Origin of the sequence: Saccharicrinis carchari (assembly GCF_900182605.1) — a bacterium.
Lineage (GTDB): Bacteria > Bacteroidota > Bacteroidia > Bacteroidales > Marinilabiliaceae > Saccharicrinis > Saccharicrinis carchari.
The window spans coordinates 57672-115342 of the sequence record NZ_FXTB01000007.1; the positions used below are offsets into that span (position 1 = coordinate 57672).

A 57671-nucleotide genomic window follows, 5' to 3' on the forward strand; every position below is an offset into this window, starting at 1 on the left:
GCAGGTTGTCCTTGGTGTTATCGAGCATGGCATTTTTAAGTATATACACGTCTTTCACCTTTGCAAATTCTATAGGATCCACAAAGCGTTCGCGCTGTACCCGGGTCATATATACAATGTCGGCTCGCGATATAATGTCGGTAAATTCATCGTGCTCGTAAAACTTAATCCCTTTTGACCTGAGCCATAATCGATATTCCTCAGGTATACGGAGTTCTTCCGGGGCAATAAAGTTAAAAACCGGATTAAAGTGGCTCATGGCCTGTACCAGCGAATGTACCGTGCGACCATATTTAAGATCGCCAACCAAAAACACATTCAGATTTTCCAACGTTCCCTGTGTTTTTTTGATGGAATATAAATCGAGCAAGGTTTGGGTGGGATGCTGGTTGGAACCGTCGCCCGCATTAATAATCGGCACCTGTGACTGTTCGGCTGCATAGCGGGCACTCCCCTCCATGGGATGACGCAACACAATCAGATCGGTGTAGTTGCTTACCATGCGGATGGTGTCTTTGAGTGTTTCGCCTTTGGTGGTAGACGACGATGACGAATTGGAAAAACCCACTACCCTGCCCCCCAGCCTGCTAATGGCCGTCTCAAAGCTCAAGCGTGTGCGTGTAGAAGGTTCAAAAAACAAGCTGCCTATCACTTTGTGTTTTAGCAAATCCCGGTTGGGGTTGGCCTCAAAATCTGCGGCCAGTCGTACGATTTTAAGGATTTCGTCCTTAGTAAAATCGTTAATAGACACTAAACTACTGTTTCTCATGATTTGGTATTTAAGGTTATCAGTTCCCTAATTCTCACAACAGGGCACAGCATATACATACCCGATACTGTTCCTTTTGCAGGTATAGGGGTCAAATTCCGGAATAGACAAATAAATACATGCAATACTTTAAGGATAAGGGACAATTTAACACACCGAATTATGGGCCAGCGATGCTGCTGTTTTTGGGCTAAATTGTTTTTAATAAGGCAAAAAAAAGACCGACACAAATAGGTCAGCCATCGAAGCATAGATAATAAGTAATTACAAAAAAGCCTGTTGTAATCATCTGATTGATGCGATGATAAAAAGATAGACTTTGCCCTGGATATTGTTTTTACGCTGTTCATTCCAAAGTTCAAAGTTAATATAAAAATAACAATGTGCTGAATTTACGCCTCAGAATTTTTGTAAGATTATTTATAAGCTTAAACAATGATTACAGGAGGAGAGACAAAGAGAATAGATATTTAAATACTTTTATATAATTTTGAGCATCAAAACAAAGAAACATGGAATGTAGAATTGGATGTGCGGCCTGTTGCATTGCTCCGTCGATATCATCGGCGATGCCAAAAATGCCCTATGGTAAACCTGCCGGTGTTCCCTGCGCCCATTTGACGGCGGAATTTAAGTGTGAGCTTTTTGGGAAAGAAGAACGTCCGGCTGTGTGTGCCGGATTTAAAGCAGAACCGGACTTTTGCGGTAACAACCGTGCAGAAGCCATCCATATTTTAACCCAATTAGAATAACCTATTTAAACTATGGGAAAGTTATTTTACCAAATTTACAAGTGGATTGTTGTTATCCCTGTTTTTGCCATTGCCAGCATTGTTTTTTCACTTGGTGCAGCACTATTGGCTGTTTTAATATCGCCTCGAGCCGGCAGCATGAGTGGGGTAATGTGGGCCAAAACCGTTGCTTTTATTACACCCATGAGGGTAAAAGTATATGGTAAAGAAAACATCAAAAAAGGACAGTCGTACGTTATCGTGGCAAACCACCAAAGTGCCTACGACATTTTTGCCTTGTATGGCTTTTTGGGTATTGACTTTAGGTGGATGATGAAAAAAGAACTTCGTAACGCTTTTGGCATAGGCCCCGCCAGCGCTTTGGTAGGCCATATATTCATTGACCGCTCATCGCCCAAAGCAGCCTATGAATCCATTAAGGAAGCCAAAGAAAAGCTGATCAAAGGTACTTCGGTTGTTATTTTCCCGGAAGGTACCCGAAGTGGATCCAACACCTTACGTAAATTCAAAACAGGTGCCTTTAAGTTAGCCGAGGAACTTGAATTGCCCTTATTGCCGGTTACCATTAAAGACACACATAAAATTTATTGGGGCGGCGCCTTTAACGTTAAGCCGGGAACGGTGAACCTTACTATTAACCCCGGTATCGATACTGCAAAATACAAGGGCGATACGCGTAAACTGATGGAAATAACCCGTGAGGTTTTGATTCAACCCATAAAGGAATATAATTAAAGCACCTGTAACAATTCCTCTGCTTTTTTAGTGCAGCACGATGCCAAAACACCAAACTAAAAATAGCCGACCGCTTGTATTTACTTTTTTCGTAGCAAACTAAATGAGTTAAAAATTTGCTCACACACCTATTCTGCTGGTAAAAAAACCTCCGTAATTGTTAGGAGCAGCTCCGTGGAACCGATACTGCCCAAGCATGTTAAATATTCAATTAACTCCAGCTTTCCTCCCTTTTCTTTCAGCAGAGAATCTTTATTTTTGATTCCAGCACATCGGGAGCTGCCCGAAAAACATCATCTATCTCTTTACGCCACTTAGCTGCGGCAGGGTAACCTACTAACCAATTCGGAACTTCCCGCAACTAACAAGGTGGCGATTCGGGCCAAATAATATTTTTCAGACGGTCGGATGCATACGCATCAAAAACCTGTTGGGGAATTAAAGCAATAACAACCAATTATCGTCAACAAAACCTGGTCTGCCTAAGCGAGACTCCCGCGGTGCTGCGGGACAAGGTGTGCTATTTTTTGTGGCAATGGCATTAATTGGTTTAAGAGCCTAAGAATTGCTGTTCGTTGACAACAAAAAAAACCGGTAAGGCCAAAAATTTTAGCCCATCTCCCATTCATAAAAAATCCCTACAAATAGTGATTACCTATTTCTATTTTATCCGGTATATTTGATGTCAAATAAGCTAGCCTTTATATATACAATACAATTAGCTTAAAACCATACACTTGAATTATTAAGAGCATTAAAAGGTGAAGACATGAACAAAAACTTACCGTTTACCTCGCAAACCAAAATGGCGGATGTAATACATATGGATTACAGACTTATCCCTATTATCGGGAGGTTTGGCATCGATTATGGTTTCAGCAATAAAACCGTTTTTGAAGTTTGTAAACAACACGACATCAATGTTTGGTTTTTTTTGGCCATTATCAACTCCTATCATAATCACAAGTACTTCCCCGAAAAACAACTTCAGAATTTTAATGTGCAACTCATCATCCATTATTTATCGCGGACACATGCATATTATTTAAATAGTAAGGTGCCCGATATAGAGGGCTGTATTGAGGAAATGAAAAAGCAATCAACAGACGCTAATTTTCAAAACGTAAACCTGTTGAGTAATTTTTTCGAACAATACAAAGTGGAGCTCAAAAAGCACTTAGACAAAGAGGATTACGTGGTATTCCCTTATGTTATTTCACTGGAACAGGCTTTGGAATCGAAACAAATAGACGCAGAATTGATACAGCGGGTTAAAGAACAACCGATTGAAGAGTACGAGCGAAGCCACGAGAATATGGAAGTGAAATTGAGCGATCTTAAAAATTTAATTATCCGCCACCTCCCTCCTGTATTATGCAAGGATTCGTGCCAAAAACTCCTTACCGAATTATTTAGACTGGAAGCCGATTTGGAAAACCACTCACGAATAGAAGACAACGTTTTGATACCAAAAGTAAAACTGTTAGAACAAAAAATACTTGATGCAAGTGGAACCAAATGAAGCCAAAAAAATAAAAATAGCCATTGCAGCGAAACAATTTTTATATCGGCTGGGCATAAAAACCATTATTAGCGTAATCGGTGTTGAACCTGAGCTATACGAAACAAACGATTACGATAATATCACACAATGCTTAAAACATCATCCCGATATTGAATACCTAATTATAAATCAAGATATTTTACCACTCGCCAAAGAGAAATCTCTGCAATCACTTAAAGAATTATGTCCTTGCGGAAAATTAATGGTGATAGGGGATGCGTCGATGAAACACTGTTCGTGCGCCAGCTTTATGCATAATATCGACAACCAAAAAGATGTACTCGAAAAATTTCAGGAATTCTTTTTTGAACCGGACAAAAACCCAATTGAACATGAAAACACCACACTCTTAAGCGACCGGGAGATAGAAGTATTAACAGCAGTAGCTATGGGGTACTCAAACAAAGAAATTGCCGAAAAATTGTTTATAAGCTCCAATACTGTTATCACCCACCGAAAAAATATAACAGAAAAATTAGGGATTAAAACCATTGCCGGCCTAACCGTGTATGCCATTATAAATAATCTTATTGATCCGGAGACTGTTAAAAGCAAATAGTGTTTGCTATATTTGCGTTGATGAAAAAAATTGACCTCAACGAATACTGCCCCTGCTGCGGATACAACTCTTTTGATCCGAAAAAAAGACTTGAATTGGAAATATGTCCCATTTGCTTTTGGGAGGACGATCCCCTGCAATTTAACGATCCCCATCTCGAATTCAGTGGCAATCTGGTATCGCTTAGCCAGGCACAACAAAATTATACTCACTCTGGTGCTAGCCACGAAGATATGAAGCGTTACTGCCAAAAACCGGGCGAAAATGCAAAACGAAATCCGGAGTGGTCCTAAACACCCCCGTACTGATCATCCTACCCTTATATTATTTCTTGCTTCAAAAAAACTAATTATCTGCTCGGTCCAATAAAATAAATTACAATAGAGCTAAAGCTCAATACACTCTGGGCACTGTATTCAATAATTCTTATAAGTACAATAACTTAAAATCTCAATCCGTATTTTATTTTACTACGCATACGCATAGTACTAACACGCGATACCTGCGCTGCTCACTCCCCCACCCTGTACAATTCTCCAGAAAAATCATCAAAAAATCAGGTGAAACCAATATTTATAGTTGCACGCGATCATATTTTTAACTAATTTGGCAGAATAGCTAAACGAGAATGATTCTTATATAAGAATTAGAAGCATGAGTTATAAACAAAGCGAAATAAGAAATTTGTTATCGGAGGCCGGATTAAAGGTAACCCCCCAAAGGGTGGAAATTTTAAATGCCATATACACTTTAAAAAACCATCCTACCGCCGAAAAAATTATAGAACATATCCGTAAATCGAATCCCAATATTGCCACAGGTACGGTTTATAAAGTGCTGGATACGCTGGTACAAAAAAACCTTGTTAAAAGAGTTAAGACCGATCGCGACATCATGCGCTATGATGGAATAACTGAAAACCATCACCATTTATATTGCAGCAAATGCGATACAATAGAAGATTATAACGATCCTGAACTGGATCAGTTGCTAAGCGAATATTTTAACAAAAAAAATTTGAAGCACTTTGCAATAGAAGATGTTGTACTTCAGATACGAGGTACATTTCATAAATGCTAATATAAATTCAAACAATAAATTTTTACAACTAACTATTTAACACTATTTGAAATGGAAGAACAAAAATTAGAACAAGAAGTAATAAGTATGCCACGCATTGGCGACCCGGCACCGGAATTTACTGCAGTAACTACGCAGGGCGATATTAATTTTCCAAAAGATTATGCAGGCGAATGGGTAATCCTATTTAGCCATCCGGCCGACTTTACACCGGTATGCACCTCAGAGTTTATGACCTTTGCCACCATGGAAGAAAAATTTGCAAAAGCCAACTGCAAATTGGTGGGGCTTTCTATTGACGGACTTTACAGCCACATTGCCTGGTTGCGTACCATTAAAGAGAAAATTGAATACAAGGGCATGAAAAATGTTGAAGTGAAATTCCCCTTGATTGAAGATATTTCGATGAACGTAGCCAAAAAGTACGGTATGATTCAACCTAATGAGGATAGCACAAAAGCCGTTAGAGCGGTATTTTTTATCGATCCCAAAGGAATTATCCGTACCATTATTTATTACCCGCTAAGCTTAGGCCGTAACTTTGAGGAATTGTATCGCGTTGTAATAGCACTACAGGCCGCCGATGAATTTGGTGTGGCCACACCAGCCGACTGGCAGCCTGGCGACGATGTAATCGTTAGTCCGGCCGGATCGTGCGGATCGGCTCAGGAACGCATGGAAGACAGTGCAATTGATTGTAAGGATTGGTTTTTCTGCACCAAAAAACTGGACAAAAATCTTGTGTTAGACAAGATACTTAAGAAGTAAGACCTACGTACCATCTGTACAATTATAAAAAAACTGCGTCTCCGTTATTACTTTCGGAGACACAGTTTTTTTTATACATAAAACAATGTTCTACATTATTATCTCACCCCACTGTGGCTAATTAAAATTTCTTTAACAGCCAATCCTACACAAGGCAACTAATTCATATGTTTAATCAACTCTTGTTCCACTAATGATTTTTTCAGCGGCTTCTGGAAATAGCCATCAATAAGTTGGTCGTTTAAAGCTTTTTCTATTTCGGGGGTCATACCGTATCCCGACAAAAGAAAGAATGGTATCTCCCCTCTTTGAATACGCGCAGTTTCAATAAACTCCAAACCATTCATTCCGGGCATTTTCATATCGCTTACCACAACATTAACCTCCGGGTTGCTTTGCAACAACTCAAGCGCTTCGCTCCCGGATTGGGCCGTGATAATTTTAAAAATATTCCGAAACATGATATTAAATAATTTTAAGTTGATTGGTTCGTCATCAACATAAAGAACAACACCTGCATTCTTCATTTAAACTAACATTTTAAAACGGATAACATAAAAATAGATTCATTTAATAAAAAATCCACTTAAACACTTCATCCTAATTCATTTATCTGGTTGCACATTGCTTGTAATCCTATCGCTTTTGCAATGTCTACTATATTAAACACTTACATTACTAATACGAAACAATCTCAGTTTTATTACATGAAACTTTGGTAAATTTAACCGTCAAATATATCAATAAAACCCAATACTAAATAATAATACCGCTAAATAAATTAATCGTCTTGCACATTATTACCCATTGTACTTTTAACTTTTAAAAAAACAGCAACATACTTAATGTTAGCACATTAAAAACATAGCCTGGTTAAAGTTTATATTTTTTCGGATTTTATTTTTGCAGTTCAAAAAAATGCTATACATTTGCAGCCGTTATCAAAAGAGATACACGTTCAAACAACTACTACAGCATGGTTTTTGGACACGATATAAAAACTTTGGAGAGATGGCAGAGTGGTCGAATGCGGCGGTCTTGAAAACCGTTGTACCGCGAGGTACCGGGGGTTCGAATCCCTCTCTCTCCGCAATTTAGCTTGATAATCAGGCGGATACGAAATTTACACGTATTTTTACACGCATCACTTGAAAAAGTGATGCGTTTTTTGTTTCTATACAAGGTTGCTTTTTACGACATGTATTGTAACTTTTAATTAATAATCTCCTTTCTTTTGTCGGTAACGGACTCGTTGGCTGCGGATGCAGAAAGAAAATTGTTATTACATGCTCTGTTTTATTTCTCTCTGCATGGAGATTGGCTCCATGGTTAGAAATTAAATGGAGCGTTTGGTTAAAATAAACTTCTTCTAGCCAAAACACCCATAAATAAGATATCTATATCTCAGGCTGGGTTAATCCTTAAAGCAAAAAATATTGTAGATTAAAGAACCTATTTCTGCGCAAAAAATTAGACGGGCAAAAAAAGTAATAAAAATTAAGGAATATAATAAGCGATGATATTGCTGAATTTGTGTCTTAAGAAAATAACCGTGTAAAAGACTGGAGGGGGATTAAGCTTCAAAAAGTAAGTGTTTCGCTCAAAAACTTTGCAGAAGGCCTTAAAAATGGTGTTGTTTCAATTTGTCATGATGGGATTACTCCCAACAGGACAGAGTTCAATTTACACTCCCCACCTATAAGCTTCATTACTTTTAATTCAAACTAAAAATTAATCGGCAAGGTATAACTTACGCTAACCGCTCTTCCTCGGTGATTAATTATTTGCTATTTCCAATCTAAAATATGAAAATCTGATACATTATTACTTTTATTGTAATGCTTAAACTGAACAAAAAAACAGCGATACACTCACCTTTACGGAGATAAATTCCAAAAAAGGCTTGCTTATTATATGCTCACCCATAAAAAGTGCTCCTATACTTTTTTTAACCACTTCATTTTAATAACTTAAATAACTCATTGGTTACTGCTTTTACATTGCTTCAAAACAAAATAAATTGAGTTATGGTACTAACAGTTACTTTAAACCCGGCCATCGATAAAATACTTATTGTTGATTCTTTTGAGGTGCATAAGTTACATCGGCTTTCGAAAGGAGAAATGAGTATGGTTTCTGCTGGTGGCAAAGGGGTAAACATTGCCAATACACTTGCTAAAATGGGTGATGAGGTAATCGCTTCCGGCTTTGCCGGGGGACATGCCGGCCATATGTTATGCGATGCCATCAGAAAAGAAGGCATCACTACCAATTTTATCTTCACTCAGGGTTCTACACGCACTAACATCTCTATTTTGGATAGAGAAAATGAAACATTAACGGAGATTAATGATTTTGGTCAAGAAATACCGCAAGAGGATATAACGTTTTTTATGGAGAATTACGAGCGACTATTAGCCAGAGTAAAATTAATTGCCATTGCCGGATCCTTACCACTGGGTGTATTGCCCGAGATATATATTCAGATGGTTGATTTGGCGCGCAAACAGGGCAAAAAAGTAATGGTGCATACCTCTCCAAAATATTTACCCGTTTTAATGGAGGCACAGCCTTTTTTAATAAATCCGGATATGAGATCAGATCATTTTATACTGGGAAAAAATGTGGACGGAGTAGATCAATTTATTAGCACAGGACGAGAGATATTAAAAAAATGTCCGAACACCGAATATATCATTTTTACACATCGACTGGAGAATGTAGTTGTGGTGTCTCAATCAAAGGCTTTTGTATTACGACCTCGAAATATGAGCATAGTTAATATGTTGGGATATGCCGACGCCTATTTGGCAGGTTTTATTCATGCTTATATAAATAGAGAAAAAGAGGAGGAAGTACTGCGCTATGCTTCAGCAGCCGGATTAACTGACGTGGAGGATATTTATAAGGAAATATCAGCTATTGATAAAATTGGAGCTAATTTATCCAGAATTGATATAGAAGTAGTTAATTTTTAGTGAAACCATGAAAAAAGTTCAAGAGTATATTCATAAAGATATTACCTGTGTGAATGAAAATTCCACTTTGCACAGGGTAATCAATACGATGAAACTACATCGCTTAAGTGCACTGCCCGTGGTTAATAAATTGGGCGAATATATGGGATGCATCAGCGAACAGGATATTTTAAACGGAGCTATACCAGCCTATATGAAAACCATGTACGACACTTCGTTTATGGCGGCATTGGATCACATAACTATCCATTTAAAAAACAAACTGGATCATAAAATTATTGATTTTATCGACGAAAAATATCCTTGTGTATCACCGGATGAATCGATGTCGTATGCGGCAGATCTATTATACCGCCAAAAAGGAACCATTTTACCCGTTGTTGAAGGCAAAACGCTCATCGGCATGTTAACTCGAATTGATATTCTGTCTGTTTCACTGGATATAAATTAATCGATATGTTGTTACTCGTTTCAAGTCAAATAAGCACTTTCCATATAATTATTGCCTTAGTTGTGTTTACACTGACTTTTACATTGATTACGACGGAAAAACTGCCCAATGCCATTGCTGCCATGTTAGGTGGTTTCCTGTTTGTTGCATTCCATATTATTAGCCAGAATGAGGCCGTGGAATATATTGATTTTGATACAATTGGCTTACTTTGCGGTATGATGATGACGGTTGCCATCATGCGAAAAACAGGCTTGTTTGAATATATTGCTATCAAAGGCATAAAAATTACAGGTGGAAACCCATGGCGAATATTGGTGGTTTTATCCATCGTAACCGCCGTATTATCGGCATTTCTTGATAATGTAACAACAGTTCTAATTATCGTTCCTTTAACCTTTGCGGTTGCCGATACCATTAAAATAAGTCCATTGCCCTTACTGATTTCTGAAATTCTTTTTTCCAATATTGGCGGAGCCGCCACCTTAATTGGCGATCCACCCAATATAATGATCGGGGGTGCTACCCATCTCGATTTTATGGACTTTATCATTAACAACTTGCCTATTGTTATAATCGTTTCAATTGTTACATTCGGCTTGCTAAGCATAATCTATAAAAAAAAGCTTAATGCAATAGAAGTTGACACGAGCAAAGTGGATGCCTTTGATGAGAAACGAGCCATTAAGGATAAAAAATTTTTGATTAAAAACTTAATTGTTTTTGCGCTGATTATTGGAGCTTTTATGACGCACCATATACATCATGTTAGTCTTGCTTCGGTTGCACTGGGGGGAGGTTTTTTACTGATGATGATCACCAAAGAAGATCCTGAAGAGATTTTAAAGGAAGTAGAGTGGCCTACCTTATTCTTTTTTATTGGTTTATTTGTTATCGTTGGAGGCCTCGAAAAAACAGGTGTAATAACCTATCTGGCCGATCAAATGATTGTTGCTACCGGAGGAGAAGCCGTGAAAGCATCCCAGCTTATTTTATGGATGTCGGCTATATGTACTACCTTTATCAATAGCATTCCATATACGGCTACCATGATTTCCGTAATAGAAAATATGGGGGAAGCAGCAGGAGGAAATATCGATTCGCTTTGGTGGGCATTATCCTTAGGCGCCTGCTTTGGCGGCAATGGGACTTTGATAGGTGCAGCCGCCAATATTATTGTGGCCGGATTTACGCAAAAAACGGATCATCCTTTGCGCTTTAAAGAGTATTTAAAAATAGGCATTCCGCTTATGTTAGTATCTATTGCACTTGCTTCGTTGTATATCCATTTTAGGTACTTTTTATTATAGGCCGAAGAATGTACTGTCAGAACAGAAATAAATACCTGGTTATTTAGGCTAAATCAAACTCAAAAATAAATGCTTGTTTTTCTATTTTTTACATTGCATAGTAAACAATGCTCCTTCAATCCTACTTCGAATTGTATATGATTTTATTAGGCTGTGTAGTAGTCATATCCCCCAAAAAGAGATAAATATTTATGTAATATCGATATATATAAGCTCAGGCTATAAGCATTACCTATAAATGCTTCCAGCATGAGATTAAGCAGGCTACATAAAGGAGCAAGCATCAATTACACAAATAAGTTATTAAAACAATATTTTTTTGGTAACGAATCATGTTATTTTTACGCGAAAAAAACTAAGAGCTAACAAATCTTAAAGTCCTGTTAGGAGTTTTAAAAACCAATACTATAATGATAACAGTAACAGCGGCCATCATACAAAAAGCATCTAAAATCCTGATTACACGCAGGGGACCCGGTAAGCATATGGCCGGGCATTGGGAGTTTCCCGGCGGTAAATTAGATGCCAACGAAACCGAGCAAGAATGTTTGGCCAGGGAAATTAAAGAAGAATTAAATATTACGATAAAGATAAATGACTTTTACATGGAGAACACGCACCAATATGAAGCGAAGCAAATCCTTTTAAGGGCTTATAAATGCGTACACCTTTCGGGCAACATTGTATTACACGATCATGATAAAATGGCCTGGATAACAAAGGAGGAGTTGAATAATTACAAGTTTGCTCCTGCGGACATCCCTATTGTAGTAGCTTTAGCCAAAGTTTAAGGATGGACGGGTAATATTTGTTCCGAATGATAAAAAATGGATCCAACTTATGTAGCATTGGTTAATTTTGGATACCAAACCTTATAAGCTATAGCCAATAATTTTGCCGACTAACTTGAGCGAGCCAAACTTTTGTGGTTTTGGCTCGTCCAGGTTAAATGTCCCAATACTTACAACTTGTTATCTATTATACTTACTTTATCCATAAACCTTGCTATTTTTACGGAGATGAATTGAAAGCTATTTTTTAAGACCTGTTACCAATAAAATAACAATGATGAAACAAACCATACTTCTCACCATTTGCGTACTATTTTCACTTACCGCAAACGGACAGCGTACGGTAATCACCCTCCATAAAAACTGGAAGTTTACCCGGATCGATAACAACGAGGCCATTAAAATGGATTATGACGATACCGCTTGGGAGCATGTTAGCGTGCCACACGATTGGGCCATCACCGGACCCTTCGATAAGGAGTTAGACAAACAGGTGGTAGCCATTGTACAAAACAACGAAAAGGTGGCCACCGAAAAAACAGGACGTACAGGTGCCTTGCCGTATATTGGCGTGGGCTGGTATCGTAAACAATTTCGGGTGCCACAGTTTACCGAGGGTAAAAAAGTACTGCTTACTTTTGATGGCGCCATGAGTGAGGCGCAGGTTTATTTGAATGGTAAAAAAGTAGGCTATAGACCTTATGGTTACAGCTACTTTTATTTCGACATATCCGAACACCTGCTAAAAGGCCAGGATAACACGCTGGCTGTTCGTTTAGAGAACCACAAAAAATCATCCCGCTGGTATCCCGGCGCCGGACTGTATCGTAAGGTACAACTCATCTTAAAAGATGAAGTTAGCTTTAGACATTGGGGAACCTTTGTCACTACCCCATTTATTTCGGGTGAGCAGGCCAAAGTAAATATAAAAGCTGAGGTGGACGGAAGCGATTTAACGCTGGTAAGCGAAATTATGGATGCCAATGGAAAGCGGGTGAGTCAACACAGCAGCCAACAAATATTTGGCCACACCATGGAGCAAAATCTGGAAGTTCTTAATCCAACATTATGGAGCCCCGAAACGCCCTATTTATATACGGCAAAATTAAAACTATACCAAGGCAATCAATTAAAAGATGAGCAGCTAATCCGCTTTGGCATCCGCCAGATTGCCTACGAGCCGGATAAAGGATTTGTGCTAAACAGCGAGGTAACTAAGTTCAAAGGCGTGTGCTTACATCACGATTTAGGCCCCATAGGCGCCGCTATCAATACGGCAGCATTGCGTCGCCAGTTGGTCATTCTCAAAGATATGGGCTGCAATGCCGTTCGCTCTTCACACAACATGCCCTCGTTGGAGCAATTGGAATTATGCGACGAAATGGGCTTTCTGTTCCTGGCCGAGAGTTTTGACGAGTGGGCCAAGGCCAAAGTAGAAAATGGCTACCATCGCTTTTTTAACGAGTGGGCCGAAAAAGATGTGGTAAACCTGGTACGTGCCACACGTAATCATCCCAGCATCGTAATGTGGAGTTCCGGTAACGAGGTACCCGACCAATATGGGAGTCTCGGCGTAAAAAGAGCCAAATGGTTGCAGGATATTTTTCATCGCGAAGATCCCACGCGACCTGTCACGGTGGGTATGGATCAGGTAAAAGCGGTGATGAAAAGTGGCTTTGGTGCCGTGCTTGACATACCCGGCCTCAATTACCGCACACATCTGTACAAAGAAGCCTACGATAAATTTCCACAGGGTTTTATTTTGGGCTCAGAAACGGCTTCAACGGTAAGTTCAAGGGGCGTGTATAAGTTCCCCGTTGAGCCCGGCAAAATGGTGCAATACCCCGATGGGCAATCTTCATCGTACGATTTGGAAGCCTGCAGCTGGAGCAATGTGCCCGACGAGGATTTTGTTTTGCAGGATGACCATGATTGGGTGATAGGCGAATTTGTTTGGACAGGCTTCGACTACCTGGGCGAGCCAACACCCTATGATAATTACTGGCCATCGCGAAGTTCCTATTTTGGCATATGCGATTTGGCCGGATTACCCAAGGATCGTTATTATTTATATCGCAGTCGCTGGAATACGAAAGATGAAACACTCCACATCCTTCCGCACTGGAATTGGAAAGGCCGTGAGGGCGAAACTACGCCTGTTTTTGTATATACCAACCATCCCAGTGCCGAGCTTTTTGTAAACGGAAAGAGCCAGGGCGTGCAAACAAAGAATGACTCCAGCCCGCAAAATCGTTACCGGCTTATGTGGATGGACGTAAAATACGAGCCAGGCACTATTAAGGTAATTGCTTTTGATGAACAGGGTAACCAAATGGCCCAAAAGGAAATGCACACCGCAGGTGTTCCGCACCACCTTGTGCTCTCAGCCGACCGCAAAGTGATCAGTGCCGATGGAAAGGACCTTAGCTATGTTACCGTTTCGGTGGTGGATAAGGACGGCAACCTGTGCCCTAATGCCAGCAATCACTTATCCTTTAAAGTAAAGGGAGCAGGCACCTACCGTGCAGCATGTAACGGCGATGCCACCTCGCTGCAAATGTTTCACCTTCCCACCATGAAAGCCTTCAGCGGAAAACTGGTGGTATTGGTACAAGCTACCGATAAGCCCGGCAACATAAAGCTCGAGGTCAGTGGCAAAGGATTAAAAAAAGGGGCGATATCAATAGTCTCGGAATCTGCCACTGGTGCTGTAACAATGGAGCTATAAAAGAATGCTAAAGCCAAAGGATTGGGAAAATAAACAGGATTAAAAAAGGCCGATCATATTGGATCGGCCTTTCAAAAGAATTATAAATAAATTCACTTTAACTCTGGAAAAATCTTTAGCATAAGCCGCAATTTGCTTGCGTCAGCTAAAAGTGATAAAGGTACGCGTTTTTCGGGTTAATCTAAATCTAATTCTCCCCCAAAAATCTTTCTGCGTCCATTGCTGCCCGACAACCGGAACCGGCCGCTGTTACAGCTTGACGGTAGTGACTATCCATCACATCGCCACAAGCAAAAACACCTTCCACATTTGTTTTTGAAGTTCCCGAAACAGTATCAATATAACCTACCTCGTCGGTGGTCAGGTAATCTTTAAATATTTCAGAGTTGGGGGTATGACCAATAGCAAGGAAAAAACCGTCAATGGCCAAATTCACCTCTTCTTCGTTATCTTCGCCCTTATTTTTAACCAGGCGCACTCCTTCAACTACACCATCGCCTGTTAAGCCCAGCGTTTGATGCTTCCAGAGCACTTCTATTTTTGGATTCGCAAATACCCGATCCTGCATTACCTGTGAAGCCCTGAACACATCGCGACGTACAATCATATACACTTTTTCGGCTAATCCGGCCAGATACAAGGCTTCTTCGCAAGCCGTATCGCCACCGCCTACAACGGCCACTTTTTTGCCCCGGTAAAAGAAACCATCACAGGTGGCACAGGCCGACACACCCGATCCTGCATATTTTGTTTCGTCCTCTATACCCAGATATTTTGCCGTTGCCCCGGTAGAAATAATCACCGTTTCGGCTTCAATTACCTTATCTCCGTCAATGGTAATTTTAAACGGACGCTGGCTAAGGTCGGCTGCAGTGGCATGTCCCATACGTACATCTGTACCAAATCGCTCGGCCTGTTTTTTAAAATCTTCCATCATAGCGGGTCCCGTGGTTCCATCGGGATATCCGGGGTAGTTCTCCACCTCCGTGGTAGTCGTAAGCTGACCTCCCGGCTGCATACCTTCATATAGTACAGGTGCCAGATTAGCACGCGATGCATAAATAGCCGCCGTATATCCGGCAGGCCCCGAACCAATTATCAATACTTTAACACGCTCGGTGCTGCTAATTTCGTCCGAGGACTTTTTTTCGGATGTTAATCCCTCCATTTTTTTAAATAATGCCATAATAGTATCTCTATGTTTTTTATCGTATTTATATATTTACATTTTTACATGTCAAAAGTAGTGCCTTTTTTATATTATTCAAAAAAACACCATTTTGTCAGTCAAAACACTGACAAAAGTAATACATTATAACAAATGACAGAATACCCCTTTGTCATTAATTAATAAATTTATGGTTCAGAACACGTTACAAATAACCATCTTAGTATAAAAAAACAGGGAAATGGAAAGAATTATCTATTACATGCACAAACTTAGCCTCTAATTACTATTTTTGACGCGATAGCCTGGATAATAAATCTTACCCTTACAAGTTGTGAAATATTTTTTGTGTGTCGTATTGTGTGTGTCCGCTTTTACCCTAAACGGACAAATTAATGATAGGATAAAGTTAACGGTCGATTCCATTGGCTCTAACGTAGCCAGCATAGGCACATTGGCAGCTACTTTTAATCATAAGTTTAAAAGCGACAGCGATAAGGTGGGAGCAGCCTACTATTGGATAGCCAAAAACATTGTTTACGACACCCAAACTTACTTTTCGAAAAAACGAAAACCTACCTACAACTTTAAATACAAAACACAGGAAGAGAAACGCAGAAAGATGCACAAGGTAGACATGCGTATAGCCGATGAAGCCTTTAAGGAACGTAAAGCTGTAGCAAGGGGGTTTTCAATTATGTTTAAACGCTTATGTAACAATTGCGGGGTAGAATGCGAAATTGTGGCGGGCAGTGTAAAAATTAAACCGAAAGACATTGGTCGTAAAGCCGGACGCACTAATTACTTTTGGAATACCGTAAAAATAAATAACAAGTGGTTTTTAGTAGATGTGGCTATGGGAGCCGGATCGCTCAACGAAAAAAGCAAAACTTTTATTCCGAATTATAACGAAACCTTTTATTTAACTCCTCCGGACTACTTTTTTTTGAATCATTATCCTAAAAAGGAAGAATGGCTTTACTGTGATAGAAACAACGAAGAGTTTAGTGCACTACCCCTGTTTTACCAATCGTATGTAGATGCTGATATCGATTTATATTTACCAACAGAGGGAACCATTACATCTGTTTCGGAAGATACCCTAAGCATCGCCTTTGTTCATCGGAATAAAAATAGTACAAATGCACTTCCCAATGATTTCTCATATGCTTTTGAAGCCGACAGGAAAGCCAAAGTTATTCCGGCTGATGTAAAGGAGGATAAAGTAAAGCTACAAATACCCATGACCAAAAGAAGATATGATTATCTCACTATCTTTTTAAATTCAGAAGCGCTGGTAACCTTTAAAGTAAAAACAAATACGCTGTAGCGCGTAACAAACAGTAGTGTACAAAACGTAGGCTGCCACACAGCAACAGAATCAAACCATTGTATGTATGTGCGCTCATAGCATGCTGTTACACGGAATTAATTCAACTCAAAATGATAGGTGATAGTTCCTTTTTGAAATGCAGTTGCATTGGGGTCGGAATTGAATCTGGCTTTTTTGGCAGCTTCGATAGCCGCCTTTTTTAAAGTTGAATTTTGCGTTGTAGATCCTTTTAATTGGTATTCCGCCGCAACCACTTTCCCGTATTTATCTACGGTTACCTGAACCACAATAATACCTTCCTCCTGTATGCTATATCCGGGTTGTGGAAGCGAACCCACGAGCGAGCGACCGGTAAGTGAAAAGCCTGATCCAGAATTACCCAGACCACTGCCCGTTCGATTTTTACTGTTGGCATCACCCGTTACATAACCCTGATTTCCCTGTCCGCCTGCCTCACCTTCCGAGGTGCTGTTGCTGTTGGATTTACCAAAGGCACTGCCCACTTTACTACGCGCTTCATCTGCTATCCGTTGCTGCTCTTCCTGTTTTTTCCTTTCCGCCTCAATCTTCTGTTGACGCTCCAGCTCGGCCTGTCTTTTGGCTTGGGCTTCTGCCTTGGCTTTACGGTCGGCCTTTTCTTTTATTCTTCGTTCCTCCTCTTCCCGTTTTTTTCGGGCTTCGTCTTCGCGTTGTTTTTTGAGTTTCTCTTCTTTCTCTTTTTTCTTTTGCTCGGCACTTTTAACTTCTGGTGCTTCGTCAAAATCCTGTGTTTTTACAGTCTCCTCGGCTTTAGGTGCAGGTTCTTCTTTTACAAGCGGTGGCGGAGGACTAACCTTGGGTTCCGAGGGAGTTGGCTTGGCGGCCGCTTTGGGGGGTTCTGTTTCACCCAGCCCCGTTTGTACGTTACCCAGGTTAACCAACACTCCCTCTTCCTCCTGGGGGATCGTTTTTAATCCAAAAAAAATCAAAAGCAACAGAATCAGCACATGAAATAGTACCGATCCAATTACACCTCGTCTGCTATAGTGTTCCATTTGTTTACTTTTTGGGGAGCGATTAAGTTCCGTAAGTTATTATCCCGCCATTTTTTATCGTGACTGGGTGGCTAATATTAACCTATATTTATTTCGCACGGCAATGTCCCTTATTTTACCAACAACCGAAAAAGGAACCGATTCGTCAACATGCAATGCAATATAGGTTTCCGGCTCAGCGGTCATTATTTCCTTCAAACGGCGTTCTATTTGCCAAAACGAAATTTCCTCCCCCTCTACAAAATATTTTAAATCTTTGGTAACCGATATGGTGGTATTGGGTTTTGCAGATACCTGGTGGTCGCTTTTGGGAAGCACCAAATCTTTGCTTGCCGGTGGAGTGACCATAGTAGAGGTTATCATAAAAAATATAAGCAGCAAAAACACAATATCCGTCATGCTCGACATGCTAAATCCAGACTCTACCTTACTTCGTTTCTTTAATCCCATTTTTTATTGATAATTACACTATCGACAAAAGAAAATTACAAATACTTATCAGCGCATTTTAAAAACCAAAGCCTATAACAGCGCTTATTCCTCCGCATTACGATTTTAGCACTCTTTTACCCTAAACCGTAACTTAAGCCTTTTTATTTTAAACCTAAAAGGAATATCTTAAAATTGTTTGCGGTTAAATTACCTAATATCCAGCACCACTTTTATTTGATGTGTTTCGGCAATATCCAGTATTTTAGCCACGGCACCTGTAGGTGCATTTTTATTGGTCCGTAATTTTATAAAGGTCTTATCGCTCGAATTATATTTTTTCAACAGTGCATTTTCCAACTGCGCATCGCTCACTCTTTGGTTGTCGATGGTAAAATTACCCGCACTTGAAACCCTTGCATTGATAAACTTATCAATCACCACTTTTTTGGTGGCCTGTTTAGGTATCAGTAATTTAATGGCGTTGGGATGCACCATCGTAGATGTTATCATAAAAAATATGAGCAGCAGAAATACAATGTCGGTCATACTCGACATGCTAAAACTGGCACTTATTTTTGTTCTTCTTTTTAAAGCCATATTACTTGTTATTAGTGGCCAATAGTCTTCCGCCCCACTACCTGCGAAATTGCTTTAAGCCAATTGCCAACAACTATTTATCCGACCAAACGGCCAGCTCGTTTCCCGAGGGATCCATAAAATGAAATCGTTGTCCGCCCGGAAAAGGAAAAATATCTTTGGAGATAGCTCCACCCATTTGAATTATTTTATTTTTAACGCTGTTTAGATTTTTGTGGTAAAGCACTATTAATGCGCCATTCACAATATCTCCTTCGGTTTGTTCAAATCCTCCATACAGCCCACTATCCGAAAAAGCCGCATAGCTTGGTCCATAATCTGTGAACGACCATGCAAAGCACTTTGTATAAAACCTTTTTATTTCTTCAAGGTTTTTGGCTTTAAGCTCAAGGTAACTAATATGATTGTCTCTCATGTTTATGTCGATAATATCCAACACGCTCGTTTGTTAAGGACAGGTCTATTGCTAAAATACCGGTATCGTATCAGCATACAGTTATCAGTACATATTTCATTTTAAACTTTAACCCCAGGTCTTTAAACTTGTAACCCAAAACTATCAGCTTGCAACTTAAAATGGATGCCTGTAGCCACACTTATGAGGCCGGTTCGTTCAATAAATCCATAAACTCCATTGTGCGGGCTTCTAATTTAAATACCACTTTTTCTACCCTTGCCACCAGAAAATTATAAGCAAAGTAGGCAATAATACCTACTACCAAACCGGTTACTGTGGTAACCATTGCCGTATAAATTCCCGACGATAACAAGCTTACGTTGATATTATTCCCTGCATTGGCCATATCAAAAAATGCTTTTATCATACCAATTACAGTGCCCAGGAAACCTATCATAGGAGCGCCACCGGCCACCGTTGCCAAGGTAGGCAGACCTTTTTCCAATCGACTAATTTCCAGGTTACCAACGTTTTCTATGGCTGTATTTACATCTTGCAATGGACGCCCGATGCGGCTAATCCCTTTTTCAATCATCCGGCTAACGGGATTATCTACATGCTGACATAGCGAGTAAGCCGAATCTATTTTACCCTCGTGGATGTACTCTTTGATTTTGTTCATAAAACTCAAATCTTCTGAGGAAGCCTTTTTAATGGCAAAGTAACGTTCAATAAAGATGTAAACGGCTACCACCGACAGTACCACAAGCGGTATCATAATTAAGCCGCCTGCTTTGGCCATCTCAAAATAATTCATTTCGTTTTGTGCAACTTCGGCTATTACTTCCGTTTCGTCAGCTACAGTTTGTATCAGTAATAAAGGATTCATGAATATGAGGTGTTTTATTTTTCGTAAAAATATAAATTGTTTGCAAATGTAAAACGAATATCTTGTATTAAAAGTATGACAGGATTGTTTTTAAATTAATCGTTATTGCCTTTAAATGGCAATAAATGCATCTGTGTTAAAAATTTTATGGTTGATTTAACCTATTATTTGAGAAGTCCGATAAGGAATCTTACTTTTATAGTTTAATTAAAAAACATAGTAAAATGAAAAATCAACATCTCAGCTATCTGTTTATTGGCTTAATTAGCGCTATAGTTAGCTGTGGCTTGCAAGCCCAGGCAATAAAAGATTGGGAAAACCCTAAGGTATTTGAAATAAATAAAGAAGCACCCTATGCTTATTTTATCCCCTATGAAAACCAACGGGATGCCTGGGATGGAATAAGCGAAAAGTCTGAGTTTTTGCTTAGCCTCAACGGCACCTGGAAGTTTAAGCTGACCAAAGATCCGGATAAGCGCCCACAAGATTTTTATCGCGATGAGTACGATGTAAGCCAATGGAAGGATATAAAAGTACCCGCCAACTGGGAAATTGAAGGTTTTGATACCGCCATTTATGTAAACACCACCTATCCGTTTTGGCAGATAGCAAAGAAATCGCCTCAGCCACCACTTATTCCCAAAGGGTATAACCCGGTAGGTTCGTATAAGCGAACTTTTGAGATACCACAAACCTGGAACGGGCGGCAGATTTTTGTGACCTTCGGTGCGGTTAAATCAGCTTTTTACCTTTGGGTGAATGGTAAAAAAGTAGGCTATAGCCAAGGGTCTAAGTTGCCTGCCGAATTCGATTTAAGCCCCTACGTAAAACAAGGCCAAAACACCATTGCTTTGGAGGTGTATCGCTGGTCAGATGGCAGCTATTTGGAGTGTCAGGATTTCTGGCGCCTCAGCGGAATACAACGTGATGTAACCTTATCTGCACGTCCTAAGGTGCGGGTGCGTGATTTTTTTATCAGGGCTGGGCTTGATGACAATTATAAAAACGGTTTATTTAATATTAGTTTAGAGCTATATAACCATAGCAATAAAACAAGCAAACAAACAGCCGAAGTAAAACTGGTGAGCTTTGATGGGAAAACAGAATTGCTTGCGCTGCGTAAAACAATAAAAACCCAACCCGGAGCTACTGAAATAAAATTTGACCAGCAAAGTATTAGCAAGCCCGATAAATGGAGTGCCGAGCAGCCCAACCTTTATAAAGCTCTTATTACGCTATACGATGCAAAAGGCGAAACGCTGCAAAGCTTTATTCAACACGTAGGTTTTCGTACAGCTGAAGTTAAAGATGGCCAGTTTTTGGTTAATGGTGAGCCCGTATTAATTAAAGGGGTAAACCGTCACGAGCACCATCCCGACCACGGCCATGTTATCGACGAGGCCAGTATGCTATTGGACATTCAGTTGATGAAGGAAAACAATATTAATACGGTACGAACAGCACACTATCCTAATTGCGAACGTTTTTACGAACTGTGCAACATATATGGTTTGTATGTAATCGACGAAGCCAATATCGAATCGCACGGCATGGGTTATGGCAAAGAATCGCTGGCAAAAGATCCGGAATGGAAGGATGCACATATGGCACGCACGGTGCGCATGTTCGAGCGTGATAAAAACCAACCCAGCATCATAACCTGGTCTCTGGGTAATGAGGCTGGCAACGGGGTGAATTTTGAAGCTACCTACGACTGGTTGAAAAAAAATGATACTACCAGACCGGTACAATACGAGCGGGCCGAACTTAACTACAACACAGATATTTTTTGCCCTATGTATATGAGCATTGCTGCTACGGTGGAGTATGCCCAATCCAAGCCCAACCGCCCGCTTATTCAGTGCGAATATGCACATGCCATGGGTAACAGCTGTGGCAGCCTGAAGGATTACTGGACGGCCATTGAAAAATATCCCGCACTACAAGGTGGATGTATATGGGATTGGGTAGATCAGGGCCTACGCGAATACGACGAGCGTGGGCGTATGTACTTTGCCTATGGTGGCGAGTACGGAACCAACATGCCCAGCGATAACAGCTTCTGCCTTAATGGGCTGGTAAACCCTGATCGCAAACCAAACCCTCAATTGCATGAAACAAAAAAAGTGTACCAAAACATTTCGGTAGAAGCCAAAGATTTAGACAAATTGCAATTCATCATCAAAAACAAAAACTTTTTCGTCAATCTGAACGCTTTTGATGCTAAATGGACCATAAGCAATGCCGAAGGTGTTGTAGCCGAGCAAACATTAGATATTTCTGCAGCACCGCAACAAGCAGTAGTTGTACAGATAGACAAGCCTGTTTTACCGGCACTCAAAGCCGGTCAAAAATACATCCTTACTTTTTCCTTTGCCACCAAAAAGCGAAGCGGATTAGTAGCCAAGGGGCACGAAGTGGCCTGGGATCAGTTTGAGTTACCTGTAAAACAAAAGGAAAGCAAGCCGGATTCGTATTTTGGTAACACAACTGTAAATGAAACCTGGAGCGAGGTAAGCATCCGCGGAAGTAACTTCGACCTGGTTATTTCAAAGCAAAGTGGAATGATTAATCGTTATGATTTTGCCGGACGATCTATCATTCAGCAGGGGCCAAAGCTTAACCTCTACCGCCCGCTAACCGAAAACGATATACGTGATGCTAATGGAAGCAGAGAATGGACAAAAGCGGGTCTCAGCGATTTAACACAGAAAGCTTCAGGTAAAGTAGAGGTAGTAAACGAAGGCAATGGAACCATCCGGGTTACTGTACCCTTGACCCTGGAAAACAAAACTGCAGGAACCTATATTCCCGCCATTCAGCAATACCATATTTATGCTGATGGAACGGTAAAATTGGCCGTAAAACTGCAGCTACCACAGCAAATTAAAGCTGTAGCCAAAATGGGCTACCAAATGCTACTCAACAAGGCTTTTGACAGAACAACATGGTATGGTTTGGGCCCGGTGCCCACCTATAGCGATCGCGATGCAGCCGGCAAAATGGGATATTATCAGGCAAGCGCCAAAGAACTTTTTGACCACAACCTGGTGATTCCGCAGGACAATGCTAACCGCAGCAAGGTACTGTGGGGTTCGATTACCAACATTGAAGGTATTGGCTTATTCTTTGCCGGAACAGATGAGTTAAATTTTAGCGCTTATCCATATGCCGACAAAGCGATCGACATAGCACGCCATACCAATGAACTGGACGAAGCTGATTTTATAACGCTGAACCTGGATGATAAACAAGCCGGGTTGGGAACCGCCACCTGTGGGCCGGCCGTATTGCCGGAATACGTACTGAGTGAAAGGGATTACGGATTCCAGATTACACTAAAACCTATCGATTTAAAACAACATACGGTTTTTGAATATGCAGCGTACAAAAGCAATACAGAACCCATTTCGCTTGCAGTTGCGCCAAGTGTAAGCGTATTTAGAAACAGCGATGGCATGGTTAGCTTAACAACTCAAACACAAGCCCAAATTATTTATTCTATCAATGGCGCTAAAGAACTGGTGTATGATGGTCCGGTGAGCATGAAAAAAGGAGGAAGCATAAAGGCTTATTCGGTAAAAGAAGGCATGCGCAAGGGCTTTGTTACGGATGTAGATTACGACATACTTAAAACAAAATGGAAAGTGGTAGATGTGAGCAATGCACACCAAAGTTTTGGTCCCGAGAAATTAATAGATAATGATAAAAACAGCCATTGGCACACCCAATGGGACGACCCCAAACATGGCATGCCACATTTTGTAAGTGTAGATATGGGCCAAGTGGACAAATATGCCGGCATTAAATATACACCCCGCCAGGATATGCAAAACGGAAGGGTAACAGCGTTTAATTTTGAAGTGAGCACCGATGGCAAAAACTGGGAGAAAGTAATTGACAAGGGCTCTTTTCAAAACTCCAGTGCCGTACAAACCATAAAGTTTACTGATAAGGTAAAAGCAAGGTATTTTAAAATAACCGTAACCAAAGCGGTAAACGATGTTTTTTACGCCAGCATAGGCGAGTTATCTATGTTGCCGGTGCTGGATTAATTAGTTGATTTATTTTATCCCTTTACATTGCGCTATTGGCACTATTGAATCAATCAGTATCAGATAATAGACACAAAACCATGTGGTCTGCCATTTGCTAAATCATCCCCGCCTTTTTAAAGGCGGGGAACTATTACCCATACCATTTCGCTGAAAACAAATGAGCCATGCCATAATTTATCTTAAACAAAACCATGTGGCAGATTAGCAGTTATCTTTCATTAATGATTCGTTTTCAGCCACAATTAACCGCCAATCGCTATTTGCAAACGTTTTTCACCCGTCCAACAACACCCGACTGCAACTGTACTTTTATGCCGTGTGGATGACTGGCAGATTTGGTTAGAATTCGTTTTACCAATCCGCGCGTCAGTTCGCCGGTGCGTTGATGAATTTTTTGCACCACCTCTACCTCGGCGCCAACCTGTATGTTTGTTCTATGGTTTCCCTGGCTCATCGTATTAAATTTGTTTTCATTAATAATCTATTTTTTTCTTACGTTTTCGTTTCCGGGTTTTTAATTTTACGTTATACAGCAGAACGCCCCTTTTTTTCCCTCTTAGTTTAATATTACCCACCTCTTTCGTATTCAATTCTTTTTTATCGCTGAGGGCTTCAAACAGCACCCCCGATATAAGCAAATTTTGCCTAAACTCGCTACAGGCCGACTCAATACGCGCCGCTGTGTTAATAGTATCTCCATTGTACGAAATATCTCGTCGTATACTGCCCACTTGCAATACCATAACCTTACCCATATGCAGACCGGCCTTAAACTGAGGCACTTCGCCATATTTTCGCCGGTAATAGCGTGCCCGTCGTTCTATTACTCTTAAAAAAGCATAAAAAGCCTTTATACAATTGTTGTCTTTCAGTCCTTTTTTTTGCTTCCAGGTAACAATGGCACCGTCGCCCATATATTGGTATATTTCGCCATAGTAATTGTACATCACTTGCATATCGTTAAAAACATCCTGCACCAGACGGCTAAATTTTTTATGCCCCAGCACCTCTGCTTTTGTTGTTGACGATTTCATATCGATGAACATGAATATTTTATTCTCTTCGGTAGGTTTGTTCAATCGCCCAAAAAACCAATTAACAAAGTTGCCCACACCAATTTTTCTGTACATTTCCCTAAATGTGCTGTTGGCTATACAAGCCAGATAAAAATAGGCGGTAAAGCGGAAATGCTTTAACTCAAAATCAGGGACGTATTTTAAAAATGTTTGGTAATCGATTAAAGTGTATAGGTCCAAGGATTTATTGGCGGCTAAAAACAGGATGGCAAAAGCCAGTGCAAAATACAAAAACGACCTTAAAAAAACCATGTTGCGTATGGGCGATAAACGCATCAAACGTTCAGAGAAAAACACATCTAAAAAGGTAAAAAGCAGTGTTACCAACAATGCGGCAAGTAAGGTATTGGTATAAACCGAATCCGTAGGTAATAAACCAAAGTAATTAATAAATAAGGTCTCGTCTCCTGTTAAAAACAAATAGAAAAACAGGCTTATATTCCAGAATATCAAGTGATACCTGAAGGATTTAAGGGACTGGGCAAACCATATTTTTATTTTTTCTTTCAGAAACATACTTATCTGTTGTATTCTACCCTTATTGTGGGTAAGGAGTAAGCACTGACTTACTCATAAGCGTGTACCCATTACAGGTATAATTTGTTTCGTAAAAGAACGAAGAGTTTTAAACAAAAAAAGCCGCTCGATAAAAATCGAACGGCTTTTGCAATATTTCTATTTGTTTGGCTTATATCAGATCGATGCTTCGCTTCACAAACTTTGTTAAGGCTTCACCTTTTAACATATTATTTGATAAAAGTGCAAGGTCAATCAGCTGCGACACCAATTTATTATCCATGCTAAAGGCGCTCAATATCTTGGTTTTTTTGTCATTCAGTTCACTTATCTTTTTATCCAGGTCACTCAGCTCATCTTTTTGAGCCTGAGGTATCTCTTCCTCTTTTTTCCCTTCCTTGGCTTTTTCAATCTCTGAACGTTTTTTGTTCAAACTCTCTATTTTGCTACGTAAAGAGTCTGTCTGCTCGCCCACTTTTTCTTTTTTCTCAGCTAAAATACGCTCAACCAAAGGATGGTTTTCGTTAACTACCAATTGATAACTATCGGGCATTTCGCCATAAAAATTCATCCCTCCACCTTGCATGGCACTCATTTCCTTCATACGACGCATAAACTCTTGCTGGGTAATCATGGCCGGATTGGCACTGGCTCCCATTGCCTCAAAGGCCACAATAAAGTTCATTTTATCGCTGTTAGGCACCTTGGCCGAAAAAACCTGAGTTAAATCATCCTTATCCCCGGCAGTGAGTTTCGACTCTATTGTATCTTCTTTTGGTATAAGCTTTTCAACCACATCGGCATCAACCCTTACAAAGCGGGTTTTTTCGAGTTTTTGCTCCAAATGATTGATAAAGTGGGTATCCAATTGCCCGTCCATCTCTAACACATCATAGCCCTTGTCTTTGGCTCCTTGAATAAAACTATGCTGCTCCGTAGCATTGGTGGTATACAGATACACCAATTGCTTGTCCTTATCCGTTTGGTTTTCCTTGATGATTTCCTTGTACTCATCCAGCGTAAAATACTTACCATCGGTATTTTTAAGCAAAGCAAATTTTTGTGCCTTGTCATAAAACTTCTCCTCGGTTAACTTGCCGTATTCAATAAAGAGCTTAAGAGAATCCCATTTTTCCTCAAAACCTTTTCTGTCTTCTTTAAAGATTTCGGCCAAACGATCGGCCACCTTTTTGGTGATATGGTTCGAGATCTTTTTTACGTTACCATCGGATTGCAGATAGGAACGTGACACGTTAAGTGGTATGTCGGGTGAGTCCAGCACGCCATGCAACAAAGTAAGAAATTCCGGTACAATGTTTTCTACAGAATCGGTAATAAACACCTGATTGCTGTACAATTGTATCTTATTTTTTTGAACCTCCACATTATTTTTAATCTTAGGGAAATAAAGAACGCCCGTAAGATTAAAGGGATAATCTACATTCAGATGGATATTAAAGATGGGATCTTCACTCATGGGGTACAAATCCCTATAAAACTTCTTGTAATCCTCATCCTTTAAATCCGCCGGCTTACGCGTCCATAGAGGATTGGTATCGTTAACCACATTATCCTCCTCCAACTCTACCTCTTTACCGTCTTTCCATTCTGTTTTTTTGCCAAACGTAACCTCAATAGGCAAAAAGCGACAGTATTTATTCAGCAGGCGAGTTATCTCTGCTTTTTCGAGGAACTGCTTGTTTTCGTCGTCGATGTACAACACAATGTCGGTACCTCTGTCCTCTTTTTTTATCTCATCTATGGTGTATTCAGGACTACCATCGCACGACCATTTTACTGCCTGTGCACCTTCCTTATGCGATAAAGTATGTATTTCTACTTTTTTTGCAACCATAAAAGACGAGTAGAATCCTAATCCAAAATGCCCGATAATGGCATGAGCATCTGTTTTATATTTATCCAGAAACTCCTCGGCACCTGAAAAAGCAATCTGATTGATGTATTTCTCAATTTCTTCGGCTGTCATTCCAACGCCCCGGTCTGATATGGTCAGTGTTTTTTCTTTTGGGTCGATGGCTATTTTCACTTTTAAGTCACCTATTTCGCCCTTAAACTCACCCACGCTCGATAGCGTCTTTAACTTTTGTGAGGCATCTACAGCGTTGGAAACAAGCTCCCTCAAGAAAATTTCATGATCCGAATAAAGGAATTTTTTAATGATGGGGAAAATATTTTCTGACGAAACCCCAATATTACCTTTTGACATAGTATTGTTCGTTTTTTATTGATGAAACATATTTTAAAGCAGCCTGTACGCAAACCCTGTGCCAGCCAAACAGCAATGACAGATAGTCAGAAAATGTGACAAAAGCTTATTTAAAAAGACAAAATATGGTATAGTTTGTCAGAATGAAGGCGGATATAACAATGGGATGATGGGAAGATGTGGCGGTATGTCATTTTGTAACTTTTAAACTTGCGTAACTCGTCACTTTAAACCTGTAAGCTCCATGTTTATAAATTGCTTGTCGTTATATATTCATTAACACACTGACCGATTGGGCTTTTACCAGGTAATTACGAGGATACTCTTGCGGTATTTTAATTATTTCTTATATTCGCCATCTGAAAAAAACAGTTTAAATATACAATTATGGTAGATGTGAAGAAGAAGCAAGGTTTTTTTACAAAAATGCTCAACTGGACCGAAAAAGCCGGGAATGCATTGCCTCATCCGGCCACCCTATTCGCCCTTTTTGCATTGGCGGCCTTGATTTTTTCTGCTGTAGGCAGCCTATTGGGCTGGGAAGTTATTCATCCGGGCACCAAGGAGTTGGTTAAACCGGTAAACTTGCTTTCGCACGACGGGATACATCGTATCATTTTAGAGATGGTGGAGAACTTTACAAGCTTTGCACCTTTGGGTATAGTGCTTGTGGCCATGTTAGGTATTGGCATAGCTGAACAAAGCGGACTGATAGGCGCTATTATCCGCCTTTTGGTTCTCAATACCAAACAACACTTACTTACCTTTATTGTTGTTTTCACCGGAATATTGTCGAATCTGGCCTCCGATGTAGGTTACGTTCTGTTAATACCTTTGGCCGGGGTAATTTTTATAGCGGTGGGCCGACATCCCATTGCGGGAATGGCAGCCGCTTTTGCCGGAGTATCGGGTGGTTTTAGCGCCAACCTGGTTTTGGGTACGGTAGACCCCCTGCTTGCCGGCCTATCGCAGGAGGCAGCTCACATTTTGGATCCCAGCTATCAAGTAAACGCCACGGCAAATTACTACTTTATGGTTGCCTCTACATTTGTTATTGCTTTTGCCGGCACTTTTGTTACCGAAAAACTGGTAGAACCCCGTTTAGGTACTTACATAAAAAACGAGCGGGATAAGGCAGAAAATTTCGATGGACTGTCACCTATTGAAAAACGTGGTCTCATTTACTCGTCCTTGGTGTTTTTATTGGTATTTATTGTTATACTTATAGGCATTATTCCGGAGGACGGTTTTTTTAGAGGTGTTAACGGAAGCATTCTAAACTCCCCCTTGATAAAAGGCGTTGTAGCCATGTTATTCGTAGTAGCCGGTCTTATGGGACTTGTTTATGGATTTACCACAAAAGTATTTAAAAACGATGCCGATGTAATGGACGGTATGGCCAAATCGATGAAAACGCTGGCCTCCTATTTGGTTTTGGTATTTTTTGCAGCGCAGTTTGTAGCCTATTTTAAATGGAGCAACCTGGGTATTATACTCGCCGTTAAGGGAGCCGGAGTACTTATGGCGGCCGAAATTGGCTTGATACCCCTGATGATACTTTTTATATTGTTATCGGCTGCTATTAACATGTTAATGGGTAGTGCTTCGGCCAAGTGGGCCATTCTGGCTCCTATATTTATTCCCATGTTTATGATCATGGGCTACTCCCCGGAGTTATCGCAAATAGTTTACCGCATAGGCGACAGCGTTACCAATGTAATTTCGCCAATGATGAGTTTTTATGCGCTCATTATTGCCTTTTTTCAAAAGTACGATCCCAAAGCCGGCATAGGCACTATTATAGCCACCATGCTTCCTTATACCTTAATATTTTTAGTGGCATGGATATTATTACTGGTGGTTTGGCTTTTGGTAGGTATACCTCTGGGGCCGGGTGCCAAGGTATTTTATACGCTTCCGTAAAGCTTGTATCATAATCTTATACGAATATTTTATCCAGCACTTTGCTTCTATGGTCGAATATCTGATTAAGCTTTTTTCGTATAAAAAGCGTATTGGCTAATTTTCCGAATAGGCCGATAGGCGGTTTATAGCTCACAATATCTTTCATTAAAACGCCATCTTCACCTGGCTCAATAATATGTTGATGATGCCATAATGCGTAAGGTCCCACTCTTTGTTCATCTACAAAATACTTTTTATTTTTTAGGTGAGTTATTTCTGTTACCCAGTGGGTGGCTATGCCCAACATTGGCTTCACCGTGTAGCTTATTATCATGCCCTCATAAATCTTATCAGGCAGGTCGGAACTGCGTATATCGAAACCCATATGTTCAGGCGTTATTTTTTTTAAATTCTGAGGTGAGCTGATAAAATCCCAAACCTCGTCGACAGATGCCTTTATTACTTGTTCCCGCTTAAATTGATAAAATCCCATGACGTTAATTTAACTATTTACTACTGTTCAATTATATCTTAAAAAAGCTAAACAGTTGAGCTGTTGTTTTTGTTTGAGGCCACAAAAAAAACCGTTGACATGTATAAACACACCAACGGTTTTTATTTCATCCAATAAAATAAGCTTTATTACTTATAAAACGCGTGTCGACTTTTCCGGGCGGGGTGCTTTGGTCACCAGAATCCTGGCCTGCATACTACCCTGGTTGCTGAGGTAATGCACAATGTTAGCCGGACTTTCGATAAGAGCATCCTTTTCAAAAGTTGCCGATTCATCGCCAATATGCACAGTGGGGCTCCCCTCTAAAACATAAAACACTACATCCACCGGTGTTTTATGAGGCTTTAAGGCCTCGCCGGGTTTTAATGTTATATGCATCATTTGGGCTGATGCCGCACTGTACAATTGTTTCACCTCTACTTTGTGCGGATTTTCCTTAGTTGGTTCCGTACTAAAATGTCGCGAAATCATACGAGTTTTTATTCATACTTAATAACCTCCACCGGACAGCTTTCGGCAGCATCTATTATGCACTCTTCGTTTGCCTCAAAATCGGCTCCCGCAATAACTTCTGCCTCATCGGGCATTTCAAATACATCGGGACAAATACTTTCACATACTCCGCAGGAAGTACATCCCTCTTCTATCCAAACTTTTTTAATTGCCATAGTGATTCAATTTTAAAAGATTTAAAAATAAAAAGCTATTGTATGGTTTACTCGATACCACAGAAATAGTAGGAGCTTCGATTATACCACACCTTGAGTTATCATTGCATTGGCCACCTTTATAAAACCGCATATATTAGCTCCTTTTACATAATTGATGGACCCATCGGGTTCGCGACCATGTTTTACACAGGAGCTATGTATATTTTGCATAATAGTTTTAAGTTTATCATCCACCTTTTCGCGTGTCCAGGATATCCGCATTGAGTTTTGCGTCATCTCCAGCCCGGATGTGGCAACACCACCGGCATTTGCCGCTTTACCCGGTGCAAATAAAACTTTGTGCTCATGGAATAAATTAACTGCTTCGGGGGTACATGGCATATTGGCTCCTTCGGCTACACATTTACATCCGTTATCTATAAGTAATTTAGCGCTATCTCCGTTCAGTTCGTTTTGGGTGGCGCAAGGTAATGCGATATCACATTTTACGCCCCATGGTTTTTCCTGCGGATGATAAGTGGCATTCGGATACTCATCAACATACTGGGATATCCTTCCACGGTAGCCATTCTTAATCAATTTAATATGCTCCAGTTTTGCCGTATCAATTCCTTCGCTATCGTAAATATAACCGCTGGAATCGGACAAGGTTACCACCTTTCCGCCTAACTCAATCACCTTTTCGGTGGCAAATTGAGCCACATTGCCAGAACCACTTATTGCAACTGTTTTTCCTTTTATCGAATCGTCTTGTGTATTCAACATTTCCTGGGTAAAATATACTGCACCATAACCGGTAGCTTCCGGACGTAGCAGACTCCCCCCAAACTCGGCTCCTTTACCTGTAAAAACACCAACAAACCTGTTTGTTAAACGCTTATACTGACCAAACATATAGCCAATTTCCCGACCTCCGACACCTATGTCGCCGGCGGGTACATCGGTAAACGAACCTACATGTCGCTGCAATTCGGTAACAAACGACTGGCAAAACTTCATCACCTCAAAATCTGTTTTACCTTTTGGATTGAAATCAGAACCACCCTTTGCCCCTCCCATGGGTAGCGAGGTAAGTCCATTCTTTAATACTTGTTCAAAAGCCAAAAATTTAAATACACTTTGGGTAACACTGGGATGAAAGCGCAAGCCTCCTTTGTAGGGGCCTATGGAGCTATTCATCTGTACTCTGTATCCTTTATTAATTTGTATTTCGCCCTGGTCGTCTAACCAAGGTATTCTAAAACTGACCACCCTTTCCGGTTCGGTCATGCGCTCCAAAATTTTATGTTTTATATAAATAGGATTTTCCAATATATATGGAGCTACACTTTCTACCACCTCTTGCACTGCTTGATGGAATTCAGGTTCGTGCGGATTTTTTCTGATCACTTCCGACATAAAGTTGTCGATGTACTTTTGTACTTTTTCTGATTGCATATAGGCCAATGTTATTAATAAATAAATTAAAGTTGCGTAAAGATAAAATCTTTGACCTACAAACTATACTACGTTCGCAAAAAAAACATTCACAACCTGCAAAAAATCATTTTTTTATCCGATTCTTAAACATTCGTTAACATTTTTATCCGTACAAATTTTAGAGTGAACGTAAAAAAGAGATAGCTCACCTGTTTTGACTCTGCTAACAGGATGAGATATTCAGCACAGCCCAATTTTCCGATATCCCTATTTCTTAATAAGAATCGAAGCTAGCATCGGGTTGTAAGCCGGCCAATTTAGCTGTTCCTTATTTCCCGGTTTTACCGAACCATAGGCCTATGACATATTTTAAAAGAAACAAGCAATAACAAGCTCACCTTTGTTAATTCAAATAATCCAAACCATACATGCAGCAAGGAGCTGGGCATTTCAGTTCCATCTATGATGAGCTGGGCATTATGGCTGAGTTGGGGTAAAAGCCAAAAAGATTGCAAAGCTATTATGGCGGATATTATCCATAACCAAGCATTTTTCATTTGCAATATGGCTCTAAACTCTAATTTCTGTGACAAACGTAAAATCCAAACGCTTATCAGCAGAATTATTTCTACCCTATTTAAGGCAGTAAATATTAGCTTGCCAATGCTTAATCCAATTTCACGTGTTACCCCATCAGCCCTGAACTTTAACCAAGCTTCCATAAAGCTGATGGAACTGACAAAACCTGCCCAAAAGAGCATTATTATAATCATAACACGCTCGGATGCTCTCATTTTATAGATAATAATGGTTTATACAAACTTTAGACTCTCTACGTTTCTCAAGTTATTAAAAGCATTGTCCGCTTTCTCGTATAACCTATTCACCTGTTCTTTCTGCTCCTCGCTCAAAGCCTGCTCGGCCATTGGATAAAGCACATTATCCTCCTTATAAATATGCTGCTGCAACAGGTATCCATATGCCCGGGTGTTTTCGATAAGGCTGGTGTTATTTTTATTTGCAAGGCCCGCCTCCATACCTTGCAGGTACTCTCTTCCTTCCTGATGCTCGTGTAACATTACAGGTATCGGATTACAATGCAAACCATCCACATTCTCTAACATGGCTTTAAAGAGTATGTCCTCCTCTTTGGCATGATGAAATTTGTCGGCATAATTTTTAATAAAGTCGATGGTTTTTTCAAAAAATACGGTATCCACTTCCTTGCCGTTTTCAATTAGTTCGCACTCGTTCAAGGCTGCCGAAATGACTTTTAGAATATATTGGTGTTCGTCGGATAAAATTTGAGTAATGTTATTCATTGAAGTAAAATATAGTTTATTTTTTTACACTGTTCATTGATGGATTAAACCCTTAGGTCTGAAGCGAAATGATTATTTAGCCCGGTATGAGCATAAGGGCTAATAATGGAATCACTTACACAATTCTGTTTAAAACCGCATCGCCCCGCCGGATAGAATCCGACAGAGCGCTTATAGTTTCTGTTTTTGCTATCTCAAAAAAGCCGTCCCTCACCACAATATATTTATCGTGAAGTGGACAAGGGTTATCATTGTGGCAGCTTTTTAAGCCAAAACCGCATTTATGAAAGCAGTTATCCCCTTCCATCACATGGATAACTTGATACAATGTTAAATGCGATTGATTTTCGTCAAAGAAGAAACCACCACCCCTACCTTTTGCCGAATTCAGCAATTGGTGCTTGGTAAGATTTTGTAGTATTTTTGCCGTATATGCTTCTGGAGCTTCAATTTCGCCGGCAATTTCACCAACACCCGGTCTTTTGTTTTCCCAGTTTCGCAACTGAATAAAAACCAATGCTCTAATGGCATACTCTGTACTTTTTGATAGCATAGAAGTTTATTTTTTACTGACTCACCTTTTTGTTATTTAATTGCAACGCTTTAACAAAAAGAATATTGTTTTCTAAGTGTATATGTCGGTGCAAATCTTTTTCGAAATCACTTAACGTTTGATAGGTAATTCTATATGTAGTACATCCATCTGCAGGAGGAGTATAGGTTGATGTTAGCTCAGATATTTGAACCAAGCGCTCACCTTCTGCCTGATGCTCTTCGTCCAATAAAGCAATATTCTTTTTTGCATCTTCCCAAACCCGCTTAAAATCAGCACTTTCCTTATTCAATTTCACCAATTTACGTATCAGAGGAAATACAAGAATTTCTTCTTTCTGCATATGCATAGTCAGGTTTCCCGCAACAACATCAAAGAGTTCTTTTACCTCAAATAATTCGGGATGATTACCACCATGCACGTTGCACAATTTTTCAAGCTTCTGTTTTAAGAAGGGTATATTATCACTTACGTAAGTGTGGTGTCTTTTTTCGATATAATCACAAAGCTCGTCCAATTCCATCCCATCTATATACTTTGAATCAGGATCCTTAACTGTAAGCATCGCTTCTAATTCGGGTACTAAAGCATTGAGGTCTGCTCCTGATTTTTTACAGGCTTCTTCGAGGGTAATTCCCCCGCCACAACAAAAGTCAATTTTATTTTTGTCGAAAAGCTGTGCAGTTTTATAATTAGCTTTTACAATGTCGCCAACGCGGGTGTTCAATTTTATTTCCATGATGATTTAATTTTATTGTTAAAATATTACGCTACAAAGATATCAAAATTTTATAAAAGGATATAAATATCTTTTTATAATTTTATCTTATATTTGCCACTCTAATTTTAAATCCTTATTTAGTTATGAACACAAAAAAGCTTTGGATAGCGTTTACCATGGTAATGGTAATATCTTTTGGAATTCTTGGGTACTATGGGTACGAAATATACAAGGAAGCACCACCCATCCCCAAAAAAGTAGTTACTGCCGATGGAACGGTAATTTTTACTGCAAGTGATATCAAAGACGGCCAAAACGTTTGGCAATCAATTGGAGGCCAGGAAGTAGGATCGGTATGGGGGCACGGTGCCTACAAGGCCCCTGACTGGACAGCGGATTGGTTACACCGCGAAGCTGTTTTTATCTTAGATAAACTGGGTGAAGCAGAATACGCAGAACGTTATGACAAGCTTGACGATGAAAAGCAGGCCTTGTTGCAAAAAAGGCTTCAGAATGAATTACGAACCAACTCTTATGATTTTGAAACCGGAATACTGCATATTTCAGCATTAAGGCTTGAGGCATTTAAAGCCATAAGCCGCCATTATGCCAATTTGTTTATGGATGGCGAGCAAGAGGCGGACCTGCGTGAGGCCTATGCCATACCCGCCAACAGCATTAAGGATGCCGACAGGATGTTTAAGTTCAACTGCTTTTTATTTTGGGCAACCTGGTCCACTGTTACAGAGCGGCCGGGGCAAGAAATAAGCTATACCAACAACTGGCCGCCCGAAAAACTGGTGGCCAACGAGCCCAGTGGCTCCTTGCTGCTCTGGACCGGTTTTAGCGTAATCATATTAATTGCCGGTATCGGTATGCTGGCCTGGTACTATGCCTCGCACCGAGATGAAGAGGAAAACAGCGAAGTACCCGCGGTAAATCCCTTGTCGGGTGTAAAGCAAACGCCATCAATGAAGGCAACCCTAAAATACTTTTGGGTAGTTACCGCACTTATCCTGGTACAAATACTCATGGGCGTGGTCACGGCACACTATGGGGTTGAAGGGCTAGCTTTTTATGGTTTCCCCCTGGCCGATTTCCTGCCCTACTCCATTACGCGAACCTGGCATATTCAGTTAGCTATTTTTTGGATAGCCACCTCATGGTTAGCCACCGGATTGTTTATTGCGCCGGCCGTATCGGGCAAAGAGCCCAAATTTCAGAAACTGGGAGTAGATATTCTGTTTGGGGCACTGCTGGTAATTGTTCTCGGTTCGTTGGCCGGACAGTGGTTTGGCGTAATGCAAAAACTTGGCTTGGCCGAGAATTTTTGGTTTGGCCATCAAGGCTATGAATATGTAGATTTAGGGCGTTTTTGGCAAATATTCCTCTTCCTGGGATTATTTATCTGGCTATTTTTAATGGGCAGGGCTATTTGGCCAGCACTGCAAAAACGAGACGAAAACCAACATCTACTTTGGATGTTTTTAATTGCCTCTATTGCCATCGCTGCTTTTTATGGTGCCGGATTAATGTGGGGGCAGCAAACACACTTAACGATAGCCTCCTATTGGCGCTGGTGGGTGGTTCATCTTTGGGTAGAAGGTTTCTTTGAGGTGTTTGCCACGGTGGTTATTGCCTTTTTATTTGTGCGCATGCAATTGCTTCGCCCTTCCATTGCCACAGCAAGTGTATTGTTTTCAACTGTTATATTTCTTTCGGGGGGTATCCTCGGCACCTTCCACCATTTATACTTTGCTGGTACTCCAACGGCTGTTTTGGCCATTGGGGCAAGTTTTAGTGCCCTGGAGGTAGCACCCTTGGTATTTATGGGATTCGAGGCGTATCATAACATAAAAATCAGCAAGGCAACAGCATGGGTTGCTGCATATAAATGGCCTATTTACTTTTTTGTTTCCGTTGCCTTTTGGAACCTGCTGGGAGCCGGGGTATTCGGATTCTTAATCAACCCCCCTATTGCCTTATATTATATGCAGGGCTTAAACACCACTCCAGTACATGCCCATACGGCTCTGTTTGGCGTGTACGGTATGTTAGGCATTGGCCTGATGCTATTTGTACTACGCGATATGGACCTGGAGGCAGAATGGAAAGAGAAACCCATTAAATACGCCTTTTGGGGCTTAAATATAGGTTTGCTACTGATGGTGCTCTTGAGCGTTTTGCCGGTAGGACTGGCACAAACCGTAGCAAGCGTTAAGCACGGCCTGTGGTATGCCCGCTCGGCAGAATTTCTGGAAACACCCTTTTTAGAAACCATACGATGGATGCGTGTAATCGGCGACACCATTTTTGCCGTTGGTGCATTGTACCTGGTGTGGTTTGTTTTTGGACTGAAAGGAGGATGGTCTGTAAAGAAATAAGCACATTTTAAATTGTGCATTTAACAAAAAGTCCGGCTTTTGTTGGGCTTTTTGTTATTTACAATACTTTTCTAAGTTGGAATACCTGCAATAAGGACCTTACAGGGAACTCTTATCTCTGCCATAAAAACTATCCCGTTTGTATTTCAATGCCCTACCCATAAGTACAATAGCATGAATTACAAATAGATTAGTTAAATACAAATGATCATTTAAACACTTGATGTGCAGTCCGAAGAATTATTCACCAAACATACATCGCAGTGCCACTACGGTAAATTATGAATGCCGATTTATATTAATTTTAACAATTTCCGTATTGGTTATCTATGTTGGTCAATTAATATGTTATTTCCATCCGGGTCGGTTAATGATATGTGTGCCGGTCCACTTGTGCCTGAATCTACTTCTGAATTTAATGCCATGCCACTTTTTTTTAGCTGTTCCTGAATAACTCTAACGTCATCAAAATCTTCTATATTTTGCGCATTTTCGTCCCAGCCTGGATTAAATGTTATGATGTTATTTTCGAACATTCCTTCAAATAGCCCAATAATCGCATTGCCATTTTTCATAATGAGCCATTTTTGATTAATGTCGCCACCTAAGTCTGTAAACCCCAAATTTTCATAAAATTCTTTTGATTTTTGAATATCTTTCACTGCAAGACTTATTGAAAAAGCTCCTAATTTCATAATCATTCTATTTTAGTTCATTATTTCAAGTTCATTATGCTTATGCTAAAATTCTCATAAAGTTTTTCTTGATACAATTATCACTAAATTATTATTTAAACAACAATTACATCAAAACATCTCCAACTTAGTAAGTTATTTCGTCTTATTAGTGCCAACAGCTCTGGCTATCATTAATACTTTTATATGATTTTGTACTAAACAGCAATGAATAATAAGCCATATGAGATTACACCCTGCAGAAGCGGGGTAGTTTTATGCAATACAGTTAAACATAACAGTTTGCTCATAACAAACATTTACATATTACGAGCAAAATCAGCTTAAGTAATGTGAGGGATCAAGTCCAAAAATCGCTTCCCCAATATACAAAAAACAAAATATTAAATGGCTTGAGTACAACATCAAATACATATTAAGCCAAGGCCTTAAACGATGCTTAGTTGTTGTGCGTTCTAATATTTTTCATTCTGATATTTCCGCCTGCCAATATTCATAGCTTTTTATTTCTCCGTTTTCCATTTTAAACGCATAAGACATTCGCTTTACTTTAGAAATTTTAAAGTCAATTTTATTTTTAAAAAGTTCTCCGTCATACGAAAAAGTATGATATTCTCCATTTTCTCCGCACAAATCAATTTCGTCCGGTAATGATTTAGCAAAGTCGCTGTCTATATCTCTTCCTATAAATGTCTGGTCTAATTTGTCTGCTTGTGCTACAATTATTTTTGTTTTAATTCCTGAATTCAAGAAATCGCTCATTATTTCTTCGGATGTCTTTTCCCAAAGTGGTTCAACAACCTCAATGCCAAACGGTTTAAGTTTGCTTTCTCTATACGTTTTAACATCGTCTAAAAATATGTCGCCAAAAATAAAATGTGCAACTTTTTGACTTTTAAAGTGCTCCACCGCTTCGGCCATTCGTTCCTCATTGGTGCTTTTGTCCTTTGAAAGCAAAACCGTATAAAGCGGAATTCCAATACTGTCAGCTTGTTTTAATAATAGATTTAAGGGAATGGAATGCATTGAAGATGTTAATGTTTCTTCGTTGATAGTAGTCAATAACGCTATAACTTCAAATTCATCTTCTTGCAGTGTTTTTTGCAATGCTAACGCAGAATCTTTTCCTCCACTCCAATTAAATACTGCTTTTTTTCTTACTCTCATATTTTCTATCTCGGCTTGTTTTTACTGACGCACAATTTTTTGATAAGCGCACACCATATGTTATTATTGCAATTATGTATGAAGCTATTTTGTTGGTTAAATGTAGTACAATACGAAAGAATTATAGCAAAATGGAGTAGAATATTAAATAAGAAGGCAATAGTGCTGTTAAAGATACATAGAAACACGATAGCAGTTGAAGCAACCACAAAAAAATACGTTTTATAGTCGTTTATAACGACTATAAAACGTATTGAGTTATTGCAATGATTACTAATATTTTACTTTTTCGCCACTACGATCTATTAATTCTTAAATATCAAATCGTTGTTCCTGTAATCTACCATAATTTTTTTGTCCCTTTCGATGGTATCGGCCAAAATTTGTTTCGACAGCTCATTCAATACTTTCTTTTGCAGAACGCGCTTGATAGGTCGTGCACCAAAAAGAGGATCAAAACCGGCATTGGCTATAAAGCGTACCGCCTCGTCGGTAATGTCAATCTTAACCTGCTTGCTGTCCAAGGTTGATTTTATACCATTAAACTGAAGCCTTACAATTTCCTCGATCTCTTTTTTACTCAAGGGCGAGAACATGACAATGTCATCTATGCGGTTTAAAAACTCAGGACGGATAGTTTTCCTTAACAGGTCGAACACCTCCGTTTTGGTTTTTTCCATCATTTGATTCTGATTTTCCTCGGTGGCATATTCAAAGTTTTGCTGTATAATATGGCTACCGGCATTAGAGGTCATAATGATGATCGTGTTTTTAAAATCCACCACCCTGCCCTTATTATCGGTCAGGCGACCGTCGTCCAATACCTGTAACAGCACGTTAAATACATCGGGGTGTGCCTTTTCAATTTCATCTAACAATACTACCGAATAAGGCTTACGACGCACTGCTTCGGTAAGCTGGCCTCCTTCGTCGTAACCCACGTATCCCGGCGGTGCGCCTATAAGGCGCGATACAGAATGCCTTTCCTGAAACTCAGACATATCGATACGAGTCATTTTATTTTCGTCATCGAACAGGAAGGCCGCCAGTGTTTTGGCCAACTCCGTTTTACCCACACCCGACATACCAAGGAATATAAAGGAGCCCACCGGTCTTTTTTCATCCTGCAAACCTGCTCTGCTTCGCCTAATGGCATTTGCCACTGCTTCAATGGCCTCCTCCTGTCCAACTACCCTTTTGCGCAACTCTGCTTCTAAGGTCAGTAGTTTTTCTTTTTCGCTCTTTAACATCCGGGTAACCGGTATGCCTGTCCATCGGCTTACAACGCCGGCAATATCTTCCGAATCCACCTCTTCTTTTATCATGGGGTTTTCGGTTTGCCTGTCGCTGAGTTTTTGCTTTAGTTTTTCTATTTGCTCTTCGGCAGCCCGTATTTTACCATAGCGGAGCTCAGCCACCTTATCAAACTGTCCTTCGCGTTCGGCTTTTTGCGCCTCAAATTTAAAATGCTCAATGTCCGATTTATTTTTTTGTATCTCGTCAACAATTGATTTTTCCTCCTGCCACTTGGCTCTCAGGCTGCTGCGCTGGTCCTTTAATTCCGACAACTCCTTGCTGAGTCTTTGCAATTTCGCGCCATCGCCTTCTCTTTTGATGGCCTCACGCTCAATCTCTAATTGCTTCACCCTTCTTTCTAATTCATCCACCTCTTCGGGAACGGAATTCATCTCCAATCGTAATTTAGCGGCCGCCTCATCTATCAGGTCGATAGCCTTATCGGGCAAAAACCTATCGGAGATATATTTGGTAGATAAACTTACAGCGGCTATAATGGCATCGTCCATAATCCTAACCTTATGGTGAGTTTCGTACCTTTCTTTCAGTCCGCGCAATATCGAAATAGCACTGGGCATGTCAGGTTCGTTCACCATTACCAACTGGAAACGACGTTCCAGTGCCTTATCTTTCTCAAAGTATTTTTGATATTCATTCAAGGTTGTTGCCCCTACCGCACGTAAATCGCCTCGGGCCAAGGCAGGTTTAAGTATATTGGCCGCATCCATGGCACCTTCGCTCTTACCGGCACCCACTAAAGTGTGTATTTCGTCGATAAACAGGATAATACCTCCATCGCTGGCCTCCACTTCTTTTACAACCGCCTTTAAACGTTCTTCAAATTCGCCTTTATATTTAGCGCCGGCTATTAGTGCACCCATATCCAATGAAAATATAAGTTTGGTTTTTAAATTGTCGGGCACATCACCATCAACAATACGCATGGCCAGGCCTTCACCTATGGCCGTTTTTCCTACACCGGGCTCACCCACCAAAATAGGGTTATTTTTGGTACGTCGAGATAGTATTTGCAGCACACGCCTTATCTCCTCATCTCGTCCGATAACAGGATCTAACTTACCCAAACGAGCGCTTTCGTTCAGGTTGATGGCATAACGGTTCAATGCATTGTATTTATCTTCGGCTGAGGGAGAATCTACTTTAGCTCCCTTCCGCAACTCTTCAATGGCCATGATCAGTGCCTTTTCGGATATCCCGGCATCTTTTAGCAGGCTGGATACGGCATCCTTAACCGACAAAAGTCCCAGCAACAAATGCTCGATACTTACATACTGATCGCCAAACTGTTTGAGGTAATCCTTGGCTCGAAGCATAACCTGATTACTGGCACGTGACAGGTAAGGCTCACCACCTGAAACCTTGGGGTAACTTTGTATGATGGCTTCCAAAGGATTGTTGATATTTTTTACCTCTAACTTATTGAACAAATGCGATATCACATTTTCGTCGACCGCAAGTATGGCCTTTAAAATATGCCCCGGCTCAATGGCCTGATGACTAAGACTACTGGCAATACTAAGGGATTGCTGAATAGCCTCTTGCGATTTGATGGTATATTCTTGTAAATTCATGATTTATAATTTTGTTAAAATTTGGTGAACAAAACGTATCAAATGTTTTGCCATTATGCAAAATAGGTCATTTTGACCACTCACTTCTATTTTAGCTGACATTATTGCAGACTACAAGTGTACAATAAGCTATGTTTTACCTAAGAAAGCCCTTGCATAGGCTGTTGCTGAGCCATAGGAGTTTGGCGCAAAATAAAGGACAAGCATTTAAGCTGACAATTAACAAGATCTTCCCACTCCTCCTGAGCCCCAGACCCGCTTCCGCAAAATTGCCGTTAGCTCCCACCCGACTGTCGGCAGACAAGTTTTTTGGTACTGCTGCATCCGGAGCTACCCGAAAAAACATCATCCGTCGTATTAGGCTACTACAAGCTAACAACCGCCTGCCTATTTTGAGAGAATTAATTGTTCCCGTACTTTTTTTCTTTTTATATTAGTCCAATCAAAACACAACACACAAGCGCTGTAATAATTTAAATCAAAAAGGCACGCACAGCAAAACGAAGGAAATCACCAAGCCAAAAGCATGTTTTCACTAAGGAAAGTACACTGTATGTTAAACATTGAATTTACACAAAAAAGGTACCTGCTACTGCTTTGTGTATTTTTTATGCTGTGTAGCCCACCTACATGTATTTATGCCCAATCGCCTGTTACAGCTACCGACACCATCAAGCAAAAAGATAAGAGCCTCCAATATTATTTAAAGCAGCAATCGGAAAACAGCCTTGTTTACAAAAAGCTATATGAATGGTTGGTAGTTTCAAAGGATTCCAACATATTTAAAAGTGATTTACTTTCGGAATTCGACAAAGAAAATGCCAAGTACAACCACAAGGTAATTAGCAGCATAAAAATAAAACAGGTATCACCATTTGCCAAGAGCATTCTGGATACGCTGGGCATTACTACCAATCGCCTAGAAGAACGATTGAGCAAGTTGCGTTTCGAAACTAAAGAGAGCATTATAAAAAACAACCTTACCTTTAAAAACGGTGAGTTTGTAAAAGGACAAAATTTAAAGGACAGTGAGCGGCTGTTACGTTCTTTAAATTTTATAACCGATGCGTTGATTGTTGTTGAACCTGCTTCCACAGATACCTCATTGGTGAATGTTTTGGTGATAACGCAGGACAGCTACCCCTATGGCGGCCTGCTTTCACTATCGGGCACCTATCCACGCCTGGGCTTTTACAGCCGCAATGTTTTGGGTTTCGGATTAGAGATGGGGCATGAACTAAACACCAGACCCACCAAAAACAGGAGCTTTGGCATTTATGAATACTTGCGTTGGCAAAATATTTATGGTTCTTATTTTACATTAAAAGCCGAAGTAAAAGACCAGCACGATGTGCATTTTTATACTATTGGTGCGCAAAAAGATTTTTTTATCCCCGAGATAAAATATGCCGGCGGCTTTAACATCCACCGCAATTATGCCATGGATACAAACCCAATATCGTTTCCTGCAGGCTATCACAACAATTATGATTATTTAATACAGGATTACTGGGCGGGTAAATCTATAATGACCAATGCCGAGAACTTTTTTAACAGATCCAGCCTCACCTTTAACGCACAAGCTTTATTTTCGAAATATTATGCTTTAAGCGACTCCATGAGGCAACTACCACGATACCTACCCAACCAATCCTTGTTTGGATCTGTATCTTTCTCGAAACGTGATTTTTATAAAAATCAATTGATATACAACTATGGGCGAACCGAGGATGTGCCCTATGGATTTATTGGAGCTTTGAGTTTTGGCTTTAACCATAACGAAATTAAGAACCGACTTTTTGCCGGTGCCCATTTTTCTTCAGGCAAGGCGCTTATACCCAATAAAGGCTACTTATTTTTAAGCGGCGACTTACAATCTTTTTTTTACCGCAAAAAACCGGAGGATTCGAGGCTAAAACTTAAAGCGCAATATATTTCGTCGTTAAAAAAAGTTGGTTTACACCGTTGGCGTGCCTTTCTTTCTGCCGATTACGTAAAGGGATACCATAATAGCTACCCCAATTATCTTTACATCAGCGAGTCCAGGCAAGGCATAAAGGCATTCAATAGCAAAGCCCTTTGGGGTACGGAAAAGATGGTGGTCAGTGCCGAAAGCATCCTTTTTTCGAGCAGGGAGCTATTGGGGTTTAAAATGGCCTTTTTCGGATTTTATGATATGGGTTGGATATCAAATGGCAAAAGCGTATTCAGAAACAAGCCCTTTTATTCGTTGGGTGGCGGCTTTAGAATACGAAACGACAATTTGGTTATCAACACCATACAAATACAACTGGCCTATTTTCCGCGTGTACCACCGCAGGGTACTTTATTTGACTTTAGAATGAGCACGGAACAAGTAAATAGTTTTAAGCAACTTGCTCCGCGCAAACCGTATGTTGATGTTTATAAATAAATTGTTATAAAAAATCATTAAAATAATTGGTCACCTTTTGCATCAGGTGCACACGATCGGGACCCAGCACATTGTGCTCGTGTCCCGGGTAAACGAAGTAATCGACCTGCTTACGATTTTTAACACATTGCTGCAGAAAATACAAACTGTGCTGCCAAACCACTACGGGATCCATGGCTCCATGGATAAGCAACAAGCGCCCCTGTATATCATTTGTTCGCTCATTTAGGTTGGAGCCCATGTACCCTTCTTTGTTCTCGTCCGGGGTATCCATATATCTTTCGCCATACATTATCTCATAGTATTTCCAATCCGTTACCGGACCGCCCGACACACCTACCTTAAATACTCCGGGGTACTTTTGCATGAGATTGATGGTCATAAAACCACCATAACTCCATCCATGCACGCCTATCCTATCGGCATCAACGTAAGGCAACGATTTAAGGTATTTAACTCCCTCCATTTGATCGGCCACTTCGGCTTCGCCCAGCTGACGATGTATTACTTTTTCAAACTCACAACCCCGGTAAGGCGTGCCTCTGTTATCCATGGTAAAAGCAATATACCCCTGCTGAGCCATATAAACCTGCCACATACGGGCACCGCCTAGCCAGCTGTTTTTAACCAATTGGGCATGAGGCCCACCATACACGTATACCACAACAGGATATTTTTTTGTGGCATCAAAATTAGGCGGCAGTATCATTCGGCTATACAATTCTGTTTTTCCATCGGCGGAGTACAGCGTATCCATCACTATATTACCCATTTCGTAACCATCAAAAGGATTTTTGGCTCGATGCAATATTTCGGTCGAACGTTCTTTTATATCAATAACACTTATCTCCCTCGGTGTATCCACATTCGAAAAAACATCAATGGCCTTGGCTCCGGAGGAGCTCAACCTGGTAGCATGCATACCATCGCCCGAAGTGATACGCGTAATTTTTCCGTTGCGTAAGGCTACCTGATATAAGTTTCTGTTTAAGGCTCCACCATCTTTGGTACTTTCAAAGAACAAATGTTTGTTGTTCGCATCAAAACCCAACACTTTAGTTACCACCCAACTCCCTTTAGTAAGCTGCTTATGCAAACCTTTATCCAAGTCGTACAAATATAAATGGTTGAAACCGTCGCGTTCGCTTTGCCAAATAAAACGATTAGTAAAACCATTTTTACCGTCCGGAATAAACAACGGCGGATTCTCGGGTTCCACCCATGTATCACTCTTTTCCTGGAACAACTGCTTGATCCACTCACCCGACCGGCTGTCGTACACATTCAGCTTCATATTGTCCTGCCCCCTGTTAAGCTCGGCAATTAAAATATTTTTTTCGTCGCCACTCCAGGCAATATTGGTCAGGTACTTTTCCCTGGGTTCGCCAGTGCTCATAAAAACCACGTTGTCATTTTCCAAATCATATACACCCAAGCTCACCCAGTGGCTATCCATCCCTGCCATTGGATATTTAATATTTTTTACTTCGGCCACCCTGGTATTAATGTTTACCAAAGGGTAATCTGTTACCATTGTTTCGTCCATCCGATAAAAAGCTAAGAACTTACCCGAAGGTGCCCAAAATACACCTTTGTTTATACCAAACTCGTTACGATGTACCGATTGACCTACCACTATCCCTTTGTCGGAACCTTTGGCAACTAAAACCGGTTCTTGATTACGCCGGGCAACATATAAGTTGTGCTTATAATTATACACTATTGCTTGTGCCTTAGGGTTAAAATCTATATTTTTTGCCTCATCAGGAAAATGGATATGATAGTCTATCGTTTTTAATACGCTGTTAAACACTACAATGCTATTGCCATTGTTAAGCCAAAACAGCTCCATGTTTAACCACTGAATATTCCACAAGTTTTTTGTTTCCCTTAAACCCTTTTCTTGTAGTAATTTGTTTATTTCGGTAATACAAAACAATAAAGTTTTCTCTTGGTAACCCGCCATCAGATATATGCTATCCGATTCATTCAATACCAGTTCGTCTGTATTGCCCCGGAAGCTGATATTTTTATATTCCGGTATAAAATTTCGATAATTTTTTCCACCTGCTATTACCTCCTCCAAATTCAATTTTTTGAGTTCTTGTGCAGACGCAAAAACCGCTATTGAAATGAATACTAGCGCGAAGTATAATCTTTTCATAATTACTTTTTATTTGTTACAACAACAATTTCGGGATAAATATCAGCGATTTTTTTCAGAAAACGAATTATATTCGATCAGAACAATTGAATGTGTGGTGTATTTTAATAAAAATACCTACTTTAGTCCGTTGAATAATTAAAGCAGGCAAAGTATTATAATAATTATTAAATGTTTTGCGTTTGCTATATTTAAGGGTTTCATTCACTGTATATTAAAAACACAAATATCGATGAAAAAAGGACTATTACTAACCGTAGTTATAATTTTCACACTCGCTTTATTTGCACCTGCAACCATTAATTCCCAGCAGGATAAAATAGAAGATTGCTCTATTTTAATAAAAGCACCTTTTATTCCAAACGGGCAGCCGTTACGGGCTTTTTTAACCGGCGATGAAGTGGCTGAATTTCGCACTACCTTTTTAAATGGCAGTGTATATAGGTTAGCCGCGTGCTCTGCCGGCAATCAATCCATTATTTTTTCGGTTTACGACACCAACCGCAACCTATTATTTACCAATGATGAGTACAACAAAGCCAAGGTATGGGATTTTAAAATTGCCGGCTCGGTAGAGTGCATTATTGAAGCAAAACTCGATAGCAAAGAGGCCTCATCGGGCATGGCACTCATGTATATTGGATTTAAAAGATTAGAAGAAAAATAAGGAATTAAAAACTAATCAACCCAAGCATAAATTTAATTAAACCACATAGATGAGCGAAGGGATATTAAAAGCACTAATGCAATTGTTTGCGTTAATTGCCTTTCCTCAAAAGGACAATGAGTCGCGTAGGCTCATTGTTAAAAACTTTCTCGGTCAGCAGCTGAACAAGACAATGGTGGAGGAGTATCTTGCCATTTACGAATCGCATTATCAGGATCACGCATCAAAATTAAAAAAACTACAACAAACCGAAACCTCCAGGACAACGCTAAGTGCGAACTCTGTTAAGGCCTTACGCATTTCTCACGCCATCAATAAAGAGCTTACACACTACCAAAAACTGATTGTTATCATTCGCTTGATAGAGTTTTTAAAATCGGGCGTAGAGATAAGTACCTTTGAACGTGATTTTGTAAGCACAATAGCCCAAACATTTCATATTAATGATGCCGAATATACTTTGATGGAGCACTTTGTGATAAGTGATCATAAACTTACCATCGACAACAGAAACGTACTTATCATTAACAACAAACCAGAAAACGAAAGAAACAATGCCCGTCATCTGGTGTGGGACTATGTTAAAAACGAAATTAAAATATTGCGTATTAAATCGGCCGGACTGTATTTGTTAAAAACAGATGATACGATTGATATCAGTATTAACGGACAATTACTGAGCCCCAATAGAATACACGTTTTAACGCCGGGCTGCTCTATCCGCACTAAACGCAGTAACCCTATTTATTACAGCGATATCGTAGGCACATATACCCACGACAACATAACTACACCTATCCATTTTACAGCGCAAAACATATCGTACCGTTTTAACAATAAAACCATGGGTGTACAAACCATGAGTTTAAGCAGTCAATCCGGGAAACTGGTGGGCATAATGGGCACCAGTGGCGCAGGGAAGACCACCCTCACCAATATATTGAGTGGCATATACACCCCTTACACCGGAAAGGTATTGATTAATGGTGTGGACATACACAACAGCAACAAAACCGACGGACTGATAGGCTATGTATCGCAGGACGATTTGTTAATGGAAAACCTGACTGTATACCAAAACCTGTTGTACAATGCCAAGCTTTGTTTTGGCGATTACAGTGAGTTTAAAATACAACGGCGAGTACTTAATCTCCTTAACTCACTTGGCCTTGCCGAAATAAAAGACATGAAGGTAGGCTCGCCGCTCAACAAAAAAATAAGCGGTGGGCAACGAAAACGACTTAACATTGCCCTGGAGTTGATTCGCGAACCGGCTGTATTGTTTTTAGATGAACCCACATCGGGACTGTCGTCGCGAGATTCGGATAATATTATCGATTTGTTAAAAGAGCTGGCACAGAAGGGAAAACTCATTTTTATAGTAATTCATCAACCATCGAGCGATATTTTTAAAATGTTTAACCAGCTTTTGGTGCTCGATGAAGGAGGGTATCTTATATACGACGGCAACCCGGTAGAGAGCATTACTTATTTTAAAAGCAGCGTAAAACAAGCTAACCGGCAGGAGAGTGAATGCAATACCTGCGGCAACGTGAATCCCGAACAAGTGCTGAACATCATCACTTCGCAGGTGATAGATGAGTACGGATCGTTTACACACAATCGTAAAATAGCCCCTACCGAATGGCACGAAAGGTTTAAAGCCGATAAAAAACCGGTAAACCCCACCGTAGAAAAATCAGCTGTTGAACTACCTAAAATAAACTTTAAAGTACCCAACAAATTCAAGCAGTTTATGGTGTTTGTTAAACGCGATATACTGTCCAAACTATCCAATCGACAATACCTGCTCATCAATTTATTAGAAACGCCGGTATTGGCCTTGCTGCTGTCCTCCATTATAAAATATTATAATGTAAATGCGCTGAACGATCAAGGTTATGTTTTCCAAAACAACCCCAACGTCGTGATATATATTATCATGTTGGTTATAATTGCCATTTTTGTGGGTTTAACGGTAAGTGCAGAAGAAATCATAAGCGACCGAAAGATATTAAAACGAGAGGCCTTCCTTAACCTGAGCCGTTTTAGCTACCTGTTGTCCAAGGTTTTTATTCTGATCATCATATCTGCTGTACAAACATTTCTGCTCGTTATTATTGGAAACAGCATTATTGAAATTAAAGGGATGTTTTTTGAATACTGGCTAATTCTTTTTAGCGTTTCAATATTTTCTAACCTACTGGGACTTAACATATCCGACAGCTTCAAACAAGCCGTTAACATCTACATACTAATACCATTTTTAATTATACCGCAAATTATTTTATCGGGTGTATTTATCAGCTATGATAATTTAAACCCCTCCTATACAAAACCTGACTCGATACCCTGGTTTGGCGAAATAATCACCGCCCGATGGGCTTTTGAAGCCTTGGCAGTTCATCAGTTCACAGAAAACGACTTTGAAAAACAATTTTATTTATACGATAAAATAAAAAGCGTAGCGCACTTTAAAAAAGAATATTGGGTACCTGCTCTTGAAGCAAAACTTGAGTACTGCCGAAATAAAATACGATCTAACGAAAGTTTAAAAGATGCCAACAACCAGCTGATGGACGGACTGGCATTGTTGAAAAATGAAATTATTGCCGAAAACAAGAGTGCACTTATTAAACAAGACATCCCATTTGTGGAGAAGCTATCCCCCGCCAAATTTAACGAAGCAGCTTACCGTGATGTTAAAAGTTATTTAAAGGAAAAGAAAAGTACCTATAGAAGATTATTCAACAGTACGGACGAGAGCCTGGATCGGAGAAAAAAGAAGATGACCGGCAGTAATGCTAACCGCGATTCGTTAAATCAATTAAAGCGAGATTATTTTAATTTAGAGCTGGAACGCTATGTACGTAACTCTAACCATATATTTTCCGATAAAATAATAGAGTACAAAGGCCGTCTGGTGCAAAAATCAGATCCTATTTTTAAGGAGCCGGAAAGCAAATGGCTAAAAGCTCATTTCCTTAGCCCTTACAAACGCTTTGGTACACTACAAATTAACACCTTATGGGCTAACCTAATTGTTATATGGCTGTTTAACTTGTTTTTATTTTTTACGCTTCAATCGGCTTTACTTAAAAAACTAATGGGCCAAATGTCGGGATTATATCAATTGCTGAAACGAAATGGTGGGAATGAATAGACAACAAGAATAATGTAATTTAGTTGGTAAGCAGCATCCTTTTAATTTAGAATATAAAGCACCTATGATAAGATTTAACACCATAGGCACTTTATAAACAGACTCTTAAATAGTTAGCTTATCGTATAAAAAAAAGCTTTATTCTTCCATCTCTATCATTTTAAATGGAATATTAATAATTGATTGGTAATCTTCGCCAGCCTCAAACATATCTTCGTCGTCCTCTTCGTAATACCAATTTACCTCCACCTTTTGTCCTTTTTTATAAAGCCCTTCGAGTTTTTTAAATAAATCAAGTATACATTTCGAGGAGCTCGTGTTAAAATATTCAAGCTGCACATTAACTGCCGTTTGATCCTGATCCTGAGCGCTATATTCCTCTAACCAGTCAATTAGCGGTTTGTAAAACTCAATTGAATTTTCTGGGATTGAACGTCCTTTTATTTCAATAATTCCCTTTTCGCCGTCGAACCTGATCGACGGGGTTTTAGGTGTTCCCTCTCGTACAATTGTTTCCATAGTGATGACTAAAATGCAGTTCTAACTAATATAAACGTCTAATGAAAAAAATATATGATGATCGTTGTACTTATAAAAATAGTACTCCAATTTATTTCCTGTTTTTCTAACTATATCCAACATACCAAGGCCTCCACCGCCCAGGTCCGAAAACTCACCGTTACCCATAATATCCAAGTAGAGCATACGTACTTCTTTATCTGTAAGGGAGTTTACCTGATCTATTCTGTCTTTTATCAAGCTTATTTTATCTCTGTTCACAAAATTACCGGTCGAAATTCTGTAAAAAGGGCCGTCTTTGCTCAAGATAATCACACCAAAATTACGATGTTGCCCCAAATCCAGATCTACAGGCGGCACATCCACATGATGATACAAGTTTTGCAAGCATTCAACAAATACATTGTACACTTTTTTTCTCACCTTAAATTTTTCATTTTTCAGGTTGAGGCTTTTCTCAATGGTATCGAGCGCTTCTGTAATAAGTTCAGGAGTAATATTGCCATTGAAGTTGAGCAGAATCTCTCCCTCCAATTTTTCGTTATACCACTGCTTAATGTTAAATGCCATCTTAGATTTTATAATGCTTGATACAAATATATAAAAATAGGCTATTGTTTAAGCTTTTTTAAAACATAATTTATTGAAAGACCAGGATGCGATAGAATCTGTTTTACAAAAACCAAGTGTGAAAACCCACTATTTTAGTAGCTAAATGCCGCCGCCTTCGGCATAAAAAGCATCGCGTGGTTTAAACTGAATAATTTTAGAGTAGGGTGGAACATTGTTGGTAACCCAGACGTTACCACCAATAACCGACCCTTTACCAACTGTGATACGTCCCAATATGGTGGCCTGCGAATAAATCACCACATCATCTTCAACTATGGGATGACGTGCTATGCCTTTAATCGGGTTGCCGTCTTCATCGAGCGGAAAGCTTTTTGCCCCCAAAGTTACACCTTGATAAAGTTTTACATTTTTACCAATGATTGATGTTGCCCCAATAACTACCCCTGTGCCATGGTCAATGGTAAAGTACTCTCCGATCTGTGCCGAGGGGTGAATATCTATTCCCGTTTCGGAATGGGCCATTTCCGCTATCATCCTGGGTATAACCGGGACCTCTAACTTACCAAGGGCATGTGCCACGCGATAGCTGGAAATAGCACGTATGGCAGGGTAACAAAAAATAACTTCGCCCGTGCTCTTGGCTGCCGGGTCGCCCACGAAAGCAGCTTCAACATCGGTGGTAAGTACCCGCCTCAACTCAGGTAACAAAGTCACCAACTTTTTAGTGATATCATAAGCTTTTTCCTTGTGATCCACCAACCTTTGCGCACTATCGTCGTCGCACTGAAAGCATAAACCGGCCAATATTTGGTTGTTAAGCAATTCGAAAAGTCGCTCGGTGTTTACTCCCAAATAATAATGTATACTTTCTGAGCGAACCGGGGAATCTCCAAAATAACCAGGAAAAATAATTTCGCGTATCAAGTTCACTATCTTGGCCAACTTATCGCCTGAGGGCATGGGGTGCTCAAAAAAATGTCTGTGGCATACCTCTTTATACGAACTTTCGCGCGAAAGCGCTGCAATGGTTTTCTGTATTTCTTTCGGGTATTTAAAAATAGTCATATTATAATTTTTTTAAACCTTTCTTCAATAGCTTCAAACGCATTAGTGAGTCTTTTTTCACCCTTACCTTCAATAATTTTATAGGCATAACCATATCTCTCCAATTCGGTTTTGTATAAATTAAAAAGAAAAGTCCTTTTATCTTTGTTTTCCCGTACCCCGTCGGGTTGCCAGGTTATATCGTTTTTCAGCAATAAATAAAAATCAACCGGCCGTTTTGCCAGCTCCTCTTCAAACCAGCCGGGCAATTTATTAAATACCTGCATAAACCAAACTTTGGTAACAATAAGGTAGGTATCGAAAAAACAGTATCTGGCCCTATCGGTTCTATCGTCGTACTCCTTTAACTGCTGCTTCGCGATGGCAACTACATCGTTATAGCGATACGGCCGTTTTAAATTTTCAACATATTCCCGTGCAAATTCTTTTACATGGTCTCCTTTATAAATATGGGCCAATTGCCCGGACAAGGTTGATTTGCCTACACACTCCGGCCCTGTTAAAACAATTTTCATATATATTTTACTTGCAGATATTAAATTACCTGTACCGTTTTTTGTTGTGTTTTAAGATGGCTGAGCCAGGCGAAATACCCCCAAACAGCCATGACGGTATAAATAGCAAACAATATAACTGTGATATACAAACCCTTATAAATATACATTCCCATCGACACAAAATCTACTACAATCCATATCAGCCACTGCTCGATATACTTTTTTGCTAACATCCAGGTAGCTACAAAACTGGCTGCCGTAGTAAAAGCATCCCAATATGGCATATCGGAGGCCGCTATGTTTAGCATGGGCGGTACGGTTATCAACAAAAATGTGAGTAGTCCATACAGCAAGCCAAAGGCCAGTAGAAACAGGGCCGCCCTGTTTTTTGTTGTTTTAAGAATTCGTGTTGTTTCTTTATGCTCGTTCAACTGCCTGCTGCGCCATATTATCCAGCCTACAACGCTCACCACCAGATAATACACTTGTAAAATCATATCGGCGTATAAGCGGGCATCAAAAAAAACAGCCATATAAAAAGCCGAGGTCAGGATGCCCATAGGCCAAAGCCATATTTTTTGATTCACCGAAAAGTACAAATAAACCAAGGCTGCCAAAGTACCCACCCCTTCGATCCACGAGAAATCCATTTCACCACTTAATTTAATAAATTTGTATATTCCGATTCGCTCAAAAGAAGTTGCAGCGCCTTATTATATACCCGGGTACTTGGATTAATGGTTTCAAAGTATTCACTTGAGGTATAAAGGCTACGTGCTATTAAGGCTTTTATTTGAGCTTTTGCCAGTAATACCGATACTTTTTTGAATTCTTCGACATCCGATTTTAGTTTTCTTTTCTTCCCTTCGGCAATCAATTCATTCAGCATAGATTCACCCACCTCAAACTTTTTGTTGAACTGCTCAAAAGTAAGATATTCTGCTTCCAACTGCTTACGATGAATATCCAGATAATTGAGCACAAACTGGTTCAAGGCACCCGACGCCACCAGGTCACGATAATAAGGTGAAAAACCAGTGGTGTCGGCAGGCACAAATAAATCGGGCATTACCCCGCCTCCCCCATATACCAGACGCTGCTTGGTTTTGGTGTAATATTTTTTTTCTGTATCCAGGTGAATACTGTCTACGTTCAACACTTCGCCATTGCTATATCTATCGTAAATCTCTCGTTGATACGACTCCAGGCCCTTGTTGTACGGCTTCTGTATGCTTCTACCCGAGGGGGTGTAATATTTGGCAATAGTTAAACGTATCATAGAGCCGTCCGGCAGGTTCAATGGTCTCTGCACCAGTCCCTTACCATAACTGCGTCGTCCGATAACCACTCCACGATCCCAATCCTGCACTGCACCCGACACTATTTCGCTGGCCGATGCAGAGCCTTCGTCGATCAGAATCACTACCCTACCCGACTCAAACAATCCTTTTCCCCCGGCAATATAATCTTTACGGGGACTGGTGAGTCCTTCGGTATAAACAATCAATTTCTTTTCGGTCAATAATTCGTCAGAAATATCGATAGCCGCCTTAAGATATCCTCCCGGGTTTCCTCTTAAATCGAGTATGAGATCTTGCATCCCCTGGTCACTGAGTTTTTTGAGTGCCTTTTCGAACTCCGCATGTGTGGTGCCCGAAAACTGATTTATTTTTACATAACCTATTTGAGGTGTTGCCATATATGTAGCTTCAACGCTATAAATAGGTATTTTATCGCGGGTAACCGTAAAGCTAATTAAATCCTTCACATTATTTCTGAGTATCTGCAACTTTACTTTGGTACCTTTTTTTCCTTTTAACTTACTAAAAACATCGGTATTTTTTAAACCTACGCCCGCCACATTTTCGCCATCTATGGTCAATATCCTGTCGCCTGCCTGGATACCTACTTTTTCAGAGGGGCCACCCGATATAGGGGTGACTACCATAAGGGTGTCTTTAAAAATATTAAACTGAACGCCAATACCTTCAAAGCTGCCATCTAATGGTTCATTCATTTTGGCCACCTCTTCTTTTGATATATACACTGAATGGGGATCGAGCTTAGTAAGCATCCCCACAATGGCATCCTCAACCAATTTTTCGTCGTTGGTGGAATCAACATAAAAAGTTGAAATAAGTTTATACGCCAATTGTAACTTTTGCAGGTCGCGATCATTTTTTTGTGCATGCAAGGATCCACCGGCACCCATCAGTAAAAAACCTACCAGCACATATTTAAACACAATATTCTTGGAGATAATCATAAATTAATTAATTAAACCGGGCAATTATAAAAACCGGGCTATGTGGGTAAAATAACGCTAAAATATAAGCTTTGTTTACAGTTACTTTATACAAAGATAAAAACAATAGGGAAAGCAGACGGTGATAAAAGAAAAAAGGCCAGAAAAAAATCCGGCCTTTCTTTATATTATTCCCACTCAATAGTAGCTGGTGGCTTTGAACTAATATCGTACACAACCCGATTAACCCCTTTTACCTTATTGATGATATCGTTAGATACTTTGGCCAAAAATTCGTATGGCAAATGAACCCAATCGGCTGTCATACCATCGGTAGACTCTACCGCTCTAAGCGCCACTACCCTTTCGTAGGTGCGCTCATCGCCCATTACGCCCACAGATTGTACGGGCAGCAACATGGCTCCTGCCTGCCACACCCTATCGTACAGCTCGTTATCTTTTAGCCCTTGTATAAATATGTGGTCAACTTGTTGTAGAATATCTATTTTTTCCTGGGTAATGTCGCCCAAAATACGGATGGCCAGCCCGGGCCCCGGAAAAGGATGACGTCCCAGTAAAGCAGGTGATATACCCAAGGCTTTACCTACCCTGCGTACTTCGTCCTTAAACAGCAGGTTAAGCGGCTCAACCACTTTAAGGTTCATTTCTTCGGGTAAACCGCCTACATTATGATGCGATTTAATGGTGGCTGATGGCCCATTAACGGACACCGACTCGATAACATCAGGATAGATGGTTCCCTGCGCCAACCATTTTACATTTTGTATTTTGTGTGCTTCACGATCGAATACTTCGATAAAAACACGACCTATTATTTTTCGTTTCGTTTCGGGATCCGACACACCGGCCAGCGCATCGAGGAAGTGCTTGCGTGCATCTACCCCTATAACGTTAAGTCCCATATGTTTGTAGGAGTCCAACACGGTTTGAAATTCATTTTTACGCAACAATCCGTTGTCTACAAATATACACGTTAAGTTGTCGTGGATAGCCTTGTTCAGCAGTACGCCGGCCACGGTTGAATCAACCCCTCCGGATAGTCCGAGTACCACCTTATCGTTACCCAACTTGGTTTTAAGCTCCTTGACGGTGGTATCGACAAACGAACCTGGTGTCCAATCCTGCTTGCATCCGCATATCGTGGCCACAAAGTTAAATAGAATAGTTTTACCGTCGGTAGAATGGTACACCTCGGGATGGAATTGAAGCCCCCAGGTTTGTTCATCGCTTACTTCGTAGGCAGCCACTTTTACATCAGCGGTGCTTGCAATGATTCGATATTTATCGGGCAATTGGGCTATGGTATCCCCATGCGACATCCACACCTGCGACTGATCGGAAACGCCGGTCATTAATTCATTTTTCCGATCAATAAATTCCAGCTTTGCCCGGCCGTATTCGCGTGTATCCGAAGGTTTTACCTCGCCCCCAAAGCTATGCGCCAGAAATTGTGCTCCATAGCAAATACCCAACAAAGGAAAGCGGCCTTTTATTTGATTCAGATCGGGCACCGGTGCTTTTGGGTCGCGCACACTATGTGGGCTTCCGGAAAGGATAACACCCTTTACATCCGCGTTTAAATGAGGCACAGAATGGTATGGGTATATTTCGCAATACACATTTAATTCACGTACTTTACGGGCTATCAACTGGGTATATTGCGACCCAAAATCAAGAATAACTATTTTTTCTTGCATTAAACTGAAATATGGAAGATTAAAACTCAACTAAAATAATTGGCGCAAAGATAATTATTCAGACCGGATATCTCAATAGGCAGATAAATGATTTGATGATTTGATAATGTGGGGATATGATGATGTACGGATATCATTTAAGGTTTATTTTTTACCCCAAAGGCGCAATGAACGCAGAGGCATTACGCTTTGCGTG

49 protein-coding genes and 1 tRNA gene (1 of these 50 only partly in view) are annotated in these 57671 nt (G+C 40.2%); 20 read left to right on the forward strand and 30 right to left on the reverse strand.

The genetic code is table 11. The annotated features are described in order from the left end of the window. A protein-coding gene (gene pyrB / locus FN809_RS12870; protein ID WP_142533936.1) for an aspartate carbamoyltransferase crosses the window boundary here: on the reverse strand, positions 1–769 show its 5' portion. 140 nt of this gene lie to the left of the window's left edge; the window shows 769 of its 909 coding nt (coding positions 1–769); the start codon lies at positions 767–769; its stop codon lies beyond the left edge, outside the window. A 512-nt stretch (positions 770–1281) separates the two neighbouring features. On the opposite strand from pyrB, the gene FN809_RS12875 reads away from it, so the two are divergent. The 7 genes from FN809_RS12875 (at position 1282) to FN809_RS12905 (ending at position 6227) form a co-directional block, all read left to right on the forward strand. Next, entirely contained in the window at positions 1282–1521 is a 240-nt protein-coding gene (locus FN809_RS12875) for a YkgJ family cysteine cluster protein (RefSeq protein WP_142533937.1), read from the forward strand. A gap of 12 nt (positions 1522–1533) precedes the next feature. Beyond that, on the forward strand, positions 1534–2256 hold the full coding sequence (locus FN809_RS12880; protein WP_142533938.1) for a lysophospholipid acyltransferase family protein: 723 nt from the start codon (positions 1534–1536) through the stop codon (positions 2254–2256). 769 nt (positions 2257–3025) lie between these two features. Next, positions 3026–3778: a hemerythrin domain-containing protein gene (locus FN809_RS12885; protein ID WP_142533939.1), complete on the forward strand. Its 753-nt coding sequence runs from the start codon at positions 3026–3028 to the stop codon at positions 3776–3778. Continuing rightward, positions 3759–4379 carry a helix-turn-helix transcriptional regulator gene (locus FN809_RS12890; protein ID WP_142533940.1) on the forward strand — a complete coding sequence of 207 codons (621 nt, stop codon included), beginning with the start codon at positions 3759–3761 and terminating at the stop codon, positions 4377–4379. Before FN809_RS12885 ends, FN809_RS12890 begins: the two co-directional genes overlap by 20 nt. Positions 4380–4399: 20 nt before the next feature. Continuing rightward, entirely contained in the window at positions 4400–4672 is a 273-nt protein-coding gene (locus FN809_RS12895; protein WP_142533941.1) for a CPCC family cysteine-rich protein, read from the forward strand. Positions 4673–5033: 361 nt separating this feature from the next. Further along, positions 5034–5459: a Fur family transcriptional regulator gene (locus FN809_RS12900; protein ID WP_142533942.1), complete on the forward strand. Its 426-nt coding sequence runs from the start codon at positions 5034–5036 to the stop codon at positions 5457–5459. Positions 5460–5510: 51 nt separating this feature from the next. Beyond that, positions 5511–6227 (forward strand): peroxiredoxin, encoded by a 717-nt coding sequence (locus tag FN809_RS12905; protein WP_142533943.1) that lies wholly within the window; start codon positions 5511–5513, stop codon positions 6225–6227. Between the two features lie 158 nt (positions 6228–6385). On the opposite strand, the gene FN809_RS12910 is transcribed toward FN809_RS12905, so the two are convergent. After that, positions 6386–6754 carry a response regulator gene (locus FN809_RS12910; RefSeq protein ID WP_142533944.1) on the reverse strand — a complete coding sequence of 123 codons (369 nt, stop codon included), beginning with the start codon at positions 6752–6754 and terminating at the stop codon, positions 6386–6388. A gap of 478 nt (positions 6755–7232) precedes the next feature. Here FN809_RS12910 and FN809_RS12915 point away from each other — a divergent pair. The 6 genes from FN809_RS12915 to galB all read left to right on the forward strand — a co-directional run bounded on the left by FN809_RS12915 (position 7233) and on the right by galB (position 14485). Then, positions 7233–7317, forward strand: a tRNA-Ser gene (locus tag FN809_RS12915). A gap of 937 nt (positions 7318–8254) precedes the next feature. Further along, positions 8255–9205 (forward strand): 1-phosphofructokinase family hexose kinase, encoded by a 951-nt coding sequence (locus FN809_RS12920; RefSeq protein WP_142533945.1) that lies wholly within the window; start codon positions 8255–8257, stop codon positions 9203–9205. Positions 9206–9212: 7 nt separating this feature from the next. Beyond that, entirely contained in the window at positions 9213–9656 is a 444-nt protein-coding gene (locus FN809_RS12925) for a CBS domain-containing protein (RefSeq protein WP_142533946.1), read from the forward strand. Between the two features lie 5 nt (positions 9657–9661). Further along, complete coding sequence (locus FN809_RS12930; protein ID WP_142533947.1) at positions 9662–10966, forward strand: ArsB/NhaD family transporter; 1305 nt, start codon at positions 9662–9664, stop codon at positions 10964–10966. A 410-nt stretch (positions 10967–11376) separates the two neighbouring features. Then, positions 11377–11757 carry a (deoxy)nucleoside triphosphate pyrophosphohydrolase gene (locus FN809_RS12935; RefSeq protein ID WP_142533948.1) on the forward strand — a complete coding sequence of 127 codons (381 nt, stop codon included), beginning with the start codon at positions 11377–11379 and terminating at the stop codon, positions 11755–11757. A 274-nt stretch (positions 11758–12031) separates the two neighbouring features. After that, positions 12032–14485, forward strand: a complete 2454-nt coding sequence (galB, locus tag FN809_RS12940) for a beta-galactosidase GalB (protein WP_221929423.1) — start codon at positions 12032–12034, stop codon at positions 14483–14485. A 187-nt stretch (positions 14486–14672) separates the two neighbouring features. On the opposite strand, the gene trxB is transcribed toward galB, so the two are convergent. After that, entirely contained in the window at positions 14673–15671 is a 999-nt protein-coding gene (trxB, locus tag FN809_RS12945) for a thioredoxin-disulfide reductase (protein ID WP_142533949.1), read from the reverse strand. Positions 15672–15987: 316 nt separating this feature from the next. Between trxB and FN809_RS12950 the strand changes: the two genes are divergently transcribed. Next, a complete protein-coding gene (locus FN809_RS12950) occupies positions 15988–16983 on the forward strand; it encodes a transglutaminase domain-containing protein (protein ID WP_185957551.1) in 996 nt (331 codons plus the stop codon). A 98-nt stretch (positions 16984–17081) separates the two neighbouring features. Here FN809_RS12950 and FN809_RS12955 read toward each other — a convergent pair whose 3' ends face one another. The 5 genes from FN809_RS12955 to FN809_RS12975 all read right to left on the reverse strand — a co-directional run bounded on the left by FN809_RS12955 (position 17082) and on the right by FN809_RS12975 (position 20335). Next, complete coding sequence (locus FN809_RS12955; RefSeq protein WP_142533951.1) at positions 17082–18020, reverse strand: TonB family protein; 939 nt, start codon at positions 18018–18020, stop codon at positions 17082–17084. A 54-nt stretch (positions 18021–18074) separates the two neighbouring features. Further along, a complete protein-coding gene (locus FN809_RS12960; protein WP_246095599.1) occupies positions 18075–18470 on the reverse strand; it encodes an ExbD/TolR family protein in 396 nt (131 codons plus the stop codon). A gap of 189 nt (positions 18471–18659) precedes the next feature. Then, the gene (locus tag FN809_RS12965) at positions 18660–19049 is read right to left on the reverse strand and encodes an ExbD/TolR family protein (protein ID WP_142533952.1); all 390 of its coding nucleotides are present in this window, start codon (positions 19047–19049) and stop codon (positions 18660–18662) included. A gap of 73 nt (positions 19050–19122) precedes the next feature. After that, on the reverse strand, positions 19123–19464 hold the full coding sequence (locus FN809_RS12970) for a VOC family protein (protein WP_142533953.1): 342 nt from the start codon (positions 19462–19464) through the stop codon (positions 19123–19125). A gap of 181 nt (positions 19465–19645) precedes the next feature. Then, positions 19646–20335, reverse strand: a complete 690-nt coding sequence (locus FN809_RS12975) for a MotA/TolQ/ExbB proton channel family protein (protein ID WP_142533954.1) — start codon at positions 20333–20335, stop codon at positions 19646–19648. A gap of 224 nt (positions 20336–20559) precedes the next feature. Here FN809_RS12975 and FN809_RS12980 point away from each other — a divergent pair, with 224 nt between their 5' ends. Then, positions 20560–24390: a glycoside hydrolase family 2 TIM barrel-domain containing protein gene (locus tag FN809_RS12980; protein WP_142533955.1), complete on the forward strand. Its 3831-nt coding sequence runs from the start codon at positions 20560–20562 to the stop codon at positions 24388–24390. 259 nt (positions 24391–24649) lie between these two features. On the opposite strand, the gene FN809_RS12985 is transcribed toward FN809_RS12980, so the two are convergent. The 3 genes from FN809_RS12985 to htpG form a co-directional block, all read right to left on the reverse strand. After that, complete coding sequence (locus FN809_RS12985) at positions 24650–24847, reverse strand: YwbE family protein (protein WP_142533956.1); 198 nt, start codon at positions 24845–24847, stop codon at positions 24650–24652. Between the two features lie 19 nt (positions 24848–24866). After that, positions 24867–25985, reverse strand: a complete 1119-nt coding sequence (locus FN809_RS12990; protein WP_142533957.1) for an adenylate/guanylate cyclase domain-containing protein — start codon at positions 25983–25985, stop codon at positions 24867–24869. A gap of 172 nt (positions 25986–26157) precedes the next feature. Next, on the reverse strand, positions 26158–28212 hold the full coding sequence (htpG, locus tag FN809_RS12995) for a molecular chaperone HtpG (protein ID WP_142533958.1): 2055 nt from the start codon (positions 28210–28212) through the stop codon (positions 26158–26160). A 387-nt stretch (positions 28213–28599) separates the two neighbouring features. Here htpG and FN809_RS13000 point away from each other — a divergent pair, with 387 nt between their 5' ends. Then, positions 28600–30135 carry an AbgT family transporter gene (locus tag FN809_RS13000; protein ID WP_142533959.1) on the forward strand — a complete coding sequence of 512 codons (1536 nt, stop codon included), beginning with the start codon at positions 28600–28602 and terminating at the stop codon, positions 30133–30135. A 16-nt stretch (positions 30136–30151) separates the two neighbouring features. Here the strand turns inward: FN809_RS13000 and FN809_RS13005 are convergent, their stop codons facing one another. From FN809_RS13005 to ric, 8 genes are all read right to left on the reverse strand, one after another. Continuing rightward, positions 30152–30610, reverse strand: a complete 459-nt coding sequence (locus FN809_RS13005; RefSeq protein ID WP_142533960.1) for an SRPBCC family protein — start codon at positions 30608–30610, stop codon at positions 30152–30154. 153 nt (positions 30611–30763) lie between these two features. Continuing rightward, complete coding sequence (locus tag FN809_RS13010; protein WP_142533961.1) at positions 30764–31102, reverse strand: cupin domain-containing protein; 339 nt, start codon at positions 31100–31102, stop codon at positions 30764–30766. Between the two features lie 8 nt (positions 31103–31110). Next, entirely contained in the window at positions 31111–31299 is a 189-nt protein-coding gene (locus FN809_RS13015) for a ferredoxin (protein WP_142533962.1), read from the reverse strand. A gap of 81 nt (positions 31300–31380) precedes the next feature. After that, positions 31381–32739, reverse strand: coding sequence for an NADP-specific glutamate dehydrogenase (gdhA, locus tag FN809_RS13020; RefSeq protein WP_142533963.1), 1359 nt, complete (start codon positions 32737–32739; stop codon positions 31381–31383). 323 nt (positions 32740–33062) lie between these two features. After that, positions 33063–33515: a hypothetical protein gene (locus FN809_RS13025; RefSeq protein WP_142533964.1), complete on the reverse strand. Its 453-nt coding sequence runs from the start codon at positions 33513–33515 to the stop codon at positions 33063–33065. Positions 33516–33533: 18 nt separating this feature from the next. Next, complete coding sequence (locus FN809_RS13030) at positions 33534–34043, reverse strand: hemerythrin domain-containing protein (RefSeq protein ID WP_142533965.1); 510 nt, start codon at positions 34041–34043, stop codon at positions 33534–33536. Positions 34044–34158: 115 nt separating this feature from the next. Next, positions 34159–34596, reverse strand: coding sequence for an RrF2 family transcriptional regulator (locus tag FN809_RS13035; RefSeq protein ID WP_142533966.1), 438 nt, complete (start codon positions 34594–34596; stop codon positions 34159–34161). Positions 34597–34609: 13 nt separating this feature from the next. Further along, positions 34610–35335 (reverse strand): iron-sulfur cluster repair di-iron protein, encoded by a 726-nt coding sequence (gene ric, locus FN809_RS13040; protein ID WP_142533967.1) that lies wholly within the window; start codon positions 35333–35335, stop codon positions 34610–34612. Positions 35336–35460: 125 nt separating this feature from the next. On the opposite strand from ric, the gene FN809_RS13045 reads away from it, so the two are divergent. Further along, entirely contained in the window at positions 35461–37701 is a 2241-nt protein-coding gene (locus FN809_RS13045) for a nitric-oxide reductase large subunit (protein WP_142533968.1), read from the forward strand. A 323-nt stretch (positions 37702–38024) separates the two neighbouring features. Here the strand turns inward: FN809_RS13045 and FN809_RS13050 are convergent, their stop codons facing one another. From FN809_RS13050 to clpB, 3 genes are all read right to left on the reverse strand, one after another. After that, positions 38025–38396, reverse strand: a complete 372-nt coding sequence (locus FN809_RS13050) for a VOC family protein (protein WP_142533969.1) — start codon at positions 38394–38396, stop codon at positions 38025–38027. Between the two features lie 465 nt (positions 38397–38861). Continuing rightward, positions 38862–39563 (reverse strand): Dph6-related ATP pyrophosphatase, encoded by a 702-nt coding sequence (locus FN809_RS13055; RefSeq protein ID WP_142533970.1) that lies wholly within the window; start codon positions 39561–39563, stop codon positions 38862–38864. Positions 39564–39868: 305 nt separating this feature from the next. Continuing rightward, positions 39869–42451 carry an ATP-dependent chaperone ClpB gene (gene clpB / locus FN809_RS13060; RefSeq protein ID WP_142533971.1) on the reverse strand — a complete coding sequence of 861 codons (2583 nt, stop codon included), beginning with the start codon at positions 42449–42451 and terminating at the stop codon, positions 39869–39871. A gap of 553 nt (positions 42452–43004) precedes the next feature. Here clpB and FN809_RS13065 point away from each other — a divergent pair. Continuing rightward, positions 43005–44864, forward strand: coding sequence for a BamA/TamA family outer membrane protein (locus FN809_RS13065; protein WP_142533972.1), 1860 nt, complete (start codon positions 43005–43007; stop codon positions 44862–44864). A 4-nt stretch (positions 44865–44868) separates the two neighbouring features. Here FN809_RS13065 and FN809_RS13070 read toward each other — a convergent pair whose 3' ends face one another. Then, positions 44869–47028 (reverse strand): S9 family peptidase, encoded by a 2160-nt coding sequence (locus tag FN809_RS13070; protein WP_142533973.1) that lies wholly within the window; start codon positions 47026–47028, stop codon positions 44869–44871. A gap of 232 nt (positions 47029–47260) precedes the next feature. On the opposite strand from FN809_RS13070, the gene FN809_RS13075 reads away from it, so the two are divergent. Both FN809_RS13075 and FN809_RS13080 read left to right on the forward strand, forming a co-directional pair. Then, positions 47261–47695 carry a hypothetical protein gene (locus FN809_RS13075; RefSeq protein WP_142533974.1) on the forward strand — a complete coding sequence of 145 codons (435 nt, stop codon included), beginning with the start codon at positions 47261–47263 and terminating at the stop codon, positions 47693–47695. Between the two features lie 49 nt (positions 47696–47744). After that, positions 47745–50858, forward strand: coding sequence for an ATP-binding cassette domain-containing protein (locus FN809_RS13080; protein WP_142533975.1), 3114 nt, complete (start codon positions 47745–47747; stop codon positions 50856–50858). Positions 50859–50996: 138 nt separating this feature from the next. Here FN809_RS13080 and FN809_RS13085 read toward each other — a convergent pair whose 3' ends face one another. The 7 genes from FN809_RS13085 to guaA form a co-directional block, all read right to left on the reverse strand. Continuing rightward, positions 50997–51377: a DUF1987 domain-containing protein gene (locus tag FN809_RS13085; protein ID WP_142533976.1), complete on the reverse strand. Its 381-nt coding sequence runs from the start codon at positions 51375–51377 to the stop codon at positions 50997–50999. Between the two features lie 21 nt (positions 51378–51398). Continuing rightward, entirely contained in the window at positions 51399–51947 is a 549-nt protein-coding gene (locus FN809_RS13090) for a SiaB family protein kinase (protein ID WP_246095600.1), read from the reverse strand. Positions 51948–52088: 141 nt separating this feature from the next. Then, positions 52089–53015 carry a serine O-acetyltransferase EpsC gene (epsC, locus tag FN809_RS13095; protein WP_142533978.1) on the reverse strand — a complete coding sequence of 309 codons (927 nt, stop codon included), beginning with the start codon at positions 53013–53015 and terminating at the stop codon, positions 52089–52091. Further along, positions 53012–53530, reverse strand: a complete 519-nt coding sequence (locus tag FN809_RS13100) for an AAA family ATPase (RefSeq protein ID WP_142533979.1) — start codon at positions 53528–53530, stop codon at positions 53012–53014. The genes epsC and FN809_RS13100 overlap by 4 nt, the downstream gene beginning before the upstream one ends. Positions 53531–53550: 20 nt before the next feature. After that, positions 53551–54162 (reverse strand): nicotinamide riboside transporter PnuC, encoded by a 612-nt coding sequence (gene pnuC, locus FN809_RS13105; RefSeq protein WP_142533980.1) that lies wholly within the window; start codon positions 54160–54162, stop codon positions 53551–53553. Positions 54163–54170: 8 nt separating this feature from the next. Continuing rightward, a complete protein-coding gene (locus tag FN809_RS13110) occupies positions 54171–55778 on the reverse strand; it encodes a S41 family peptidase (RefSeq protein WP_246095601.1) in 1608 nt (535 codons plus the stop codon). 167 nt (positions 55779–55945) lie between these two features. Beyond that, the gene (gene guaA, locus FN809_RS13115; RefSeq protein WP_142533981.1) at positions 55946–57475 is read right to left on the reverse strand and encodes a glutamine-hydrolyzing GMP synthase; all 1530 of its coding nucleotides are present in this window, start codon (positions 57473–57475) and stop codon (positions 55946–55948) included. Between the last annotated feature and the right edge of the window lie 196 nt (positions 57476–57671).

What these genes read in the sequence shown, in the direction of transcription:
- FN809_RS12875 (WP_142533937.1), top strand. Translation starts at nt 1,282, where the DNA reads ATGGAATGTAGAATTGGATGTGCGGCCTGTTGCATTGCTCCGTCGATA.
- FN809_RS12880 (WP_142533938.1), top strand. Translation starts at nt 1,534, where the DNA reads ATGGGAAAGTTATTTTACCAAATTTACAAGTGGATTGTTGTTATCCCT.
- FN809_RS12885 (WP_142533939.1), top strand. Translation starts at nt 3,026, where the DNA reads ATGAACAAAAACTTACCGTTTACCTCGCAAACCAAAATGGCGGATGTA.
- FN809_RS12890 (WP_142533940.1), top strand. Translation starts at nt 3,759, where the DNA reads ATGCAAGTGGAACCAAATGAAGCCAAAAAAATAAAAATAGCCATTGCA.
- FN809_RS12895 (WP_142533941.1), top strand. Translation starts at nt 4,400, where the DNA reads ATGAAAAAAATTGACCTCAACGAATACTGCCCCTGCTGCGGATACAAC.
- FN809_RS12900 (WP_142533942.1), top strand. Translation starts at nt 5,034, where the DNA reads ATGAGTTATAAACAAAGCGAAATAAGAAATTTGTTATCGGAGGCCGGA.
- FN809_RS12905 (WP_142533943.1), top strand. Translation starts at nt 5,511, where the DNA reads ATGGAAGAACAAAAATTAGAACAAGAAGTAATAAGTATGCCACGCATT.
- FN809_RS12910 (WP_142533944.1), bottom strand. Translation starts at nt 6,754, where the DNA reads ATGAAGAATGCAGGTGTTGTTCTTTATGTTGATGACGAACCAATCAAC.
- FN809_RS12920 (WP_142533945.1), top strand. Translation starts at nt 8,255, where the DNA reads ATGGTACTAACAGTTACTTTAAACCCGGCCATCGATAAAATACTTATT.
- FN809_RS12925 (WP_142533946.1), top strand. Translation starts at nt 9,213, where the DNA reads ATGAAAAAAGTTCAAGAGTATATTCATAAAGATATTACCTGTGTGAAT.
- FN809_RS12930 (WP_142533947.1), top strand. Translation starts at nt 9,662, where the DNA reads ATGTTGTTACTCGTTTCAAGTCAAATAAGCACTTTCCATATAATTATT.
- FN809_RS12935 (WP_142533948.1), top strand. Translation starts at nt 11,377, where the DNA reads ATGATAACAGTAACAGCGGCCATCATACAAAAAGCATCTAAAATCCTG.
- galB (WP_221929423.1), top strand. Translation starts at nt 12,032, where the DNA reads ATGATGAAACAAACCATACTTCTCACCATTTGCGTACTATTTTCACTT.
- trxB (WP_142533949.1), bottom strand. Translation starts at nt 15,671, where the DNA reads ATGGCATTATTTAAAAAAATGGAGGGATTAACATCCGAAAAAAAGTCC.
- FN809_RS12955 (WP_142533951.1), bottom strand. Translation starts at nt 18,020, where the DNA reads ATGGAACACTATAGCAGACGAGGTGTAATTGGATCGGTACTATTTCAT.
- FN809_RS12960 (WP_246095599.1), bottom strand. Translation starts at nt 18,470, where the DNA reads ATGGGATTAAAGAAACGAAGTAAGGTAGAGTCTGGATTTAGCATGTCG.
- FN809_RS12965 (WP_142533952.1), bottom strand. Translation starts at nt 19,049, where the DNA reads ATGGCTTTAAAAAGAAGAACAAAAATAAGTGCCAGTTTTAGCATGTCG.
- FN809_RS12970 (WP_142533953.1), bottom strand. Translation starts at nt 19,464, where the DNA reads ATGAGAGACAATCATATTAGTTACCTTGAGCTTAAAGCCAAAAACCTT.
- FN809_RS12975 (WP_142533954.1), bottom strand. Translation starts at nt 20,335, where the DNA reads ATGAATCCTTTATTACTGATACAAACTGTAGCTGACGAAACGGAAGTA.
- FN809_RS12980 (WP_142533955.1), top strand. Translation starts at nt 20,560, where the DNA reads ATGAAAAATCAACATCTCAGCTATCTGTTTATTGGCTTAATTAGCGCT.
- FN809_RS12985 (WP_142533956.1), bottom strand. Translation starts at nt 24,847, where the DNA reads ATGAGCCAGGGAAACCATAGAACAAACATACAGGTTGGCGCCGAGGTA.
- FN809_RS12990 (WP_142533957.1), bottom strand. Translation starts at nt 25,985, where the DNA reads ATGTTTCTGAAAGAAAAAATAAAAATATGGTTTGCCCAGTCCCTTAAA.
- htpG (WP_142533958.1), bottom strand. Translation starts at nt 28,212, where the DNA reads ATGTCAAAAGGTAATATTGGGGTTTCGTCAGAAAATATTTTCCCCATC.
- FN809_RS13000 (WP_142533959.1), top strand. Translation starts at nt 28,600, where the DNA reads ATGGTAGATGTGAAGAAGAAGCAAGGTTTTTTTACAAAAATGCTCAAC.
- FN809_RS13005 (WP_142533960.1), bottom strand. Translation starts at nt 30,610, where the DNA reads ATGGGATTTTATCAATTTAAGCGGGAACAAGTAATAAAGGCATCTGTC.
- FN809_RS13010 (WP_142533961.1), bottom strand. Translation starts at nt 31,102, where the DNA reads ATGATTTCGCGACATTTTAGTACGGAACCAACTAAGGAAAATCCGCAC.
- FN809_RS13015 (WP_142533962.1), bottom strand. Translation starts at nt 31,299, where the DNA reads ATGGCAATTAAAAAAGTTTGGATAGAAGAGGGATGTACTTCCTGCGGA.
- gdhA (WP_142533963.1), bottom strand. Translation starts at nt 32,739, where the DNA reads ATGCAATCAGAAAAAGTACAAAAGTACATCGACAACTTTATGTCGGAA.
- FN809_RS13025 (WP_142533964.1), bottom strand. Translation starts at nt 33,515, where the DNA reads ATGAGAGCATCCGAGCGTGTTATGATTATAATAATGCTCTTTTGGGCA.
- FN809_RS13030 (WP_142533965.1), bottom strand. Translation starts at nt 34,043, where the DNA reads ATGAATAACATTACTCAAATTTTATCCGACGAACACCAATATATTCTA.
- FN809_RS13035 (WP_142533966.1), bottom strand. Translation starts at nt 34,596, where the DNA reads ATGCTATCAAAAAGTACAGAGTATGCCATTAGAGCATTGGTTTTTATT.
- ric (WP_142533967.1), bottom strand. Translation starts at nt 35,335, where the DNA reads ATGGAAATAAAATTGAACACCCGCGTTGGCGACATTGTAAAAGCTAAT.
- FN809_RS13045 (WP_142533968.1), top strand. Translation starts at nt 35,461, where the DNA reads ATGAACACAAAAAAGCTTTGGATAGCGTTTACCATGGTAATGGTAATA.
- FN809_RS13050 (WP_142533969.1), bottom strand. Translation starts at nt 38,396, where the DNA reads ATGAAATTAGGAGCTTTTTCAATAAGTCTTGCAGTGAAAGATATTCAA.
- FN809_RS13055 (WP_142533970.1), bottom strand. Translation starts at nt 39,563, where the DNA reads ATGAGAGTAAGAAAAAAAGCAGTATTTAATTGGAGTGGAGGAAAAGAT.
- clpB (WP_142533971.1), bottom strand. Translation starts at nt 42,451, where the DNA reads ATGAATTTACAAGAATATACCATCAAATCGCAAGAGGCTATTCAGCAA.
- FN809_RS13065 (WP_142533972.1), top strand. Translation starts at nt 43,005, where the DNA reads ATGTTAAACATTGAATTTACACAAAAAAGGTACCTGCTACTGCTTTGT.
- FN809_RS13070 (WP_142533973.1), bottom strand. Translation starts at nt 47,028, where the DNA reads ATGAAAAGATTATACTTCGCGCTAGTATTCATTTCAATAGCGGTTTTT.
- FN809_RS13075 (WP_142533974.1), top strand. Translation starts at nt 47,261, where the DNA reads ATGAAAAAAGGACTATTACTAACCGTAGTTATAATTTTCACACTCGCT.
- FN809_RS13080 (WP_142533975.1), top strand. Translation starts at nt 47,745, where the DNA reads ATGAGCGAAGGGATATTAAAAGCACTAATGCAATTGTTTGCGTTAATT.
- FN809_RS13085 (WP_142533976.1), bottom strand. Translation starts at nt 51,377, where the DNA reads ATGGAAACAATTGTACGAGAGGGAACACCTAAAACCCCGTCGATCAGG.
- FN809_RS13090 (WP_246095600.1), bottom strand. Translation starts at nt 51,947, where the DNA reads ATGGCATTTAACATTAAGCAGTGGTATAACGAAAAATTGGAGGGAGAG.
- epsC (WP_142533978.1), bottom strand. Translation starts at nt 53,015, where the DNA reads ATGACTATTTTTAAATACCCGAAAGAAATACAGAAAACCATTGCAGCG.
- FN809_RS13100 (WP_142533979.1), bottom strand. Translation starts at nt 53,530, where the DNA reads ATGAAAATTGTTTTAACAGGGCCGGAGTGTGTAGGCAAATCAACCTTG.
- pnuC (WP_142533980.1), bottom strand. Translation starts at nt 54,162, where the DNA reads ATGGATTTCTCGTGGATCGAAGGGGTGGGTACTTTGGCAGCCTTGGTT.
- FN809_RS13110 (WP_246095601.1), bottom strand. Translation starts at nt 55,778, where the DNA reads ATGATTATCTCCAAGAATATTGTGTTTAAATATGTGCTGGTAGGTTTT.
- guaA (WP_142533981.1), bottom strand. Translation starts at nt 57,475, where the DNA reads ATGCAAGAAAAAATAGTTATTCTTGATTTTGGGTCGCAATATACCCAG.